The following is a 55,626-nucleotide window of genomic DNA, read 5'->3' on the forward strand; positions in this document are numbered from 1 at the left end:
CTGCAGGGGGGACCCTGTGGGAGAGTAGGACGCCGCCGAACGATTATTGTGGGAAAGCCCCGCACCTTATGGTGCGGGGCTTTTCTGCGTTCCGGGCACGTGTGCGGTCTCCTGTAGGGTCAGGGGGCAGCGTTCGACATTTCTACAGTCACAGTGGAGGCCCCCGGGTGGAGGTCCAGGAGACTCGGGTCCAGACTGACCGAATTTTCACTATTCCGAACATCCTGAGCATGGCGCGCCTCGCTGGCGTGCCCCTGTTCCTGTGGCTGATTCTGGAGAAGCACGACGGGTGGGCCCTGGCCGTCCTCATGCTCAGCGGGATCAGTGACTACCTCGACGGCAAGCTCGCGCGGCGCTGGAATCAGATCAGCAAGCTCGGCCGGCTGCTGGATCCGGCCGCGGACCGGCTGTACATCCTGTCGACGCTCTTCGGGCTCACCTATCGTGAGCTTCTGCCGCTGTGGCTCACCGGTGCCTTGCTGGCCCGTGAACTGATGCTGCTGGTCATGGTGTGGATCCTGCGCCGTCACGGCTATCCGCCGCCGCAGGTCAACTTCCTCGGCAAGGCCGCGACGTTCAACCTGATGTACGCGTTTCCGCTGCTCCTGCTCAGTGACGGCTCAGGCTGGTTGGCCTGGACGGGGTCTGTTTTCGGATGGGCGTTCGCAGGATGGGGTACAACCCTCTATTGGTGGGCAGGAGTGCTTTACGTGGTTCAAGTCCGTCGTCTTGTGAAGGCGGACACCACGGCCGATTGAGCTCGCCGGACGCCGGATGACGCGGAGGACTCGCGAAGTCACCGTCCGAGACGGGTGGGGTCGGCAAGACCGTCATCTCTCAAGGAGGACTCTTCCGACATGAAGGCCGTCGTGATGGCCGGTGGTGAAGGTACCCGCCTTCGCCCCATGACCTCGAGCATGCCCAAGCCGCTCCTGCCGGTGGCAAACCGGCCGATCATGGAGCATGTGCTCAGGCTGCTCAAGCGGCATGGGCTGAGCGAGACCGTGGTCACCGTGCAGTTCCTGGCGTCGCTCGTCAAGAACTACTTCGGTGATGGCGAGGAGCTCGGGATGGAGCTCACCTATGCCAACGAGGAGAAGCCACTCGGCACCGCCGGCAGCGTGAAGAATGCCGAGGAAGCCTTGAAGGATGACGCGTTCGTCGTTATTTCCGGCGATGCGCTCACCGACTTCGACCTCACCGATCTGATCCGCTTCCACAAGGAGAAGGGCGCACTGGTCACGGTGTGCCTCACGCGGGTGCCGAACCCCCTGGAATTCGGCATCACGATCGTGGACGAGGAAGGCAAGGTAGAGCGCTTCCTGGAGAAGCCGACCTGGGGCCAGGTGTTCTCGGACACCGTCAACACCGGCATCTACGTCATGGAGCCCGAGGTCTTCGACTACGTGGACCCGGATGTCTCGGTGGACTGGTCCGGTGACGTCTTCCCCCAGCTCATGAAGGAAGGCCGCCCGATCTACGGCTACGTGGCCGAGGGCTACTGGGAGGACGTCGGTACGCACGAGAGCTACGTCAAGGCGCAGGCAGACGTGCTCGAGGGCAAGGTCCAGGTCGAGATGGACGGCTTCGAGATCTCGCCCGGGGTGTGGATCGCCGAAGGGGCCGAGGTCAGTCCCGACGCGGTGCTGCGCGGGCCGCTGTACATCGGGGACTACGCCAAGGTCGAGGCCGGCGCCGAGATCCGTGAGCACACCGTCATCGGGTCGAACGTCGTCGTCAAGAGCGGGGCCTTCCTGCACAAGGCCGTCGTCCACGACAACGTGTACATCGGACCCCACAGCAATCTGCGCGGCTGCGTCATCGGCAGGAACACCGACATCATGCGGGCCGCGCGGATCGAGGACGGCGCCGTCATCGGTGACGAGTGCCTCGTCGGCGAGGAATCCATCGTTCAGGGGAATGTGCGGGTCTACCCCTTCAAGACGATCGAGGCCGGTGCCTTCGTCAATACCTCGGTGATCTGGGAGTCGCGCGGACAGGCACATCTGTTCGGCGCGCGCGGAGTCTCCGGAATCCTGAACGTCGAGATCACTCCCGAGCTGGTGGTGCGGCTCGCCGGTGCCTATGCGACGACCCTGAAGAAGGGCGCGACCGTCACCACCGCCCGTGACCACTCCCGGGGTGCGAGAGCGCTCAAGCGGGCCGTGATCTCGGCGTTGCAGGCCAGCGCCATCAACGTACGGGACCTGGAGAACGTGCCGCTGCCGGTGGCGCGGCAGCAGACCGCGCGGGGCAGTGCCGGCGGGATCATGCTGCGGACCTCGCCCGGAGTGCCGGATTCCGTCGACATCATGTTCCTGGACGAGCGCGGGGCGGACCTCTCGCAGGGGCAGCAGCGCAAGCTGGACCGGGTGTACGCGCGGCAGGAGTACCGGCGGGCGTTCCCCGGGGAGATCGGCGACCTGCAGTTCCCCTCGAGCGTCTTCGACTCGTACACCGGCTCGCTGCTGCGGCGGGTGGACATCACCGGAATCAGCGCGGCCGGTCTCAAGGTTGTCGTGGACGCCTCCAACGGCAGCGCCGGTCTCGTCCTGCCGAGTCTCCTGGGCCGGCTCGGCGTGGATGCCCTCACGATCAATCCCGGGCTCGACGAGACCAGACCGACGGAGACCGCCGAGTCGCGGCGAGCCGGGCTCGTGCGGCTCGGGGAGATCGTGGCCTCGGCGCGGGCGGCCTTCGGCGTGCGCTTCGACCCCGTCGGCGAGCGGATCTCCCTGGTGGACGAGCGCGGGCGGATCATCGAGGACGACCGGGCTCTGCTGGTGCTGCTCGACCTGGTGGCCGCGGAGAAGCGCAGTGGCAAGGTCGCGCTGCCGGTGACCACGACGCGTGTCGCCGAACAGGTGGCGGCCTACCACGGCACACAGGTGGAGTGGACGACGACCTCACCCGACGACCTGACCCGCGTGGGCCGGGCGGAGAACACGATCTTCGGTGGGGACGGCCGGGGCGGGTTCATCGTTCCGGAGTTCAGCAGTGTCTTCGACGGGTCGGCTGCCTTCGTGCAGCTGCTCGGACTGGTGGCGCGGACGCAGCTCACGCTGAGCCAGATCGACGCCCGGATCCCGCGGGCGCACGTACTGAAGCGGGACGTGCCGACGCCGTGGGCGGTGAAGGGGCTCGTCATGCGGCGGGTCGTGGAAGCGGCCGGCGACCGGCAGGTCGACACCACCGACGGGGTGCGCGTGGTCGAGGCCGACGGGCGCTGGGCGCTGGTCCTGCCCGACCCGGCGGAGGCGGTGACCCATCTGTGGGCCGAAGGCCCCGACGACACCTCCGCGCAGGCACTGCTCGACGAGTGGGCTGCCGTGGTGGACGGCGCCGGGCACTGACCGCCGGGGCCGGAACGAGGTAGGAACGTACGACCATGGTCCGGCGGGCCGGGTGCGGGAAGACCGTAGCCCGGCCCGCCGGACGGGCGCATTCGGTGTGTGCGGGGACGACATGCGACGATGTGCGGCATGTCGCAGCCGCCCCACAGCAGGAGTTCGGCGTCGCCCCCGGAGTCGGGCCCGTCCCGGACCGCGCGCCCGGACGCTTCCATGTCGCTGCTGACGCATGTGATGGACCACAGCCTCGACGAGGGCTATGCGGAGTCCACGGCGCGGCGCGAGGCGGAGGGGACGGCGGGGCTCCCGCGCACCCTCAAGGCCAAGCTGGCGCTGGCCGCCGGACTCGTGGTCGCGGCCATGATCGTCACCCTCGGTGCGGCCGAGACGCGGCTGGACGCGCCGGTGCTGGCCAAGGAGCGGCAGGAACTGATCGACCGCGTGCAGCGGGCCGACGAGCACGCCGACGGCGTGGAGCGGGACATCGAGCGGCTGCGGCAGAACGTCGCCGACCGCCAGCGCGCCGCGCTCAAGCAGCACGGAGGGGACCAGGGCCAGCTCGTGGCCCTGCTGTCCGGTGCCACCGAGGTCCGAGGGCCCGGTGTGAAGCTGGTGGTGGACGACGCGAAGGGTGCTTCGGCGGGTGGCGGTGACGGACCTCGTGAGAGTGCCGGGTTCGCGGACACCGGCCGGCTCCGCGACCGCGACATGCAGAAGATCGTCAACGGGCTCTGGCAGTCGGGAGCGGAGGCCGTCTCGATCAACGGACAGCGGCTGACGGCGCTGTCGGCGATCAGGGCCGCCGGTGACGCGATACTGGTCGACAACCGGCCGCTGGCGCCGCCGTACGAAGTGCTGGCAGTGGGGGACAAGAAGCGGCTCGGGACGGCTTTCCAGGACTCGGCGGACGGCCAGTACCTGCGCGTACTGCAGGAGAGCTACGGGATCCGCTACACCCTGTCCGCCGCGGACGAGGTGCGCCTGCCGGCCGCGTCCAGCCTGACCGTACGTACAGCCACAGCAGCAGAGCAGCAGAAGGGTGCATCGTGATCGCGGTACTGGGCCTCGTGGCCGGAGTGCTGGTCGGACTTCTGGTCCGGCCCGAAGTGCCGGCCGTGGTGGAGCCTTATCTGCCGATCGCCGTGGTGGCGGCGCTGGACGCGGTGTTCGGCGGTCTGCGCGCGATGCTCGACGGCATCTTCGTGGACAAGGTCTTCGTGGTGTCGTTCCTGTCGAACGTGGTGGTGGCCGCCCTGATCGTCTTCCTCGGCGACCAGCTGGGCGTCGGCTCGCAGCTGTCCACGGGCGTGGTCGTGGTCCTCGGCATCCGCATCTTCTCCAACGCCGCGGCCATCCGCCGGCACGTGTTCCGGGCGTGAGGCCGATGAGTACGAACGACACTCCGCCCGAGGAGCCGACGGCCTCGGAGCAGGCGGCGCGGCCCGAGCAGACCGGTCGGCAGCGGCTGGCGGCCGGGTTGTGGCCGCCGCGGGTGAGCCGCGCCCAACTGATCGTCGCGCTGCTGCTGTTCGTCCTCGGCCTGGGGCTGGCCATCCAGGTGCGGTCGAACAGCGACTCCGATGCGCTGCGGGGCGCCCGGCAGGAGGACCTCGTACGGATCCTCGACGAGCTCGACGGGCGGACCAAGCGCCTGGAGGACGAGAAGCAGCGGCTGGAGGATCAGCGCAGGGAGCTGGAGAGCAGCTCCAACCAGGCCGAGGAGGCCCGCAAGCAGACCGTGGAGAAGGAGCGCCAACTCGGCATCCTGGCCGGTACGGTGGCAGCGCAGGGACCGGGCATCACGCTGAAGATCACCGATCCGACGGGTCAGGTGCAGTCCGACCAGCTGCTGGACACGCTTCAGGAGCTGCGGGCGGCAGGGGCCGAGGCGATCCAGATCAACGGTGTGCGCGTCGTGGCGAGCTCCTACTTCTCGGACGAGAACGGCGGGGTCGGGATCGACGGTAAGAAGATCACACAGCCCTACGAGTTCAGGGTGATCGGCAAGGCCCAGGATCTGGAGCCGGCGCTCAACATCCCCGGCGGTGTCGTCCAGACGCTGGAGAAGGAACAGGCCACCGTTGCCGTCACGCGGTCGGCGAAGATCGTTGTGGACGCCTTGCGGGCTGCGAAGCAGCCTGACTACGCTCGGTCGTCATCGTCGTGACGCGGGGCGCGGAGTGGACCGGCTCACGCGGGCGGATGCCTGCGGGGGGTCGGCGCACCGAAGTCGCGGTGCGTGGTGGAAACTGTCTGGTGGTTACGGACGTTGTGAGGATGTCCGGGTCGGCAGGTGTGTGCATTCGGAGTTCGTCCTGCCCCACGGGCGGGTCTGTTTCGGTCAAGGGGAATCGCCCGTGAAGTTGTTTGAGAAGTTGTTCGGCAAGAAGAACCGCGAGGAAAGCGGCACCGCGCGGCACCGCGCGGGGCATGGGGACGTGGACGGGCAGGGCGGCGACCGGCCGCTCTTCCGGGACGAGGTCGCCGGCCAGGGTGACATTTCGGGCGCGCAAGGTGCGTCGGCTGTTGACCCTGCTGGTAGCGGACGCATAGGTTTCGGTGAACCATCAACCTCAAGTGCGGGTGGAGGGTTTACCTCCGACCCGTATGCCACCCATGCCTCCGCGGGGCAGCCGCGGCGCGAGGAGCCGTCCATGTCGGCCGAGCAGATTTGCAGCAGGTGCGGACACCGCAGCGATGCGGCCAGCCGATTCTGCTCCAACTGCGGCGCGCCGCTGCGGCCGGGCCTGACGCCTGAGCGCGCCTCGGAGACCACGTCCACCATCTCGATCTCGGGCCTCGAGGCCTACGAGGCCGAGGTGTCGGGACAGCACGTGTCGTCCTCGCTGTCCCCCGAGGCCCAGGCCGCGGTGGAAGCGCTGCCTCCCGGTTCCGCCCTGCTCATCGTGCGGCGCGGTCCCAACTCGGGCAGCCGCTTCCTGCTGGACGGCGAGCTGACCACCGCCGGCCGCCACCCGCAGAGCGACATCTTCCTGGACGACGTGACCGTCTCCCGACGGCACGTCGAATTCCGCAGGGGCCAGGAGGGCGGCTTCACCGTCGCCGACGTCGGCAGCCTCAACGGCACGTACGTGAACCGTGAACCGATCGACTCGGTGGCCCTGCACAACGGCGACGAGGTGCAGATCGGCAAGTACCGGCTGGTCTTCTACGCGAGCCTGCGGGGCGTCTGACCCTCCCCCAGGCTCCGTCCGGGGGGACCCCGAGAGGGAAGGTCTCATGCTGCGCACCCCGACAGGCGGTGCCGGAAACGGCACCGCCGCCTCGGCCGGGCGGCTGGTGAGCATCGGCACGGTGCTGACCATGCTGCGTGACGAGTTCCCCGAAGTCACGATCTCGAAGATCCGTTTCCTGGAGGCGGAGGGCCTCGTCGAGCCCCGGCGCACACCTTCCGGATATCGCAAGTTCAGCGCCGGCGACGTCGAGCGGCTGGCCCACATCCTGCGTCTGCAGCGCGACCACTACTTGCCGCTGAAAGTCATCCGCGAGCACCTCGACGCGCTCGCCCGCGGCGAACAGATCCGCATCCCGGCGCCCGCGGCGCACGGGGACGCCGTCGACCCCGCCGGCCCGGCGGCCGTATACGGCGAGGTGGGCCGTGAGCGGCCCACCGTGGCCCGCGTGGGCCGGGCCGAGCTGATCGCCGCCGCCGACGTCGACGAGGCCCAGTTGGCCGAGTGGGAGTCGTACGGGCTGCTCGCCGAGGCGCCCGGCGGCGGATTCGACGCCGAGGCCGTCACGGTGGCCCGGCTGGTGGCGGACCTGGGGCGATTCGGGCTGGAGCCGCGGCACCTCCGGGCGATGAAAGCCGCCGCCGACCGGGAGGCCGGTCTGGTGGAGCAGGTCGTGGCACCGCTGCGGCGGCACCGCAACCCGCAGACCAGGGCCCATGCGGAGGCCACCATGAAGGAGCTCGCGGGGCTCTCCGTACGGCTGCACGAGGCCCTCGTACAGACCGCTCTCGGGGTGCGACTGCACTGACCGCACTGGCCGGGGAGGAGCCCCGACTACCCAAACCGGTCGGGCAGGTCCTAGGGTTGCTGTGTGAACGAGCTCGACGTTGTGGGTGTCCGGGTGGAAATGCCCTCCAACCAACCGATCGTGCTCCTGCGTGAAGTGGGAGGCGACCGGTACCTCCCCATCTGGATCGGTCCGGGGGAGGCGACCGCCATTGCCTTCGCACAGCAGGGCATGGCTCCGGCCCGACCGCTGACGCACGACCTGTTCAAGGACGTGCTGGAGGCGATCGGCGAGGAGCTCACCGAGGTGCGGATCACGGATCTGCGGGAGGGCGTCTTCTATGCGGAGCTTGTCTTCGCCAGTGGGGTCGAGGTGAGCGCGCGGCCTTCCGACGCCATAGCGCTGGCCCTGCGGACGGGGACGCCGATCTACGGCAGTGACGGCGTGCTGAACGACGCCGGAATCGCGATTCCGGACGAGCAGGAGGACGAGGTGGAGAAGTTCCGCGAGTTCCTCGACCAGATCTCGCCCGAGGACTTCGGCACCGGCCCGCAGTGAGGCGCCGAGCGCGTCGTCCACACGGAACAACCGGCCCATTCGAGTAGCCTTTCCCCGCAGAGGGGAACGGGAAACCACTCTCAGGGTGATTATCACTCGGCGTGCCGAGTGTGGCGATCGTTGACGCACCCCTGGTGACTGCCTACCTTCAAGGTGGCAGGTCAAGGACGGAGGGTCGGCGTGAGGATCACGGGCGACGGTACGACCGGGGGCACCCCCCCACGGAGTGACGGTGGACCGTACCCGCTGCACGGCGGTGCCGCGGGCTCCGCGCGCCGTCAGCCGGAGTCGACGCCGGTCGGACCGGTGGGCGCGGACCCGGCGCCCGAACAGGTCGGCTACCGCGGGCCGACGGCGTGCGCCGCGGCCGGCATCACGTACCGGCAGCTCGACTACTGGGCGCGGACCGGGCTGGTGGAGCCGAGCGTGCGCCCCGCGTACGGTTCGGGCACGCAGCGGCTGTACAGCTTCCGGGACGTCGTCGTCCTCAAGATCGTCAAGCGCTTCCTGGACACCGGGGTGGCGCTGCAGAACATCCGCACCGCCGTGCAGCACCTGCGTGAGCGCGGATTCTCGGACCTCGAGCGCATGACGCTGATGAGCGACGGCGCCACCGTGTACGAGTGCACCTCGCCGGACCAGGTGGTGAGCCTGCTCCAGGGCGGGCAGGGGGTCTTCGGCATCGCCGTGGGCGTGGTCTGGCGCGACGTCGAGAGCGCGCTGTCGCAGCTCCACGGGGAGCGCGTGGACACCGGCGAGACCCTGGTGGGGCACAATCCGGCGGACGAACTCGCGGCCCGCCGCAACCGCGCTGTCTGATCTCCGGTTCGGTTCCCCGGCCTGCGGCCGGGGGCCCGCCGGCGCGTCCTGCCGGCTCGCGCCGCCTCCGTACCCTTCGCCCCGGCAGAGGCGCGGGCGTCGCCCGGGCCTCTGCCGGGCGCCATTGTCAGAGGCATAGGGCAGCATCGGGGCTGTGAGAGCCGCGCCGACGATCCTGCACCTGGACATGGACGCCTTCTACGCCTCCGTGGAGCAGGCGTCGAAGCCGAGCCTGCGCGGCAAGGCCGTCATCGTCGGCGGGCTCGGGCCGCGCGGGGTCGTCGCGACCGCCTCGTACGAGGCCAGGCGGTTCGGCGTCCATTCGGCGATGCCGACGGCCCAGGCCAGGCGGCTCTGCCCGAACGGCGCGTATCTCTTTCCGCGCTTCAGTCTCTACCGGCAGGTCAGCGACGTGGTCATGGCCCTCCTGCGGGAGCTGTCGCCGCTGGTGGAGCCGCTCAGCCTGGACGAGGCCTTCGTGGACCTGGAGGCGGGCGGCACGGCCTTCGACGCGCAGACGGCCCGGGCGGCGGGTGAGCGGCTGCGGGCGGACATCCGGGCGGTCACGGGGCTCAGCGGGTCCGTGGGGCTGGCCGGGTCGAAGATGCTGGCCAAGGTGGCCTCCGAGGAGGCCAAGCCGGACGGGCTGCTGCTGATCGAGCCGGGGACCGAGCGGGAACTGCTCGCGCCGATGTCCGTGCGGACGCTGCCCGGGGTGGGGCCGGCCACCGGGGAGCACCTGCGGCGGGCCGGAATCACCACGGTGGGGGAGCTGGCCGAGGCCGGTGAGGACGAGCTGGTCCGGATGGTCGGGCGCGCGCACGGCGTCGGGCTGTACCGGATGGCGCTGGGGCTGGACGACCGGCCGGTCGTCGCGGAGCGGGACGCGAAGTCCGTGTCGGTCGAGGACACCTTCGACGTCGACCTGCACGACCGGGTGCGGATCCGCAACGAGGTGCAGCGGCTCGCCGACCGGTGCGTGCAGCGGCTGCGGGGATCGGGGCACTCGGGTCGCACGATCGTGCTGAAGGTGCGGCGGTACGACTTCTCGACGCTCACGCGGTCCGAGACGCTGCGGGGCCCGACGGATGACCCGGGCGTCGTGCGCGAGGCCGCGGCGCGGCTCCTGGAGGGGGTCGACACCACGGGCGGCGTGCGGCTGCTGGGGGTGGGCGTGACCGGGCTGGCCGATTACACCCAGGAGGACCTGTTCGCCCAAGCCTCCGCGCTGGCCGCCGGTACGCCGGCCGCTGAAGCGCAGGGGGAGGGTGTGCCCCGCGGGACCGATGCCGCGGAGGCGGCCGGTGAGATCCCGGCGGACGGTGCGGCCGCCGGGGTGAGGGGGACCGCGGGAGTCCCTGGGGCGAGCGGGGGCGGGGGAGTGCCGGTGGGCGAGCCGGTGTCCCGCGAGCCGCAGCCGGGGCCGCGGACGCCCGCCGGGGAGCCCGCTGGGGAGCTGGCCGCGGAGCCCGCCGGGGAGCTGGCCGCGGAGCCGGAACCCGCCGCCGAGCGGCGCTGGCCGGCCGGGATCGACGTACAGCATGCCGTGTACGGGCCCGGGTGGGTGCAGGGCAGCGGGGTGGGGCGGGTGACCGTACGGTTCGAGCAGCCCGGATCGCTGCCCGGCCGGGTGCGCACCTTCCGGGTGGACGACCCGGAGCTGGAGCCGGCCGATCCGCTGCCGCTGGTGGGGGAGGGCGGGGCCGGCACCGCCGGCGACGCCGGAGCTTAGACCTGGACGACCCTAGGCCGTCTCTTTCGGATCTTGCCGGGCCCGCGCTGCCCGGCACCGCACCTCGCTGTACTGCGTTCGCTGCGCTCACTGCGTCTCGGCTCCTCTTCGAGGATCTTGGAGGCCGAGCTGTCGGAAGCGCCCCAGTACGTCCAGTACAAGGACGCTCCTCCGCCTTGCGATGCACGGCACCGGTCAACGCGGGCTCGGCCGACAAGATCCGAAAGAGACGGCCTAGCCCTCGTCGCCTGCCAGGCGGCCGAAGTCGCGGTCGCCCTCATGGACGGGAGGGTGCTGGAACTCGCTCGGGAGGGTCACGTCCAGGCCGTAGTGGTGGTAGAGCTGCAGCTCCTGTTCGGGGGAGAGGTGGCGGCCGACGCCGAAGTCGGGGGCGTCCTTGATCAGGGAGCGTTCGAAGGGCACCCGCAGGGTGTCTCCGACCAGCTCGCTCGGCTCCAGCGGGACGAAGGCGTCCCGGCTGAACAGGCCTGTCCGGACGGCGGCCCACTCCGGGACACCCGTGGCATCGTCGAGGTAGACCTCGTCAATAGTGCCGATCTTGGTGCCGTTGCGGTCGAACGCCTTGCGGCCGATCAGGCTGCGCGGATCGATGTCGGTCTGCACGGTCCCTCCACGTGGTCGCAACTCCTCCGTAATGACTACAGAAGGGCATATTCGGACAGGAGGCCACTCGGGGAGGGGCCGGATCCTCGCTGGTAGGCTGGGTAACGGCTGTCGACCCTGTGCGGGAGAGTCCTCCGAGTGAACGAGACGGAGGCGCCGAAGGAGCAAATCCTCCCCGGAATCTCTCAGGCATACGTACCGCACGGACGAGGCCACTCTGGAAAGCAGGGGCGGGTACCGGGCGCAGTGCCGGTTCCTCTCCTCACCGACGGTGAAAGCCGGATCTCGCGGGCTGTGCCCGCGGCTCCGGTGAAGCTCTCAGGTTGAGATGACAGAGGGGGAGGCCGTCCGGGTGCCCGCGCCGTGGTGCCCCTCGCAGGTCATACGACCAGGAGGCCTCCGTACATGACCGCCAACCGCATTCCGCTCTCCCAGCTGGAGCGAGGCATCCCCTTCGAGCAGCGCCACATCGGCCCGGATGCCGAGGCGCAGGCGAAGATGCTCGCCCAGGTGGGCTACGGCTCCCTGGACGAACTGACCGCAGCCGCGGTGCCCGATGTGATCAAGACCGCCGGCGCGCTGAACCTGCCCGAGGCGCGCACCGAGGCCGAGGTGCTGGCCGAGCTGCGCTCGCTCGCCGACCGCAACCAGGTCCTCTCCTCGATGATCGGTCTCGGCTACTACGGGACCTTCACCCCGCCGGTGATCCTGCGCAACGTCATGGAGAACCCGGCCTGGTACACGGCGTACACGCCGTACCAGCCCGAGATCTCGCAGGGCCGGCTGGAGGCGCTCCTCAACTTCCAGACGGTCGTCGCCGAGCTGACTGGGCTGCCGACCTCGGGCGCTTCCCTGCTCGACGAGGGCACCGCGGCGGCCGAGGCCATGTCGCTGGCCCGTCGTGTGGGCAAGGTCAAGAACGGCGTCTTCCTCATCGACGCCGACGCGCTGCCCCAGACCATCGCCGTGATCCAGACCCGCGCCGAGCCCACGGGCGTGGAGGTCGTCGTCGCCGATCTCTCGGACGGCATCCCGGCCGAGATCGCCGAGCGCGGTGTCTTCGGCGTCCTGCTCCAGTACCCGGGCGCCTCCGGTGCCGTGCGGGACCTGAAGCCGGTCATCGAGCAGGCGCACGGGCTCGGCGCCATCGTCACCGTCTGCGCCGACCTGCTCGCGCTGACCCTGCTGACCTCGCCGGGTGCCCTGGGCGCGGACATCGCCGTCGGTACCACGCAGCGGTTCGGCGTCCCGATGGGCTTCGGCGGCCCGCACGCCGGCTACATGGCCGTCCAGGACAAGCACGCCCGCTCGCTGCCCGGCCGCCTCGTCGGCGTCTCCGTGGACGCGGACGGCAACAAGGCCTACCGCCTGGCGCTGCAGACCCGTGAGCAGCACATCCGCCGCGAGAAGGCCACGAGCAACATCTGCACCGCCCAGGTGCTGCTGGCCGTCATGGCGGGCATGTACGCCGTCTACCACGGCCCGGACGGCCTGCGCACGATCGCTCGCCGCACCCACCGCTACGCCGCCCTGCTCGCCGCCGGTCTGACCGCCGGCGGGGTCGAGGTCGTGCACGGCGCGTACTTCGACACGGTCACCGCCCGCGTTCCGGGCCGTGCGGCCGAGGTCGTCGGGGCCGCACGCGAGGGTGGGGTCAACCTGTTCCAGGTCGACGCCGACCTGGTCTCCGTCGCGTGTGACGAGACCACCCTGCGCGCCGACATCGAGGCCGTCTGGGCCGCCTTCGGCGTCAGCGGCGACGCCGCGGACATCGAGGCGCTCGACGCGACCGCGGCCGACGCGCTGCCGGAGGGGCTGCTGCGCTCGGACGCGTACCTGACCCACCCGGTCTTCCACCAGCACCGTTCCGAGACCGCGATGCTGCGGTACCTGCGCAAGCTCGCGGACAAGGACTACGCGCTGGACCGCGGCATGATCCCGCTGGGCTCCTGCACCATGAAGCTCAACGCGACCACCGAGATGGAGCCGGTCACCTGGCCCGAGTTCGGCCAGCTGCACCCCTTCGCTCCGGTCGAGCAGGCGGAGGGGTACCTCACGCTGATCACCGAGCTGGAGGAACGTCTCTGCGAGGTCACCGGCTACGACAAGGTCTCCATTCAGCCCAACGCCGGGTCCCAGGGTGAGCTCGCCGGCCTGCTGGCCGTGCGCGCCTACCACCGCGCCAACGGCGACGAGCAGCGCACCGTCTGCCTCATCCCGTCCTCCGCGCACGGCACCAACGCCGCCAGCGCCGTGATGGCCGGCATGAAGGTCGTCGTGGTCAAGACCGCCGACGACGGCGAGGTGGACGCGGACGACCTGCGCGCCAAGATCGAGCAGTACCGCGACGAGCTCGCCGTGCTGATGATCACCTACCCCTCGACGCACGGTGTGTTCGAGGAGCACGTCGCGGACATCTGTGCCCAGGTGCACGAGGCCGGCGGCCAGGTCTACGTGGACGGCGCCAACCTCAACGCCCTGGTGGGCCTGGCCAAGCCGGGTCACTTCGGCGGCGACGTCTCGCACCTGAACCTGCACAAGACCTTCTGCATCCCGCACGGCGGCGGCGGTCCGGGCGTCGGTCCGGTCGGTGTCCGGGCGCACCTGGCCCCGTACCTGCCCAACCACCCGCTCCAGCCCAGCGCCGGTCCGAAGACGGGTGTCGGCCCGATCTCGGCCGCTCCGTGGGGCTCGGCGGGGATCCTGCCGATCTCCTGGTCCTACGTACGCCTCATGGGCGGTGAGGGACTCAAGCGCGCCACCCAGGTCGCGGTGCTCGGCGCCAACTACATCGCCAAGCGCCTGGAGCCGCACTACCCGGTGCTCTACACCGGCCCGGGCAACCTGGTCGCCCACGAGTGCATCATCGACCTGCGCCCGGTGTCGAAGGCGACGGGCGTGAGCGTGGACGACATCGCCAAGCGTCTGATCGACTACGGCTTCCACGCGCCGACCATGTCGTTCCCGGTCGCCGGCACGCTCATGATCGAGCCGACGGAGTCCGAGGACCTCGGCGAGATCGACCGGTTCTGCGACGCGATGATCGCCATCCGCGGCGAGATCGAGCGGGTCGCCGCCGGCGAGTGGCCGGTGGGCGACAACCCGCTGGCCAACTCCCCGCACACCGCGGCGGCGCTGGGCGGCGAGTGGAACCACCCCTACACCCGTGACGAGGCCGTCTTCCCGGGCGGGGTCACGGCCGCCGAGAAGTACTGGCCGCCGGTGCGCCGGATCGACGGCGCGTTCGGTGACCGGAACCTGGTCTGTTCCTGCCCGCCGCTGGACGAGTACGACAACTGAACCGCATGACCGTCGTATGAGGGGCGTATGACGTGAGCAAGGGGCCGGCCCGGGAGAGTCTCCCGGACCGGCCCCTTCGTCGTCACTCCCGTGGGCTAGGCCGCCGACGCCGCGAGCGGGCGGTGTGGGGCGATGATCTGGCCGTCCGGCAGCAGCTCACCGGTGTCCTCGAAGAGGAGGACGCCGTTGCACAGCAGGCTCCAGCCCTGTTCCGGGTGGTTGGCCACAGGCTGCGCGGCCTCCCGGTCGGCGGAGTCGGCTGACGGGCAGGCAGGCTGGTGCTGGCACATGGATGCGTTCTTTCGCTGCGGTGTGGTCTGTGTGCTACGGCTCGATGCGTGATTCATGGCCGTCCCCCTGTGTCATCCCCGCGCCCGCGGGGCATGTTCTCAGTCTTCCCCCATGACAGCTGCTTCGCAGGCATTTCCCGGCAGCCGCCCTCATAGAGAGAGGACGCATCACTCGTGCGGGCGGTTCAGGTCAACTCCCCTGTCATTTCGGGTGGTTCCTCAGTGGTCCGAGCGGGCTAGGCCGAATGGGTCAATCAGGTCAGGCCGCGGGCGCGGCCAGCGAGGGAGGCGCCGGCGGCGCCGCGGGCGTCAGCCGGTGGGTCATCACGGGCAGCAGCTCGGACACGGCGTGCGGCCGGTACGCGGTGATGCCGGGAGGGGCCGGTGCCAGCGGTACCAGCAGGTCCTCGCCGGCCGGCAGGCCGGCGGAGGCGTCGGCGCCCACCGCCCCGTGGAGCCAGAGGGTCAGCATGTACAGCTCCGGTACGGACAGCAGTCTCGGCTGGTAGCTCTTGCTCAGCGATTCCGCCTGGCGCAGGGCGCGTTCGGTGGCGGCGACGTAGGGGCCCTCGAAGAAGTGCGAGAAGGACCAGCCGTCCGGCGTCAGCCGGGTGTCGGCCGCGGCGACGTGGCGGTCGCCGCTGCGGATCAGGAACCGCCACCCTGTGAGCCGCGTACGGGGCGGCCTGCCGCCTGCCGCCAGATGGGACGTGTTCAGCCGGTCGAGGACGTGGACCGGAAGCGGGAGTTCGGCGGTCATGGGCCCTTGGAGCGCGCGCATGGCCGGAGTGTGCGTCTCATGGACGGCGGTGGGGGTTCCGAGTGCCGCGAGGACGCTGCGCAGGGCGGATGCGGGAGCCGGAGGGACGTGCAGCGGCATGATGGGTCGCCTCTCACTAGGGAGACCGGTGGTACGGGGGCAGGTGCGGACGGGCGCTGTCGCATTCTGGGGCCAGAGGGGGGCTGAGGGGCAATGGCCGCGCGCCAACTCTCTGCCTCGTGTGCGGAGTTTATACGACACGTGTTCACGCAGTGTTTCGGCTAGCTGTCCCGTCCATTGTCGACAAGACGCTTACCGGACCCGCTGTCATGGCATTCATGCCGTCTGCGCGCGAACATATCGCGCTGACCTCGGAGGCTACCGGACGGGGGCTCGGCTGGAAAGCTCCGGTTATCCGGAACCGGCAAAGTCGATGCGGAGTTTGCGTGAAGTGACTTGCCAGGTGAATGTGCCGAAGCGCCCTTCGGCCAAACCGGCGCGCGCTCCTCGCCACTCACGCCCCCTTCGGCGTTATGGATCAGTCTGCCGGGGCATCATCGACCGTAACGCGCGCCTGGGTGTCCCGTGCCAGGCCCACTGGAGGAGGGACGCTTCGATGGGGGAGAAGATCGTGGCAGGAGGATTCGACCTGTCCGATCGGCAGCGGTATCGAAGGAAGCTTCACGAGTGCCTGGAGGGGCTGGAGCGGCTTCTGGCAGAGAAGAGGTTCGATCGCCCGAAGAACATGATGGGGCTGGAGATAGAACTGAATCTCGCGGGTGCCGACGGTTTGCCGAGAATGGTGAATGCCCAGGTGCTGGACCGGATTGCGAGTCCCGATTTCCAGACCGAACTCGGAATGTTCAATCTGGAGGTGAACGTCCTTCCGCACCGGCTCGGCGGCCGGGTATTCGACCAGCTCGCCGAGGAACTGAGCGCGGGTCTCGGCTATGCCCACCGGCAGGCCGCGGAGATCGACGCCGGTGTGGTGATGATCGGAATTCTGCCGACGATCTCCCGTGAGGACCTGGTCACCGCCAACCTCTCGGCGGTGGATCGCTACTCGCTGCTGAACGAGCAGATCCTGATGATGCGCGGCGAGGACTTCGCCCTCGACATCGACGGCGTCGAGCGGCTGACCTGGACGTCCGGGTCGATCGTGCCGGAGGCGGCGTGCACCTCCGTACAACTGCATCTGCAGGTGACCCCGGCCCGGTTCTCCGACGTGTGGAACGCGGCGCAGGCGGTGGCCGCCGTGCAGATAGCCGTCGGCGCCAACTCGCCCTTCCTCTTCGGGCGCGAGCTGTGGCGGGAGTCGCGGCCGCCGCTGTTCCAGCAGGCCACCGACACCCGTCCGCCCGAACTCCAGGCGCAGGGGGTGCGGCCGCGCACCTGGTTCGGTGAGCGCTGGGTGGACTCGGCGTACGAGCTCTTCGCGGAGAACGTGCGCTACTTCCCCGCCCTGCTGCCGATCTGCGACGAGGAGGAGCCGCTGCGGGTGCTCGCCGAGGGCGGTGTGCCGAGCCTGCAGGAGCTGGTGCTGCACAACGGCACCGTCTACCGGTGGAACCGGCCCGTGTACGGGGTCGCCGACGGGGTGCCGCACCTGAGGGTGGAGAACCGGGTGCTGCCGGCCGGGCCCACGGTCGCCGATGTCGTCGCCAACGCCGCCTTCTACTACGGGCTCGTCCGCACCCTCGCCGACGAGCCGCGGCCGGTGTGGACCCGGCTGCCGTTCGCCGAGGCGGAGGCCAACTTCGACGCCGCCTGCCGGTACGGGATCGACGCGCGGCTGCGCTGGCCGCGCCGGGGCCGGGCCGGGGGGCTGACCGGAGTGTCCGCCGTACAGCTCGTCCTGGACGAGCTGCTGCCCATGGCGGCGGCCGGACTGGACGCCTGGGGCATCGAGCCCGCCGACCGGGACCACTACCTCGGCATCATCGAGGAGCGCTGCCGACGGCGGGTCAACGGGGCGACCTGGCAGGTGGACACCTATCACGGGGCGGTCGCGGCCGGGCTGGAGCGCGACGCGGCGCTGGCCGCGACCACCCGGCGCTACAGCGAGCTGATGCACAAGGGCGAGCCCGTACACACCTGGCCCGTGGGGCTCGCGGAGGAGGAGGTGAGCGCCTCGGTACCGGCCGCGCTCTGAGCCCCACCCGGCCGGCCCGGCCCGTTCGCGCTGTCCTCCCGCCCGATGCCCGATGCCGCTCACCGTCAGCTGCGCTAGGTCGTCTCTTTCGGATCTTGTCGGCCGAGCCCGCGTTGACCGGTGCCGTGCATCGCAAGGCGGAGGAGCGTCCTTGTACTGGACGTACTGGGGCGCTTCCGACAACACAGCGAGGTGCGGTGCCGGGCAACGCGGGCCCGGCAAGATCCGTAAGAGACGGCCTAGTCCCCTCCCCGGCCCGCCGAGGAGGCAGTATGGGGTGGTCGGAGCGGGACGGCGGGACGGAGCGGGGCGTGCGGGTGGAGCCGGAGCCGGTGGCGGGGGAGTTGCGGAAGGACGGGCGGCGGGGTGTGCTGCGCACCGAGACCCTGCTCGTACTGGCGCTGTCGCTGGGCGCGAGCGGGGTCTCGGCGCTGATCAGCTTCATCGGTTCGCTCACCAAGCCGGGCGGCCTCAAGGACCAGGCCGCCACGCTCAACGGCTCGTACGCCCCGGGCCGGCCCTGGCTGGACCTGGCCTGGCAGCTGTTCGGCATCGCCACCGCGCTGGTTCCCGTCCTGCTCGTCGCGCACCTGCTGACCCGCGAGGGTGCGCCGGGCCTGCGGGTGCTGGGCTTCGACCGCACCCGGCCCGGCTGGGACCTGGGCCGGGGGGCGCTGGTCGCGGCCGGGATCGGGAGCGCGGGGCTGGCGTTCTACCTGGGGGCGCGGGCCGCCGGATTCAACCTCACGGTGGTGCCGGAGGCGCTGCCCGACGTGTGGTGGAAGTTCCCCGTACTGATCCTCTCCGCGCTGCAGAACTCCATCGTGGAGGAGGTCATCGTGCTGGCCTACCTGCTGCGCAGGCTGGACCAGCTGGGCTGGTCGCCGATGGCCGCGCTGCTGGCCAGCTCGGTGCTGCGCGGGTCCTACCACCTCTACCAGGGCATCGGCGGCTTCATCGGCAATGTGGTGATGGGCGTCGTCTTCGTGCTGGCCTACCGCCGGTGGGGCCGGGTGGGACCGCTCGTCGTCGCGCACGCGCTGCTCGACATCGTGGCCTTCGGCGGGTACGCGCTGCTCGCGGGCAAGGTGGGCTGGCTCCCGACGCCGTGACGGACCGGAGCTCCCTCCGTGGCGCCGCCCGCCCGGGGATCAGGGGGCGGTGAGCAGCTCGCCGTCGAGGACGGTGACCGCGTGTCCGCTCAGCAGCGTCCGGTCGCCCGCCAGGGTGACCCGTACCAGCCCCTGACGGGCTCCGCCCTGGAGTCCGGTCAGCTCGGTGCGGCCCAGGCGCTCGGCCCAGAACGGGGCGAGCGCGGTGTGGGCGCTGCCGGTGACCGGGTCCTCGTCGATTCCGAAGACCGGGAAGAAGCCGCGGGAGACGAAGTCGTATCCGCGGGAGGGGTCCTCGGCGGCCGCCGTGACGATGACCCCGCGCCGGGCGAAGGCGCGCAGGGCGGCGAGATCCGGGTTCAGTTCACGGACGGTCCGCTCGTCGGCGAGCTCGATCACGAGATCGCCGATGTGCGCGGAGGTGTCGTGTGCGGAGAGGACGGGGACGCCGCCGAGGGCGTGTTCCACCGCGGCCGGCGTGTCGACGGGGGTCAGCGAGGACGTCGGGAAGTCCATCGTGATCGTGCCGTCCTCGGCGGTCTCGGCCTTGAGGACGCCGCAGCGCGCGGTGAAGCGGATCGGCCCCGGGGCGAGGCCGCTGGTCGCCAGGACGTGGGCGGTGGCGAGCGTGGCGTGGCCGCACATGTCGACCTCGGCGGCCGGGGTGAACCAGCGCAGCGCCCAGTCGGCGTCCCCGCCGGGCGGCAGGGGGTGGGCGAAGGCGGTTTCGGACAGATTGACCTCGGCCGCGACCTGCTGGAGCCAGGCGTCCGGGGGGAATCCGCCGTCGAGGAGCAGGACTCCCGCGGGGTTCCCCTGGAACGGGCGGTCGGTGAAGGCGTCGACGATTCGGATGCGCATGGCCCGACCGTAGGGCGGTTCTTGATCACGGACAAAGGCCAATCCGGGGTATCTGGCCTGGCCGCTTTCGGCCCGCCCCTTCGGCGGGCACGGCGGCCGTGGCGGACCGAGCGGTATGGACGGGTCCGGCGAGGTCAGGCGAGGTCAGGCGAGGTCAGACGAGGTCAGACGAGGTCAGGCGACCAGGCCGGCCAGCTTGCGGAGTGATTCGTTCAGTGCGGCCGTGGCCGAGTCCTTGAGCTTGCCCGCCATCAGGGAGACGGCTGCTCCCGTGAACTCGCCGTCGATGCGGACCGTGGTGGCCTCGCCGTCCGGGACCAGCGTGTACCGGGTGAGGACGGCCACGCCCATCGGACCCTTGCCGGTGACGGCGAAGAGGTGTTCGTCCTCCAATTCCGAGACGGTCCAGACGACCTCGGCCGGGAAGCCCATCATCTTCATGTTCTCGGCGAAGGTGGATCCGACCGCGAGGGTCTCGGGGCCGCCCTGGGGGAAGCTGGTGTGGGTCGTGCTCCACTGGCCGTACGCGTCCCAGTCGGTCAGCTGGGACCAGAGCTTCGCGGCGGACGCCTCGATGCGTGATTCCGCGGTGACTTCGGCCATGCGACCACCCCTTCTCGTCGGGTACGTGCGGCGGAAGGTAGCCCCCGGCGTCGGAACATTCAAGACTGACGACCTATCAGATATCGAGTGGCCGACGCGGCCGCGCACCCGTCACGCACCCTCGTGCGCCCGTCGCGCACGGGAAGCGCGCGGGTCGCATATCAGCTCTGTCTCAACAGGTGTCACGCTTGCGACGGTGCTGACCGGCCCTGCCATGATGGCCCGATGCAAGCGTCAGGGAGACATGCCGGACTGGGCCTCGCCCTCGTCTCGGCGTTCGCGTTCGGTGGTTCCGGAGTGGCGGCCAAGCCGCTGATCGAGGCGGGTCTGGACCCCCTCCACATGGTCTGGCTCAGGGTGGCCGGGGCAGCGCTCGTGCTGTCCCCGCTGGCCTGGCGCCACCGCGACCTCGTACGCCGCAAGCCCGCGCTGCTCGCCGGCTTCGGACTGGTCGCCGTCGCGGGCGTGCAGGCCTTCTACTTCGCCTCCCTGTCCCGGATCCCGGTCGGGGTGGCCCTGCTGCTGGAGTATCTGGGGCCGGCGCTGCTGCTCGGCTGGATCCGCTTCGTCCAGCGCAAGCCGGTGACGCGGGCGGCCGCGGCCGGTGCGGCGGTGGCCGTCGTCGGCCTGGCCTGCGTGGTCCAGATCTGGGCCGGGCTGAGCCTGGATCCGCTCGGGGTGCTCCTCGGGCTCGCCGCGGCCTGCTGTCAGGCCTTCTACTTCGTCTTCGCCGACCAGGGCGCCGACGGCGAGGACGTACCCGATCCGCTCGGGGTGATCGCGTACGGCATGCTCGTCGGCACTCTGGTGATGACGGTGATCGCCCGGCCGTGGGAGATGGACTGGCAGGTGCTCGGCGGGCAGGCAGCGGTGGGCGACACGATGGTGCCGGCCCTGGCGCTGCTCGGCTGGGTGGTGCTCGTCGCGACCGTCTTCGCCTACCTGACCGGTGTGGTCTCGGTGCGCAGGCTCTCGCCGCAGGTCGCGGGCGTGGTGGCCTGTCTGGAGGCGGTCGTCGCGACCGTGCTGGCCTGGGTGCTGCTCGGCGAGCACCTGTCGACCTGGCAGATCGTGGGCGGAGCGCTGGTCCTGGGCGGCGCCTTCATCGCGCAGTCGTCCCGGCCCGGCAAGCAGGCTCCGGCGGATCCGGCCGCGCTGGACCGCGAGACGACGGGCGCCTAAGCTACGGCTCATGCCTTCGACCGTGCTTCCGCCTCCCGCCGCCTGAGCGCGGGCGGCAAATCCACGAACGTGATCCCGGCCCGGGAGTTCCCGGGCGGGTCCGCGCTGCCCGCGAAGCGATGACCTGCTTCTCTCATCCTTCACGCATGCGCGGAGACCTCTCGTGTCGAACCATTCGCCCGCTGCCGGGCGCAGTTTGCTGTACCTCATCGTCGCCGGAGTTGCCTGGGGCACCGCCGGAGCGGCCGCCTCACTCCTCTTCCTGGCCAGTGACCTCGGCCCCCTCGCCCTGTCGTTCTGGCGGTGCGCGGGCGGGCTCGCGGTGCTGTTGGGGGTGCTCGCCGTCCGCCGGCCCGGCCACCGCGCCCCGCGGCGGACGCGGCCGTCGACGGGCTCCCTGATCGGAACGGGGCTGTTGTTCACCCTTTTCCAGGCGGCGTACTTCGCCGCCGTGCGCGAGACCGGCCTCGCGGTCGGCACCGTGGTCACCCTCGGAGCCGGGCCCGTGCTGATCGCGCTCGGAGCCCGGTACTGGATGGGCGAGCGGCTCGGCCGGGGTGGGGTCGCCGCCGTCGTCGGAGCCCTCGCGGGGCTGGCCGTACTGGTCCTGGGCAGCGGAGGCGGCGAGGTGCGGCCGCTCGGCGTCGGCTGGGCGCTGCTGTCGGCCCTCGGGTACGCGGCGATGACCCTGCGGGCCCGGTGGCTCGGCCGGCGCGGAGCGGGTGGGGATCCGCTGGTCACCACGGCCTGGTCGGTCGGGGTGGGCACGGTGTGCCTGCTGCCGCTCGCCGCCGTGGAGGGGCTGCTGCCGCACACCGCCGAGCTGGCGCGGGTGCTGTGGCTGCTGGTGTACATCGCCACCGTGCCGACGGCCCTGGCGTACGCGCTCTACTTCACCGGGGCCGCCGCCGTGCGGGCCGCGACCGTGTCCGTGGTCATGCTCATCGAACCGGTGAGCGCCGCGGCGATCGCCGTCCTGGTGCTGGGTGAGCGGCTGACCGGCGCCGTGGTGGTGGGTACCGTACTGCTGCTGACGGCGGTGGGCGCCCTGATCGCGGCGGAGTCCCGCCGGCCGGCGGGCGGGCCGGTGGTCCGGCCCGCCCGCGCGCGTGAGGCGCTGACTCAGAGCGCCGCGAGGTAATCCGGGGTGGCGATGCCGGGGGCCAGGTCCGCGGCGGGCACGGGAGTCCCGTACGTCGGCGCGACCGGGACCACGCCCGACCAGTAGGGCAGGTCCAGGTCCTCGGCATCGTCGTTCGGTCCTCCGGTACGGAGCTTCGCGGACACCTCGGTCAGGTCCAGGCGGATCACCGCCGTGGCGGCGAGTTCCTTGGCGCTGGGGGGCCGGGAGTCGGCGGAGCGGCCCGGGACGACCTGGTCGACCAGCGCGTCCAGTGCGAGGCGGCGCTCGGCCTCGTCGGTGACCTGGTAGGCCGTGCCGTGGACGACGACCGACCGGTAGTTGAGCGAGTGGTGGAAGGCCGAGCGGGCCAGCACCAGGCCGTCGACATGGGTCACGGTCACGCAGACGGGGAGGCCCGGGTCGGCCTTGCCGGCGGCGAGCAGCGGGCGGGAGCCCGTGGAACCGTGGAGGTAGAGGGCCTCGCCGACCCGGCCGAACAGGGTGGGCAGGACCACCGGCGCGCCGTCGCGGATGAAGCCGAGGTGGCAGACGTAGGCCTGGTCGAGTATCGAGTGGACCGTCTCGCGGTCGTAGCGCGCCCGGTCCCGGGAGCGGCTGGGGACCGTGCGGGCGGTGGGCTCGTAGGCGCTGGTCGTCTCCGTGGTCGGCACGGCGGGCGAGGTGGTCATGGTGCGGTCTCCATTGCACTAGTGCATACTTGGCTTTGTGCTAGGAGACTATCGAATCACAGGGCGGCGCGCATCGGATATCGCGGCCAGCGTCGAGGCCGGCGTCGGAACGGGCGCGCTGGCGCCCGGAGCGCTGTTGCCTCCGATGCGGGAGCTGGCCGGCGCGCTGGGGGTGAACCCCAACACCGTGGCCGCCGCCTACCGGACGCTGCGGGAGCGGGGGGTCATCGAGACCGACGGGCGGCGCGGCAGCCGGGTGCGGGCCCGCCCGTCGAGCGCGCCGCGCGACGCCCAGCGGATGGCGGTGCCGTCCGGCGTACGGGACCTCGCGGCGGGCAATCCGGATGTGTCACTGCTCCCCGCGCTGGACGGGGCGCTGGCCGCGGCCGCCCGGCGGTACGCGCAGGCGCCGACGCTCTACGGGGAGGACCCCGTGGCGCCGGAGCTGGCCCGCCTCGCCCGGGCCGACCTGGAGGCGGACGGGGTGCCGGCCGGGCCGGTGGCGGTGACTTCGGGAGCGCTGGACGGCATCGAGCGGGTGCTGTCCGCGCATCTGCGGCCGGGCGACGCGGTGGCGGTCGAGGATCCGGGCTGGGGCAGTGTGCTGGACCTGATCCCGGCGCTGGGGCTGCGCGTGCTGCCGGTGGCGGTGGACGACGACGGGCCGGAACCCGAAGCGGTGGCGCGGGCCCTGGAGGCGGGGGCGCGGGCGCTGGTGGTGACCGCGCGGGCGCAGAACCCGACCGGGGCGGCCGTCAGTGCGGCTCGGGCGGGGGAGTTGCGGTCACTGCTGGCCCGGTACCCCGAGGTGCTCGTGATCGACGACGACCACGGTCACGGCATCGTGGATCTTCCGTTGCAGCCGCTGGGCGGTGTGACCCGGCACTGGGCGCTGGTCCGCTCCACGGCGAAGGCGTACGGGCCGGACCTGCGGCTGGCGGTGCTCACGGGCGACGCGGTGACGCTGGACCGGGTGCGGGGGCGGCAGCGGCTGGGGCCGGGGTGGGTGAGCCGGCTGCTCCAGTACGCGGTGGTGGAGCTGTGGACCTCCGACGCGGTGGACCAGACGGCGGTGGCCGGCTCGTACGGGGCCCGGCGGGACGGGCTGGTCGCGGCCTTGCGGGAGCGGGGGGTGCGGGCGCACGGCCGGAGCGGGATGAACGTGTGGGTGCCGGTCGCCGATGAGACGGCGGTGGTGACGAGGCTGCTGGCCGCGGGGTGGGCGGTGGCGGGCGGGGCCCGGTTTCGGGTGGAGTCCCCGCCGGGCGTGCGGTTGACGGTGTCGCAGGTGGCGGTTGCCGAGGTGGCGGGGCTGGCGGACGCGGTGGCGGCGGCGGTGCGGCCGGGCGTGCCGGGGGTGCGCTACGACTGACGGCGGGCCCCGCTCCGTGGTGCCGGGGACACCGCCATCGGACCTCGCGCCTCAATCGCCTGCGGGGCTGGACGATCGGAGCGCCGTCCGGAGCCGGGCCACACACGTCGGCGGGGCTGTGCCGGGGGGCTCCGGCGTGGTCAGGCGGGCTCGCGGGGCCCGGGGCGGGTCTGGGTGAGCGCCGCTCCCGCCAGGACGATCGCCGCGCCCACCGGGGTGTTCCAGTGCAGCTGCTCGCCCAGGACCAGGACGCCCGCCGTGGTGGCGATGACCGGGATGAAGTAGGTGACCATCTGGGCGGTGGTGGGGCCGACTTCCGTCACCAGGCCGTACTGCATCTGCAGGGCCATGCCCGTGCCCAGGGCGCCGAGGGCGATCACCGACAGGGTGGGCCAGAGGGGGATGGACGTGGGCGCCGAGGTGAACAGGGCGCTGAACACGGTCAGCTGGAGGGTGGAGATCAGGAGCTGCGCCCCGGTCAGGGCCACTGGAGAGCCGGGGGTGGCGGCCAGCGTGCGCCGGACGTAGATCCAGCCGACGGGGTAGCAGAGCGAGGCCAGCAGGGCGAGCGCGGTGCCCTTGCCGTCGACGCCGGAGAAGCCCTGCCAGGCGCCGAGGACGGTGAGGACCCCGAGGAAGCCCAGGCCCAGGCCGGCGACACGGCGGCGCGTGGGGCGGTCCTCCGACAGCGCGACCATCGACAGCGCCATGCCCCACAGCGGTGAGGTGGCGTTGCAGATCCCGGCCAGGCTGGACGGGATGGTCAGCTCCGCGTACGCGAACAGGGAGAACGGGGCGGTGTTGAGCAGGAGCGCCGCCACCGAGAGGTGACCCCAGGTCCGCAGCCCGCGGGGGAGCGGCTCGCGGCGGACCAGCAGCACGGCCAGCAGGGCGAGCGCACCGAACAGGACCCGGCCGAGCGCCACTTGGAAGGGCGCGTAGGCCTCCGTGCCCACCTTGATCAGCAGGAAGCTGAAGCCCCAGACCACCGACAGGATCGCGAAGCGGATGCGCCAGTCCAGGCGGCCGCCCCGGCGGGCCGGCGGACGGGAGGCCGTGGCCGGGGAGGTGGCCGTGGCGGAGGGGGTGGCGGAGGCGGCGGAAGGGGCGGAAGGGGTGGAAAGGGTCGGCCGGGGGGCAGTTGGTGCGCTCATGGGCTCACTGTGCTCGTATCAACTTCGTAGGACAAGCGAGATCTTCTGGGGGAGAAGACGTAGCATCACTTACATGTTGAACCTGGACCGCCTGCGCACCCTCGACGCCCTCGCCCGACACGGCTCGGTCGGCGGCGCGGCCGACGGGCTCCACGTCACCACCTCCGCCGTCTCCCAGCAGTTGGCCAAGCTGGAGCGCGAGGTCGGCCAGCCGCTGCTGGCCAAGAACGGGCGCGGCGTCCGGCTCACGGACGCCGGGCGGCTGCTCGCCGACCACGCGGCGCGGATCATCTCCCAGGTGGAGCTGGCCCAGGCCGATGTCGAGGCTCAGCGGGGATGCGCCGTCGGCGAGTTGCGGATCGGCGCCTTCCCGACCGCCATGCGCGGACTGCTGCCGCGGGCCGTGGCAGCGCTGCGGGCGGACCACCCCGAGCTGCGGGCCACGGTGTGCGAGAAGGAACCGGCGGAGAGCATGGCCGCGGTCGTGCGCGGCGATCTCGACCTGGCTCTGGCCATCGACTGGCACAACAAGCGGATGCCGGTTCCCGCCGAACTCACCCGCACGCACCTGCTGGACGACTCCGTCGACATCGCGGTGCCGGCCGGCCACCCGCTGGCCGACCGCCGCGGCCCGATCTCGCTCTCCGAATTCGCGGACGACGAGTGGATCTCCTGGAGCGAGGGCCAGTTCTGCCACGAGTGGCTGGTCTTCACCCTGCGCGGCACCGGAATCGAGCCGCGCATCGCCCACGTCGCCGAGGAGCACCACACCCAGCTGGCGTTCGTGGAGGCCGGGCTCGGGGTGTGCGTGGCGCCGAGGCTGGGCCGCGGGCCCGTGCCGGCGGGGGTCCGGCTGCTGCCGGTCTGCGACACCGTACGCCGCCACGTGTACGCCGTCTGGCGCGCGGACGCCGACCGCCGCCCCTCGATCCGGGCCGCCGTCCAGGCGCTGCGCCAGGCGGCCTCCGTACAGGCCTAGGCGGGTCGCTTTCCGAGCGGGTATCCAGGAGTGGGCGTCTAGAGCTTGCGGAAGTCCCATGAGACGACCGACTCCGGGGTGAGCCGGATCCACGCGTGCCGTCCGTCGTGCGGCATCTCCTCGATGCCGAAGTTCTTGACCGGGAAGATCCGCTCCGCCTCCGCCAGTTCCGGGCACGGCTCGCCCGTGCGCGGTGCCTCGCCGACGAAGACGGCGCTGCCGGACAGTTCCACGCCGCGCAGTTCGTCGTACGACTCGCCCGCGTCCACGACCACCGAGATCCGCGGGTCCTCGCGCAGGTCGGACCAGCGCCGGCTGCGTGTGATCGAGTACAGCCACAGCGAGCCGCCGTCCCAGGCGAACCACAGGGCGCCCACATGCGGCCGCCCGTCCGGGGAGACCGTCGCGACCCGGCAGGTCCGCTGCTCGCGCAGGAAGGCGTCCACTTCCGCGTCGGTCATCATGATGCGGCGGCCCCGCCGCTGAGTCTGCTCCATGTGTCCCGCACCCCTTCACATCTGACTATGTGTCAGGAATCATGAGCGCTCTTCCGCCGCCACGCCAGGGGGAGCCATGCCGGAATTCGATCCCGCCACCACGGCGCTGCTCACCGTCGAGTGCCAAAACGGCGTCGTCGGCGTGGAGAGCGCGCTTCCGGAACTCGCGAAGGAGGCCCGGGACTCCGGGATGCTGGACCGCGTCGCGGCACTGGTCGACGCCGCGCGCGGAGCCGGCGTACAGGTGCTCCACGCGGTCGCCGAACGGCGACCGGACGGGCTCGGGGCCAACACCAACGCGCGCCTGTTCCGGGCCGCCGGGAAGCTGCCCGTGCGGCAGCTGTCCGGGAGCAGTGCGGTGGAGGTCGCGGCCCCGATCGTCGTGGCCGAACAGGACCTGGTGGTGCGCCGGCTGCACGGGCTCTCCCCGATGGCCGGCACCGATCTGGACGCCCTGCTGCGCAACCTCGGCATCCGCACCCTCGTCGTCACCGGCGTCTCCTCCAACATCGCGATCCCCAACACCGTCTTCGACGCCGTGAACCTCGGCTACCAGGTCGTCGTCCCCGCGGACGCCATCGCCGGGGTGCCCGCCTCCTGCACCGCCGAGGTGATCCGCAACTGCCTCGCGCTGGTCGCGGCCATCACCACGGCCGAAGCTCTGCTCGTGCGGTGGGCTCCCGCGCACTGACCCCCGTAACCTGGGCGGATGCTGTCCGAAGTGATCGCGACCCGCTACGTCACGCCCTTGCGTGAGGGCGGCTCGCTCCCGGGAATCGTCGAGGCCGACGACCTCGGGACCTACGTCATGAAATTCACCGGAGCCGGCCAGGGACGCAAGACCCTGGTCGCCGAGGTCATCTGCGGGCGCCTGGCCCAGCGGCTGGGCCTGCGGGTCCCGCGGCTGGTGCAGATGCAGCTCGACCCCGTCATCGGGCTCGGCGAGCCCGACCAGGAGGTGCAGGAGCTGCTCAAGGCCAGCGGCGGCCTGAACCTGGGCATGGACTACCTGCCCGGCTCGATCGGCTTCGACCCGCTCGCGTACCGGGTGGATCCGGTCGAGGCGGGGCGCGTGGTGTGGTTCGACGCCCTGATCAACAACGTCGACCGGTCCTGGCGCAACCCGAACATGCTGGTCTGGCACGGTGACGTGTGGCTCATTGACCACGGCGCCACCATGATCTGGCACCACAACTGGCCCACGGCCCGGGCCGCGGCCGCCAAGCCGTACAACGCCTCGGACCACGTACTGGCCCCCGTGGGCCCGGACATCGCGGCCGCCGCCGCCGAGCTCGCGCCCCGCGTCACCGAGGAGCTGCTCACCGAGGTCGCCGCCGATGTCCCGGACGAGTGGCTGGTCGACGAGCCCGGATTCGACTCCACCGACGCCCTGCGCCGCGCGTACGTGGAGGCGCTGCTGCCACGGGCGGCCACGATCCACGAGCGGATCTCGTTGGAGGCGGAGGTGAAGGCCCCGGCGGGTCCGCCCGGCTGGCTCACCGACCACCTGACCGAATGGCCCCACAAGACGCACAAGACCCACCAGAAGAAGAGCGACGGCGAGTGACCAAGCGGGACGTGTTCGAGTACGCGCTGGTGCGCGTGGTGCCGCGGATGGAACGCGGCGAGTGTTTCAACGCCGGCGTGATCGTCTACTGCCGGGGGCGTTCCTACGTCGCCGCGCGCACCCACCTCGACGAGGCCAAACTCCTCGCCCTGGACCCCGAGGCCGACGTGGCCGGGGTACGGGCCGCCCTGCGCGGGGTCGAGGGCGTGTGCCGCGGCGGGGAGCGGGCGGGCCAGGCGGCGGGAGACGACGCGGGCCGCCGGTTCCGCTGGCTGATCGCCCCGCGCAGCACGGTCGTCCAGCCCGGGCCGGTACACACCGGCCTGACGGCCGACCCGGAGGCCGAACTGGAACGGCTGCTGGACCTGCTGGTCCGCTAGGCCACGGCCGAGCCCCGCGCGCCACGGCCTGGCCCCTGCGCGGGCCCGGCCCTGCCCGGAGCCTCCGGTGGGTCCCGTGACGGGAGAGCTCGGCCATCGGCCGCGCGCCTCAACTCCGGCGGGGCGGGGCATGCCTGCCGTTGACACCGGGTGCCAGGGCTCCTAGCGTCTCCTCAGCTGAAGCTACTAAGCGGTTGCTCATCTCTGGGCGGCCGCCTCTCAAGGGCGAGGAGATCCAGCATGTCCACCACCGAGCAGCGCGTCGCGATCGTGACCGGGGCGGCCCGGGGCATCGGCGCGGCCACCGCCGTACGCCTGGCCGCCGAGGGACGGGCGGTCGCCGTACTCGACCTCGACGAGGCGGCCTGCAAGGACACCGTGGAGGCGATCACGGCGGCCGGTGGCAAGGCCCTGGCGGTCGGCTGCGACGTCTCCGACGGCGCGCAGGTGGAGGCGGCCGTCGAGCGCGTCCTGAGCACGCTCGGCGCTCCGACCATCCTGGTCAACAACGCGGGCGTGCTGCGCGACAACCTGCTGTTCAAGATGAGCGAAACCGACTGGGACACGGTCATGAACGTGCACCTGCGCGGTGCCTTCCTGATGGCGAAGGCCTGCCAGAAGTACATGGTCGAGGCCAAGTTCGGCCGCATCGTGAACCTCTCCAGCAGCTCGGCCCTCGGCAACCGGGGTCAGGCCAACTACTCCGCCGCCAAGGCCGGCCTGCAGGGCTTCACGAAGACCCTGGCCATCGAGCTCGGCAAGTTCGGCGTCACCGCGAACGCCGTCGCCCCCGGCTTCATCGTCACCGAGATGACGGCCCAGACGGCCGCCCGTGTCGGTATGGGCTTCGAGGAGTTCCAGGCGGCCGCGGCCACGCAGATCCCGGTCCAGCGCGTCGGCCGCCCGGACGACATCGCCAACGCCATCGCCTTCTTCACGGGCGAGGCCGCCGGCTTCGTCTCCGGCCAGGTCATGTACGTGGCCGGCGGCCCGCTCAACTGACGAGAGGCAGGGCGTACGTCATGACGTACAGCAGCAGTGAGAACGGCCGCGCCGACAGCGGCAAGGTCGCGCTGATCACCGGGGCGAGCCGGGGCATCGGCTACGGCATCGCCGAGGCGCTGGTCGCCCGGGGCGACCGGCTCTGCATCACCGGCCGCAGCGAGGACGCCCTCAAGGAGGCCGTCGAGCGGCTCGGCGCCGACCGGGTGATCGGTGTCGCCGGCAAGGCGCACGACGAGGCCCACCAGGCCGTCGCGGTCGAGCGCACGATGGAGGCCTTCGGGCGCGTCGACTTCCTGGTGAACAACGCGGGCACCAACCCGGTCTTCGGCCCGATCGCCGACCTGGACCTCGGCGTCGCGCGGAAGGTCTTCGAGACCAATGTGATCTCGGCGCTCGGTTTCGCCCAGCGGACCTGGCACGCCTGGCAGAAGGACAACGGCGGCGCGATCGTGAACATCGCCTCCATCGCCGGCATCTCCGCCTCGCCGTTCATCGGCGCCTACGGTATGAGCAAGGCCGCCATGGTCAACCTCACCCTCCAGCTCGCCCACGAGATGGCACCGGGGGTCAGGGTCAACGCGATCGCCCCCGCGGTGGTCAAGACCAAATTCGCGCAGGCGCTCTACGAGGGCCGGGAGCAGGAGGCCGCGGCGGCCTATCCGCTCGGTCGGCTCGGGGTTCCGCGGGACATCGGAGGGGCTGCGGCCTTCCTGACTTCTCCACAAGCGGAATGGATCACGGGGCAGACTCTGGTCATCGACGGAGGAATGTTCCTCAATGCCGGAGTGCATTGACCGATAATCGGACACATTTGCCTCCCAAAGGGAGGTAAATGCATACCGAATATGCACGGAACCGGTCAAGTGCCCCACGAAACCTGGTCATTGGATTCGTGGGGCACTGCGGTAGGGTCTGCCGCACCCCTGGCTGAACGAGGAGCGTGCACGTGTTCAACCGGACCAGATGCCTGCAGATCACTGCGGCCCTTGCGTCCATATCCCTGCTCGCCGGATGCGGCATGCTTTCGGACGACAGCGGCGACGACGCGAAGAGGATCGTCGTCGGCACGACGAGCGCGCCGAGCACCCTCGATCCCGCGGCGGCCTGGGACGGCTCCTGGGAGCTCTACCGGAACGTCTACCAGACTCTGCTGGCCTTCCCCACGGGCGCCACCAAGCCCCAGCCGGACGCCGCCCAGAGCTGCGAGTTCACGGACTCCGCGAACGAGTCGTACCGGTGCACCCTGCGCAAGGGCCTGAAATTCTCCAACGGCGAGCCGCTCGACTCCAAGGCCGTCAAGCACTCCCTGGACCGGATCCGAACCATCGGCGACAAGCTCGGACCCAAGGACCTCTTCGGCACCCTCGAGAAGATCGAGGCCCCGGACCCGCTGACGGTCGTCTTCCACCTGAAGACCCCCGACGCCACCTTCCCGTACGTCCTCGGCTCGCCCGCCGCCTCGCTGGTCGCGCCCAAGGACTACCCGGCCGACAAGGTGCGCGCGGACGCCAAGGTCACCGGCTCCGGCCCGTACGTCCTCGAGTCGTACGAGGAGGGCGGCGAGGCGGTCCTCGGCAGCAATCCGAGCTACGCCGGCTTCGCCAACCGCCGTAACAGCGGAGTGACCATCCGTTACTACAAGGAATCGACCAAGATGGTCGCGGCCCTGAAGGCCAAGGAGATCGACGCCACCTACCGAGGCCTGTCCGCCCCGGAGATCAAGGACCTCCAGACCCCCGCCTCCCACGACCAGGGCGTCCAGGTCGTCGAGAACGTCGGCGCGGAGATCCGCTACCTGGTCTTCAACCCCAAGGACCCGCAGGTCAACAAGCTTCCGGTGCGCCAGGCCATCGCACAGGTCATCGACCGCGGCGCGCTCGTGTCCAAGGTCTACCAGGGCACCGCCGAGCCCCTCTTCTCGATGGTTCCCAAGGGCGTCGTCGGCCACAAGACGCCGTTCTACGACAAGTACGGCAACCCGGACCTCGGCAAGGCCAAGAAGATCCTCAAGGACGCCGGGATCAACCAGCCCGTGGAGCTGACGTTCTGGTACACCACCGACCGGTACGGCGCCTCCACGGCCGACGAGTTCACCGAGCTCAAGCGCCAGCTGGACGAGAGCGGGCTCTTCAAGATCACCCTGCGCGGCCAGCCCTGGAAGGTCTTCCAGGAGGGCTACAAGAACGGCGAGTACCCGGTCTTCGGCCGTGGCTGGTTCCCCGACTTCCCGGACCCGGACAACTTCATCGCGCCGTTCGTCGGCAAGGAGAACGCGGTCGGTACCCCGTACGAGCCCGCCGAGGTCCTGACCGACCTGCTGCCCAAGTCACGCCGCGAGGGCGACCGCTCGGCCGGCATCCAGCAGTTCGAGCGGGCCCAGCAGATCTTCGCCGAGGACGTCCGGCTCCTGCCGCTGTGGCAGGGCAAGCTGTACGTCGCCGCGCGTGAGGACATCGCCGGCACCGAGCGGGCGCTGGACCCGCAGACCGCCATGCAGATGTGGGAGCTGTTCCGCAAGCCCAGCTGGTAACCGCAGCTCGGAGGCGGGCGGCCGGAGCGTTGTCAGTGGCCCCGGGTAGGTTCTGGAGCAGTCGCAACGAACTTGTACCGGAGGTTGTCGCCGTGACCCAGATGCTGCCCGAGTCCTGGCTCCCCGTCCTCGGCGGGGAGCTGGACCAGCCCTACTTCAGAGAACTCACCGAGTTCGTCGAGAAGGAACGGGCGAACGGGCCGGTCTACCCGCCCCGCGAGCAGGTATTCGCCGCGCTGGAGGCCACCCCCTTCGAGCGGGTGAAGGTCCTGGTCCTCGGCCAGGACCCCTACCACGGCGCCGGCCAGGGGCACGGCCTGTGCTTCTCCGTGCGACCCGGGATCAAGGTCCCGCCCTCCCTGCGCAACATCTACAAGGAGATGAAGGAAGAGCTCGGCCTCCCGGTCCCGGACAACGGATACCTGATGCCGTGGGCCCGGCAGGGCGTCCTGCTGCTCAACGCGGTGCTCACCGTCCGCGAGGCGGAACCCAACTCGCACAAGGGCAAGGGCTGGGAGAGGTTCACCGACGCGGTGATCCGCGCGGTGTCCGATCGCCCCGACCCGGCCGTCTTCGTGCTGTGGGGCGCCTACGCGCAGAAGAAGATCCCGCTGATCGACGAGGAGCGGCACGTGGTCGTCAAGGGCGCTCACCCCTCCCCGCTGTCGGCCAAGAAGTTCTTCGGCTCCCGGCCCTTCACACAGATCAACGAGGCCGTCGCCGCGCAGGGCCATGAGCCGATCGACTGGCGGATCCCGGACCTCGGCTGACGCCCCACCGCGCCTCGGCGCCATTGCCGGTGCCTCCGGCTAGCTTTTTGATGATCAGACCGGAGCAGGTCTGGCTGAGCCAGTCGGAGGCCGCGTTGACGGAGCAGCAGGAGGCGTCGGAGGACGCGGTCATGACCAGGATCGGCCAGGCGGTCATCCTGCTGCACGCCGGGGACCGCGAGGAGGCCCGCAACCGGCTCGGTGAGATCTGGTCCGAGATCGGCGAGGAGGGTGATTCCCTCCACCGCTGCACGCTCGCGCACTACATGGCCGACGCCCAGGACGATCCCGCCGACGAACTGACCTGGGACCTGCGGGCCCTGCGCGCCGCCGACGGGCTGGGGGAGGACCCCCGACCGCGGGAAGGGCGCACGGGACGGCACGAGCCGCACCTCGCGATGCGGGTGTTCTACCCGTCCCTGCACCTCAGCCTGGCCGCGGACTACGTGAAACTGCGGCGGCCCGAGGCGGCCCGGGTCCACCTGGCGCGGGCCCGGGCGGCCACCGGAGCACTGTCCGACGACGGATACGGGAACGGCGTACGGGCCGCCATCGCCCGGCTGGAGCGGCGGCTGGCCGCGGAACCGGACGGGGGTCCCCGCCCGTTCCCGGAACAGTCGCCCTAGGGCCGTCCAGGGGCTTCGGCCGGGTGCCCCGGGCTCCGCGCACTCCCCGCGGGATCCGGTGGTGCGAGAGCCGTACGGTCGCCCGGCAGGCCGGTCACCCGTCGCGCAGGCCGGTCACCCGTCCCGCACGCCCGCGCAGATCCGGGCCTCCGGACTGTCCGGGTGCCAGTGACCGTGCCGGCGGCCCAGCGCGCACACGTCGGCCGGCCGCACCGGGAGCTCCCGCATCAGCTCGCGCGGCACCTCCACGTCCGCCCGCGGATGGTGCGGGCGGCCCTCCGGGCGCCCTGGGCCGCGTGGGGCGGACTTCGGCGGCTCCGGGATGTCCTGGACCGGCGGCGCGGCCTCATCGGGCCCGCCCGCGGAGCCCTGCGGGGTGCGCGGAGCGGACCTGCGGGCGGTCGCGGAGGCCGTCGGGCCGTCGGGCCGCTCCGGCGCCGCCCGCAGCGCCTCCAGGGCGGGCGCCTGGACGACCACCAGACCGGCCCCCGGTCCGCCACGCGGCTCGTGCCGCGGCGGCACCCCCGAGGAGGGGGCGGCCGCGGGCTGCGCGGGGACGGGTCTCACATTCACACAGCCGGAGACAGCCGAGACGGCACAGGCGACTGAGAGCAGCAGCGTTGTCGTGGTTCGGGTTGGATGCACTCGCGCAACTCTGCTGTGCGAGGACCCCGTTGCGAAAACCCGGAGCCGATATTGACCCCGCACGGGTGACGGGAGCGGGGTGTCCGGCGGACACCCCGCCTACTCGCCGGTGGCTCCGTCGATGTGCTCGCGCAGCAGGTCGGCATGGCCGTTGTGGCGCGCGTACTCCTCGATCATGTGGGTGTACACCCAGCGCAGGCTGAAGGCCTCGCCGCGGTGGTGACTGGCGGCGTCCGACACCAGGTCGAGGGAACGGCCCGACGCGGCCTGCCGTGCCAGCTCGACCTCGGTCTGCCACACCTTCTCGGCCGCGGCCCAGGTATCCCCGTCGGTGAAGTGGAAGTCGCCGTCCACATCCTCCCGGGTGCTGTACAGCTCCGGCAGCTCCTCGCCCAGCATGATCTCCCGGAACCAATAGCGTTCCACCTCCGCCATGTGCCGTACGAGACCCATCAGGCTCAGCTCGGAAGGCTTGAGCGGGGTGAGGCGCAGCTGCCCGTCGGTGAGGCCGGCGCATTTCCAGGCGAGGGTGGAGCGGTGGTAGTCGAGCCAGCCGTCGAGCATGTCACGTTCGTTGGCGGTGGTGGACGGCTCGACGCGGTGGGATCCATGGGAAGTCATGGTCCACATCCTCGGCGAACGAGTCCCCCGCCACCAGGGATTAAGCTGCGGGCGTCCCCAACGAACCAACCTGGAGGCTCCCGGTGAAGGTCGGCTGCATCGGACTCGGCGACATCGCGCAGAAGGCGTACCTGCCCGTCCTCACCAACCGTCCGGGAGTCGAGCTGCACCTGCAGACCCGGACCCCCGCCACGCTGGAGCGGGTCGGCGCCTACCACCACATCCCGGCGGAGCGCCGGCACACGGATCTGGACTCGCTGCTCGCCGAGGGGCTCGACGCGGCCTTCGTGCACGCTCCGACCCCGGTCCACCCCGAGATCGTCGAGCGGCTGCTGGAGGCCGGCGTGCCGACCTACGTGGACAAGCCGCTCGCCTACGAGCTCGCGGACTCGGCGCGGCTGGTGGAGCTGGCCGAGGAGCGCGGGGTCTCGCTCGCCGTGGGCTTCAACCGCCGTCACGCGCCCGGCTACGCGCAGTGCGCCGACCACCCGCGCGACCTGATCCTCATGCAGAAGAACCGGGTCGGGCTGCCGGAGGACCCGCGCACCTTCGTGCTGGACGACTTCATCCACGTCGTCGACACGCTGCGCTTCCTGCTGCCCGGAGAAGCCGACCACATCGACGTCCGCGCCGTGGTCCGCGCGGGGCTGATGCACCAGGTGGTGCTCCAGATGTCCGGCGCCGGTTTCACGGCGCTCGGCATCATGAACCGGCTGTCCGGTTCCACCGAGGAGATCCTGGAGGTCTCCGGGCAGGACACCAAACGGCAGGTGGTCAACCTCGCCGAGATCATCGACCACAGGGGCCAGCCGACCGTGCGGCGCCGCGGGGACTGGGTACCCGTCGCCCGCCAGCGCGGCATCGAGCAGGCCGTGGACACCTTCCTGGAGTCCGTCGCGGCGGGCAGGACCGTCAGCGCCCGGGACGCGCTCCTCACCCACGAGCTGTGCGAGCGGGTGGTGCGCTCGGCTCTGGAGCAGGCCTCCTGAGCGAACGGGTGCCCTGGACGGCGCAGTACACCGCGAGGACGGTGAGGGACGCGGCCACGGCCCAGTCCCCGGAACGGACATAGAGGGTCGCGCCCCCGGCGAGCGGCACTTCGTACACCGCCGCCGTGCTCGCGGAGGTGGGCAGGGGGCGGCCGATCCGCTCGCCGGACGGGCCGTACACCTCACTGATGCCGGTGAGAGTGGCGTGCACCATGGGGCGGCCGCTCTCGGCGGCCCGGAGCGAGGCCAGGGAGGCGTGCTGCGCAGGTGCCCAGCTGTCCTGGAAGGTGGAGGTCGCCGACTGGGCGACGAGCAGGGCGGCCCCGTCGCGAGTGAGGCGCCGGGTCATGTCGGGGAAGGCCGACTCGAAGCAGACCAGCGGGCCTATGCGCAGTCCGCTCCCGGGCAGGTCCATGACCACCGGCGCCGCGCCGCGCATGCGGTCCTCGCCGGCCGCCTTGCCGACCGAGGTGGCCCAGCCGAGCAGTGAGCGGGCGGGGACGTACTCGCCGAAGGGCACGAGCCGCATCTTGTCGTACCGGTCGCCTGTCGGGCCCTCGGGGCCGATGAGCACCGAGCTCTTGTAGATCCCGGCCCGGTCCGACCGCCGCGCGTCCACATTCACCAGCAGCGGAGCCCCGACCTCGGCGGACAGCGAAGCCAGCCGGCGGGTCAGGTCCGGGCGCGCCACCAGGTCCGCGCCGACGCTGCTCTCGCCCCACACCACCAGGTCCAGCGGCCGGCCCGCCAGCTCCCTGGTCAGGCGTTCCCCGGCGGCGAACCGCCGCTCGGGACCCTCCGCGCCCGCCACCGGGCCCGGTTGTACGACGGCCACGCGCAGCCCACCCGACACCTCGGGCCGTGGCGCCCACAGCCACACCGCCCCCGTCAGCACCGCACAGACCGCCACGCCCCCCACCGCCGGTACCCGCACCGTCGGCACCGCGATCAGCAGGACCAGCGCGCAGTTCACCGCCACCACCAGCAGGCTCACCAGCCACACCCCGCCCACCGAAGCCAGCCGCAGCGCGGGCGCGACCTCCCACTGGCTCGCCCCCAGCAGCGCCCACGGCCCGCCCAGTCCCTGCCAGGACCGGGCCAGCTCCGACAGCAGCCACCCCGCCGGTACGAGGACCAGCGCGGCCCCCGCCCGGCCGGCCGCCGGGACCCCGCCCAGCAGCCCCCGCACCAGCAGGGCCCAGGGGATCCAGAGCAGGGCCAGCAGCGCGGCCACCGGCAGCAGGAACACGTGCAGGCTCGGCAGCAGCCAGTGGTGGACGGCCACGATGAACCCGGCTCCGCCGAGCCAGCCCTCGAAGGCCGCCCGCCGCCCGGTGGGGGCCGACCTCAGCAGCAGCATCCAGGGCACGAGGGCCGCGTAGGCGAACCACCAGAGGGCGGGGGCGGGGAAGGCGAGGGCGGGCAGCGCCCCGGCGCCGACCGCGGCCGCCGCACGCCACCGCAGGAACAACCCCTTCCGCCTCGCGACCATGGCCCGCCTCCGTTTCCAGTGTGGAGCAGGTGGAGCAGGTGGAACAGGTGGAACAGCCTGGACAGGTCAGCCGGAGGTGCGCCGCCACTTCTCGTGGACGGTGACGCGGGTGAGCCGCCAGCCGTCGCGGGTGCGGGCGAGCGTGAAGGCGTAGCGCCCGGCGGTGACGAGGTCGGGGGCCGTGGGAGTCACGTCGCGACCGTCCCTCGCCGGCCGCATCGGATTGAGGAAGTCCGCCTGCACCTCGGCACGGTCGCCGGGCGAACCGTCCAGGTCTTCCAACCGGATCAGCCGGTTGACGACGAGGTGCTGGCGTACGGGGAAGAGCTTCATGGTCTCCTCCAGCCAGCCCGCGACCTCCCCGACCGGCCCCTCGATCCCGCCCGACGAGCTGTAGTCGGCCCGCCCGTCGGCAGTGAAGAGGGCGCGGTACGCCGCCCAGTCGCCGTCGTCGACGGCCACCGCGTACCCCGTGACCACCTCGTCGATGGCCAGCCGGTCCATTACCGTCGCGAGGTCCACACGCTGCGTCATCGGGTCAGTGTGGGGCTGCCGGGGCGGAAGGCCAAGGGGTGGTGCGGGCCGGAACCGCCGAAAAGCGCCGTCCGGGCGGTCGGCGATCGAGCCTCAGCGACCGGAATGCGCCTCCCGCTGCCGTACCACGACGAGGAACGCGTCACTGTCCAGGTCCATTACCACCTCGGCGGGCACGCCCTCGCGCATCCGCTGCGCGGCGTACTCCTCGGCCGGCCAGCTTCCCCTCGGACTTCCGGCCGGAAAACGCTCCAACACCACGCGAACCATGGGACACCCCCTGGTGCTTGCCTTCAACTCTCTCCAGGGACAACGACGAGGAGGCTGTTCGGGAACGTTCCCGAACAGCCTCCCCTTCACACGAAGTGGTGAGCGGCCGTGCGCCTACAAGCTCGACTCGCCGGCGTGCGGGCTCAGCACACCCAAGCCGATCAGGATGAACAGGGCGATGCCCAGCAGGATCCGGTAGATCACGAAGGGCATGAAGCTCTTGGTGGAGATGAACTTCATGAACCACGCGATGACGACGTACCCGACCACGAAGGCGATGACCGTCGCGAAGATCGTCGGACCCCAGGAGACGTGGCCGGGATCCTCGACCACGTCCTTGATCTCGAACGCGCCCGAGGCCAGGACGGCCGGGATGGCGAGGAGGAAGGAGTAGCGGGCCGCCGCCTCGCGCGTGAAGCCCAGCAGCAGACCGCCGGAGATCGTCGCGCCGGAGCGGGAGACGCCCGGGACCAGGGCCATGGCCTGGCAGAGACCGAAGATCAGACCGTCCTTGACGCCCAGCTCCGCCAGCGTCTTGCGCTCGCGGATCGCACGGTGCCGGCCGCCGACCTCGTCACGGGCGGCCAGTCGGTCCGCGATGCCGAGCACGACGCCCATCACGATGAGGGTGGTGGCGATCAGCCGCAGATCGCGGAAGGGGCCCTTGATCTCGTCCGTGAAGGCGAGACCGAGGACGCCGATCGGGATCGAGCCGACGATCACCAGCCAGCCCATCTTGGCGTCCTGCTCGGAGCGCAGCGCCTTGGTGTACAGCGAGCGGAACCAGGTGGACACGATCCGCGCGATGTCCTTGCGGAAGTAGATCAGCACGGCAGCCTCGGTGCCGATCTGGGTGATGGCGGTGAAGGCCGCTCCCGGGTCCTGCCAGCCGGCGAACGCCGCGGTCAGCCGCAGGTGCGCGCTGGAGGAGATCGGGAGGAACTCCGTAAGCCCCTGGACGAGACCGAGGATTAGGGATTCGAACCAGCTCATGTCGGGGTGCGCTCGTCCTTGTGATCGTCGGGCAGTTCGCGTCCGATGCTAGGGCCCGCGCGAGGCGCCGCTGACCACAGGGGGGTGTTGGGGCGTCAGCTCGTACGGGACTTCGCGTGTTCGAGGCGGTGCCAGGCGGTGCCGCTTGCGCCAGGCCACCGCTCCGGCGGCCACGACGGAGACCACGATGAAACCGAACGAGACGAGGAAGGCGGGGGAACCGGGGGAGGAGGCGCTGGCTCCCGCGATCACGTAGGCCGCGGTGTTCGGGACGACGCCGATCGCCGTGGCGAAGAGGAAGGGGAACCAGCCGCAGCGGGAGACCGCCGCGCAGTAGTTGGCCACCACGAAGGGCACCCCGGGGAAGATCCGGACGGCGAGCATCGAGCGGAAGCCGTGCCGGCTGAGCTGGCCGTCGGCCGCCTGGAGCCAGCGGCCGCGCAGAAACGGTCGCAAAGCCTCCTGGCCCATGAGGCGGCCGAGCCCGAAGGCGATGGCGGCGCCCAGAACAGTGCCGCCGACGGCTGCGACGAGGCCGAACTGCGTGCCGAAGACGGCTCCCGCGGCCAGATTGAGCAGGGGGCGCGGCACGAAGGCCGCAGAGCACACCCCGTATGCGACGGCGAACATCAGCACCGCCGTACCCACCGGGAGCCCCGGGGGCCAGCCCTCCGAGAGGACGCGCTGGGGCTCGTACAGCAGCACGCACACGCCGGCCGCCACGAGCAGCACGACGAGGAGCGACAGCCGGGTCCACGGCGCGAGGAGGAGGGACATCCCGGGAGCGTAGCCGACGTGTGCGGCGCCGCGCCGTAATCCGGGCCTCATGCCGTCGAACGACCGGCGACCCCCGGGAGCCGGTCCCAGCGCGCCGGCGGACACCCTCCTGGAGCGGTTGACGCAGGCGTACGGAGCGGCCGGCGCCCCCTGCGGGCCCGGGCCATGGCCGCGTACACGAAGGACGTCGCGCCTTTCCGCGGCATCCCCGCCCCGCGGCGGCGGGAACGGTCGAAGGCAGTGACGAAAGACACTCCCCGGCCGACGGAGGCGGACTGAGCGGCGCTCGCGCCGCGCCCCGCTCTCGGGGCGAAGCGCTCAAGGACCTCTCAGCGCGCGGAGATCCGGGCGAGGGCCCGGGGGCGGGCCGGCCGCATCGGATCCCCGCTGATCCCGGCCGTTCCCGGCCGTTCCCGGCCGTTCCGTCCGGGTCCGGGGCGGGCGAGGCCCCTCTGTGGTGACGGCGGGCCCGCTGCGTCAGACTGCCGTCACCACAGGCGTACGAAGAGGGGCGGGCGGATGGCCGGCGACACGGCACTGGTACTCGGCGGCGGGGGACTGACCGGCGTCGGCTGGGAGTGCGGGATCCTTTACGGCCTCGCCCGCGCCGGCGTGGACCTCACCACCGCCGACCTCGTCGTCGGCACCTCGGCGGGTTCCGTGGTCGGCGCCCAGCTCACCTCCGGACTGCTCACTCCGCAGCAGCTGTACGAGCGCCAGCTCGGCGACCCGGCCGGGGAGAGCGCGGCGAAGTTGGGCGCGGGGCTGGTCGCGCGGTACGCCGTGGCGATGGTGCGCTCGCGGGACGCCATGGCCTACCGGCGGCGGGTCGGCGCCATGGCGCTGGCCGCCGACACGGGTCCGGAGGCGGAACGGCGCAAGGTCCTGGCGGCCCGGCTGGTCTCGCACGAGTGGCCCGAGCGACGGCTCCTGGTCACCGCGGTGGACGCGCTCAGCGGTGAACCGGCCGCCTTCGACCGGCAGAGCGGGGCCGGACTGGTCGACGCCGTCTCGGCGAGCTGCGCGGTGCCGGGGGTATGGCCGCCGGTGACCGTCGGGGAGCGGCGGTTCATCGACGGCGGCATCCGCTCCGCCACCAACGCGGATCTGGCCGAGGGCTACGCCCGCGTGGTGATCATCGCCCCCATCACGCTGGGCTCCGGGCTTGTCCCCTCGCCGTCCGCGCAGGCCGCCACGCTGCGGAAGGCGGGGGCGCGGGTGCTGCTGATCAGCCCGTCGGCCGTGGCCCGCAGGGCCTTCGGACGCAATGTCCTCGACCCCGCCCGGCGCGGCCCGGCGGCGCGGGCGGGTCTGGCGCAGGCCGCGGAGCACGCGGCCGAGGCGGCTGTGCTCTGGTCGGGCCGGTAGGGCGGTCGGCCGGCAGGACCGATAGGGCTGGTCGGGCCGGTCGGGCTGGGAGACGGCCCGACAATGGTGGGGTGAGCGACGAACAGATCCCGGTGATCCGGGAAGTGGGCCAGGGCACCGCCAAGCTGATGCCGGATGTGGACCGGGAGCGGGCCTGGCTGCTGACCGTCGACGGGGCGCCGCAGTCGTACGTGGACCTGGACGAGCCGGAGCACCTGGAGTTCGAGTACGCGCAACGGCTCGCGCACGTCCTGGACTGCGCGGCGGAGCCGGGGCGCGCGCTGGACCTGCTGCACCTGGGCGGCGGCGCGCTCACGCTGCCGCGGTATGCGGCGGCGACGCGGGCCGGCTCACGGCAGGCGGTCGTCGAGTTCGACGCGGGCCTGGTGGAGCTGGTCGCGGAGCACCTCCCGCTGCCGGAGGGATCGGGAATCACCGTGCACACCGCTGACGCCCGGGCCTGGCTGGAGGCGGCGCCGGCGGACAGCGCGGACGTGGTGGTGGCCGACGTGTTCGGGGGCTCGCGGGTGCCGGCGCAGCTGACGTCGGTGGAGTACGCGCGGGCGGCGGCTCGGGTGGTGCGGCCGGGCGGGCTGTACGCGGCGAACCTGGCCGACGGGGCGCCGTTCGACTTCCTGCGGGCACAGCTGGCCAATTTCGGGGCGGTGTTCGGGGAGCTCGCGCTGATCGCGGAGCCGGCGGTGCGCCGGGGGCGGCGGTTCGGGAACGTCCTGCTGCTGGCGTCGGACGAGGAGTTGCCGGTCGCGGCGCTGGCTCGGCGGTGCGCGTCCGATGCGTTTCCCGCCCGGGTGGAGTTCGGGGAGGGGCTGGCGCGGTTGATGCGGGGGGCGGTGCCGGTGGCCGACGCCGCGGCCGGTCCTTCTCCGGCTCCGCCGGAGGGGGCGTTCAGCCTGAGCTGAGGTGTCGGCCGCCGCGCCGTCTCCCGGGGCTCCGCCCCAGACCCCGCGCCTCAAACGCCGGCGGGGCTGGGCGTGCGCGCCTCAAACGCCGGCGGGGCTCGATGGGCCGGTGGAGGTGGGGTCCGAGGACTTGGTCAGGGTGGGGACCTTGGGGGACGTGGGGGGCGGTGCTTTGCGGGTGAGGTGGCGGACGTCCGGGACCGTGAGGACCAGGGCGGTGACCAGGACGACCAGGGCCGCGCAGCCCCACAGGGCCGGGGTGCGGCCGAAGGCGGACTCGGCCGGGCCGGCCAGGGCCGTGGCCAGCGGGAGCATCGAGACCGAGCCGAACCAGTCGTAGGCGGAGACCCGGGAGAACTTCTCCTCCGGGATCTCCTGGTGCATCGCGGTCATCCAGTTCACGCCGAACACCTCGATGGCGGCTCCGCTGACGAGCATCACCGCGCACAGCCCCCATACGGGCAGCGGCACCGCCAGTCCCGCCGACGGCAGCGCCAGCGGGAACACGCACAGGGTGCCGACCAGGAGCAGCCGGCGCGGCTTCCACGCCATCATCAGCACGGCTCCGGCGATGGTGCCGAGGCCGAAGCAGGCCAGCGCCAGGCCCCAGGGCGCGGGCCCGCCGAGTTGGTCCCGGGCGACCAAGGGACCGTAGACCGCCTCCGCGGCGCCGACGACGGCGACGACGACGGAGAACTGGAGAACGATGCTCCACAGCCAGGGGCGGGTCCGGACCTCCACCCAGCCCTCGCGCAGGTCGGCCAGCAGGCCGCCGCCCGGCGCCCGGTCGGGGACGTGGCTGACATCGAGGAAGGCCCGTAGCGCGCCCGCGATCGCGAAGGCCGCCGCGTCCACGGCCAGGACCCAGCCGGGGCCGATCGCGGCGATCATCGCTCCGCCGAGGGCCGCGCCGCCGATGCCGGCGCCGTTCATGGCCATGCGGAAGAGCGCGAAGGCCCGGTTGGCGTGTTCGCCGGAGACGGTGGACAGCAGCATGCCCTCGGCCGCCGGATTGAAGAAGGCCGTGCCGGTGCCGCACAGCGCGGTCAGCAGCATCATCTGCCACAGCTGGGGCTCCCCGGCGAGGACGAGCACGGCGAACGCGGCCTGCGAGAGGCAGTTGAGGGCGTTGGCCGCCACCATCACCCGGTGGCGCGGCAGCCGGTCGGCGAGGGCGCCGCCGATCAGCAGGAAGAGGACGAGGGGCAGCGTACGGGCGGCGGCGACCAGGCCGACGTCCCCGCCGGAACCGCCGGCCTCCAGTACGGCGAAGGCGGCCGCGATGAGCGCTCCGTGGCTGCCGAGGTTCGTCACGACCGCGGCGCCCGTCAACAGGGTGTAGTTGCGCCCGGCCCAGGCGGGCCGACGGCGAGGTGCGGGCGTGCGGGGGGAGGCGGCGGGGCGAGAAATCACCCCCGGACTATCGCCGCCCCGGGCCGAGAATCCAAACGGATTGTCGGCCCGGGGCGGGAGGGCGAAGGCCGGTGAAGGCCGGCGCGGCGAAGTCGGCGCGGAGCCCGCGCGAAGTCGGGGCGGAGTCGGCGTGGAGGTCAGCCGTCGCTGAGGCGGACGGAGCTGAGGATCTTCTCGTAGGTCTCCTGCTTGACCTCACCTTCGACGCCCGCGGCGCCGTAGAGGACCCAGCTGGAGAAGTCACCCTTGGCGTTCTTGAAGCTGAAGGCGATGGACTTGCCGTCGGAGGAGCACTTGTTCTCCTTCGGCAGGCCGGGCGCCGTAGCGGTCGCCATGTGGCCCTTCAGACCGGAGGACGTGGTGTACTCCTTCGCCTCGGAGACCTTGACCGTGCCCTTGGGCGCCTTCTGCGCGTACGCGGCGAACACCCAGTTGCCGGCCTCGTTGCGCACGGCTTCGGCGGTGTCCTTGGCGCCCTGGCCGCCCTTGGTGCCGGTGCCGGCCAGCGAGTACGTCTCCTCGCTGCCGTTCTTGTCCGCGTCGACCTTGCACCAGTCCTCCTTGAGGAAGGCGGGGGCCGACATCATCACGATCGGGGAGCCGTCGTTCTTGGCGTCGTCCTCGAACCCGCTGGACATGCCGGAGCTCGCGACGTTCCACTCCGGCGGGACGTCGAAGGCGGTGCCGTACTTCGGGTTGAGGACGACCTTCCAGCCGGGGATCACCGGCTTCACGTCGCCGCCGGCGCGCGGGTTCGCGCTGCTGCCGGCCGGGGCGGGCGAGCTGGCGGGCGCGGCGGAGGAGGTCGTGGGCTTGTCGTCGGCCACGACGGTCTTCTCGTCGTCCCGGGTCAGGACGAAGCCGCCGGTCGCGGCGGCCACCACGACCACGGCCGCGGCCGCGACGATCGCCACGGTCTTGGTCGAGTAGGGGCTCCCGCCGCCGCCCGGCGACGGTGAGGCCTGCTGGGGCGGGCCCCACGACGGGACGGGAACGGTCGGGGGCTGCTGGTATCCCGGCTGCTGCGGGTACCCGTAACCGGGCTGCTGCTCGCCGTACCCAGGCTGCTGCTGGTACGGGCTCGGCTGCCCGGGCTGTCCCGGCTGCTGCTGGTACGGGTTCTTTTGCGCGTCCTGGGGGTTGTGCTCGCCCCCGGGCGGCTGCTGCTGTCCTGGCCACATGGCCGGTAACGATAGTGGGAGTGGGCTCCGGCAGCCACGGCCGCCCCCGTGCCGGCTCTGGCCAAGAACGTCTACCCGTGGGTAACATCGCGCCCCATGAGCGCAGAACAGATGAACGTGGGCGAACTGCTCGCCGCTACCGTGCCGATGGCCCGGACCCTGAACCTCCAGTTCCTGGAGACCACTCCCGAGCGTGCCGTCGTCCGGCTGCCGGACCAGCCCGACTTCCACAACCACGTCGGCGGCCCGCACGCCGGAGCCATGTTCACCCTCGCCGAGTCGGCGAGCGGCGCGATCGTCCTGGCCGCCTTCGGCGACCAGCTCTCGCGCGCCGTACCGCTCGCCGTCAGGGCCGAGATCGGCTACAAGAAGCTCGCCAAGGGCGTCGTGACCGCGACCGCCACGCTCGGCCGCCCGGCCGCGGACGTCGTCGCCGCACTCGACGCGGGTGGTCGCCCCGAGTTCCCGGTCACCATCGCCATCCAGCGCGAGGACGAGGCGGTGACGGGCGAAATGACCGTCGTCTGGACGCTCCGCCCCAACGCGTAACCCTTCTTCCCACCCAACTCGCCGGGCAGGGCCTAGAGTCCCTCCGACGACGATGGAGGGGGTACCCGTGGCCAAGGTCAGCATCAGCCTCAATGCCGAGCTCGTGGTGGAGGTGATGGTCCTCGCGGGTGTCGGCTCTCCCCAGGACGCGGTGGAGGCCGTCGTACGGGACTACATCGCGCGCGGGCACCGCACCGAGGCCGTGGTCCAGCTCCAGGACGAGCCCCGGAGGGACGCCGAGAGCACGCCCCAGCCGCCGCAGGGCTGAACCTGGGCGCCGCGATGGCGCGTCTGAGCGGGCCCCGCGGACGCGCGGCGCACAGTGGGCGGGGGAGCGGTCCGGCGCGGGCCGCTCCCCCGCCCGACGCCGCAGGGAGCGCCCATGAGCGAGTCCGTGTCCAGACGTTCGGTGATGCGGCTGTTCGGGGCGGTGGGCGCGGCGCTGGGGGCGGGCGGCTGCGTGGCCACCGTGCCGCCGGGCGCCGTGGTCCGCCGGGTCTCGCCCCCGCCGCCCGCGGCCGCCGCCGAGCCGGGGAGCTCCGCCCGGATCGACGCCCTGCTGGAGCGGCTCACCCTCGACGAGAAGACCGCCCTGCTCCACGGCGGCCGGGACCCGGCCTCCCTCGGCCAGGCCGGCTACGTGCCCGGTGTACCGCGCCTCGGCATCCCGGCGCTGCGGCTCGCCGACGGGTCCGCCGGGGTGCGGGTCGCCAAGCCCGCCACCGCACTGCCCGCGCCGGTCCTGCTGGCTTCGGCCTTCGATCCGGCGCTCGCCCGCGAGTACGGCCGGGTCATCGGCCGCGAAGGCCGCGCGCTGGGCCAGGACGTGGTGCTGGCGCCGATGGTGAACCTCATCCGCACCCCGTACGCCGGCCGGAACTTCGAGACCTACGCCGAGGACCCGCGCCTCACCGCCGACCTCGTCGCCGAAGTCGTCCGCGGCATCCAGGACGAGGGGCTCATCGCCACCGTCAAGCACTTCGCCCTCAACAACCAGGAGCACGGCCGCGACACCGTCGACGTGATCGCCGACGAGCAGACCCTGCACGAAACGGAACTACGGGGCTTCGAGGCCGCCGTGACCGCCGGCGTCGGGGCGGTGATGGGCGCGTACAACAAGGTCAACGGCGTCTACGCCTGCGAGAGCAGGCCGCTGCTCGACGAACTGCTGCGCGGCCAGTGGGGGTTCGAGGGCTGGGTGCTGTCCGACCGGGACGCCGTGCACGGCACGGTCGCCTCCATCAGCGCCGGCCTCGACATGGAGATGCCCGGCGGCATCCACTTCGGCGGCCCGCTGCGCCAGGCGGTGCGCGCCGGCACCGTACCCGAGAACAGCGTCGACCGCGCCGTACGCCGCATCCTGACCGCCATGGACCGGTTCGGCCTGCTGACCTCAGGCCCCGCGGCCCGGCCCGCGCGCGACGCCGCCGCCGGGGCGCGGGTCGCCCGCAAGGTGGCCGCCGCCGGGGCCGTGCTGCTGCGCAACGAGCGCGCCACCCTGCCGCTGACCGGCGTCGCCGCCCGCTCGATCGCGGTGATCGGGCCCACCGCCCAGGTGCCCTTCGTCAGCGGCGGCGGCAGCGCGCACGTGATCGCGGACCGGGCGGCCGCCCCGCTCACCGCCATCCGGCAGCGCGCCGGGACCGGCTCCACCGTGCGCTACGCCCTCGGTGAGGACCTGTACGGCAGGCCGCTCCCGCCGAGGCTGCTGGAACCCGCCGCCGACCTGGAGGACCGGAGCGTGGACGCCGGGCGCGACTGGAGCCACGAGGGGCGGTTCCGCCTCGCGGCGGACGACGAGTGGACGCTGCTCGTCCACTACACCGGGGAGCGGCCGAGCGTGCGCCTGGACGGTGAGGAGCTGTTCCCCGTCCGACAGGGCGTGGCCGAGCACTTCGTGGGCGGACTGCTCGGCTCCGCGCCCGACGGGATGACCGTCCGCCGCCGCACCCTCGCCCTCACGGCGGGCACCCACCGGCTCGCCGTGACCGCCCGCGGCGGTGCCAAGGGGCAGCGCTTCCGGCTGCGGCACACCACGAGGGCGAGCCGCGCCGCGGATCTCGCCGAGGCCGTGAAGACGGCCAGATCGGCCGGCAGCGTGGTGCTGTTCGCCTACGAGGACGCCACCGAGGGCCGCGACCGGACCTCGCTCGGGCTGCCGGGCGGGCAGGAGCGGCTGATCGAGGCGGTCGCCACCGCGAACCCCCGTACCACGGTGGTGCTCAACACCTCCTCCAGTACGACCATGCCGTGGCTCTCCCGTACCGGGGCGGTCTTGCAGATGTACTACCCGGGCCAGGAGGGCGCGGGCGCCACCGCCGACGTCCTCTTCGGTGACGTGGACCCGGGCGGCCGGCTCACCCAGACCTTCCCGGCCGCCGAACGGGCGAGCCCGGTCGGCGGGGACCCGCTGCGCTACCCGGGGGTGGGCGGCCGCCAGGAGTACACCGAGGGCGTCCACGTCGGCCACCGCTGGTACGACGCGCAGCGGGTCGCCCCGCTGTTCCCCTTCGGGCACGGGCTCTCGTACACGAGCTGGCAGTACGAGAAGCCGGCGGTGCGCCCCCGGCGCGACGGGCTGCGCGTTGAGTTCACCGTCCGCAACACCGGCCGCCGCAAGGGCACGGAGGTGGCCCAGGTGTACGTCGGCCCCTCCGCGGCGCTGAAACTGGACCAGCCGGTGCGCGCGCTGGCCGGCTACCGGCGGATCACCCTGGCTCCGGGCCAGGCACGGCGGATCACCCTGGACCTCGACGCCCGGGCGCTGTCGTCCTGGGACCCCGAGCGGCATGCCTGGGTCCTGGGGTCCGGCCGCCGGGAAGTGTTCGTCGGACGTTCCTCGCGCGACCTGCCGCTGAGGGTCAAGGCCGTGGTGGGGAGCCGATAGGCTGCCCGTTCGGCGGGCCACAGGGGGCACGCCGGCGACGACTCGGGAGGACGTACCGGTGCACATCCAGGAATGGCTGGAGACGATTCCGGCGGTCGCCGTCTATCTCCTGGTGGGACTGGTGATCGGGCTGGAGAGCCTGGGCATCCCGCTGCCGGGGGAGATCGTCCTGATCAGTTCCGCGCTGCTGGCCTCGCAGCACGGGGACATCGACCCCGTGGTGCTGGGAGTCTGCGCGACCGTCGGGGCGATCGTGGGCGACTCGATCGGCTACGCGATCGGACGCAGGGGCGGCAAGCCGCTGCTGGAACGGCTCGGGAGGCGGTTCCCCAAGCACTTCGGGCCGGATCAGGTGGCCATGGCCGAACGGTCCTTCGAGAAGTGGGGCATGTGGGCCGTCTTCTTCGGACGGTTCGTGGCGCTGCTGCGGATCTTCGCCGGGCCGCTGGCGGGCGTGCTGCACATGCCGTACTGGAAGTTCCTCATCGCGAACGTCTTCGGCGGAATCCTGTGGGCGGGCGGCACCACGGCCGTCATCTACTCGGTCGGGATCGTCGCTGAGCCGTGGCTGAAGCGGTTCTCCTGGCTGGCGCTCACCTTGGCCGTGCTGTTCGCGATCACGGTGACGGTGGTGCTGCGCATGCGCATGAAGAAGGCGGTCGCGGCGGCGGGCACGGCGGAGCCGGCCCAGCCGGCGGAGACGGTGACCGCGCAGCCCGTCGCCGAAAGGGTCTAGACCCGACCCGACCCGACCCGACCCGACCCGACCTGCCCTGACCCGACCTGCCCTGACCCGACCGGCCCGGCTTTGTGGCGCCGGGCCGGGGCCGGACAGGGCAGAGCAGGGCAGGGCACGGTGAGGAGCGGCAGGGCTAGCCGGCCGGGGCCACCGAGGCGCGGTGCTGCCCGGCCAGCTCCAGGTACATCGCGGCGTTGAGCCTGATCCCCTCGCGCTCCTCCGCGGTCAGCTCGCGGCGGACCTTGGCGGGGACTCCCGCGACCAGCGAACCGGGCGGGACCACCATTCCCTGCGGGACCAGCGCCTGCGCGGCCACCAGGGAACCGGCCCCGATCACCGCGCCGTTCAGGACGGTCGCTCCCATGCCGATCAGGCAGTCGTCCTCGACCGTGCAGCCGTGCACGACGGCGTTGTGACCGATGGAGACGCGCTCGCCGATGGAGACGGGGAAGCCGGGGTCCACGTGCACCGTGCAGTTGTCCTGCACATTACTGTCGGCGCCCAGCGTGATCGGTCCGCAGTCGGCGCGCAGTACCGCCGAATACCAGATGCTCGCGCCGGCGGCCAGGGTGACGTCGCCGAGCACGACGGAGGTGGGTGCCGTGAAGGCCGTGGGGTTGATGGCCGGGTTCTTCCCGCCCACGCCTGCCACGAGGGCCCGGGCCGCCTGATGCGTCATGTTCTGTTTCCTCTGTCCTTCGTCGTGCGGGTGCCGCGCTACCGGCACCGTAGGACACGCGCCCGCTCCTCCCGCGATGGGGTGCAGATCACAGGATCGCCGTCCGGACGTCCGGCACCCGGCGCACTACCGTGGCCGGGTGCCGAAGAACCAGAACACGTTCTCATCCCTGACGGCCCTGCGCCGCCGGTTCACGAGCCGCGCGGTGCACGCCGGCTGGCGCTGGATGCAGCAGGCCGGCGCGGTCACCGCCCAGACCCCGGGCCGGCTCCGCTTCGGCGCGATCGGGCACGGCACCCGGCTCGCCTTCCCGCAGGGCACGGTCTTCGGCGAGCGGTGGATCCGGCTCGGCGACCACTGCATCATCGGCGAGCAGGTCACCCTCACCGCGGGGATGATGCCGGACCTCGATCTCGGTACGGAGCCGATGCTGGTGCTCGGCAACGGGGTGGTGATCGGCCGGGACAGCCACGTCATCGCCGACACGCGGATCACCATCGGGGACGACACCTTCTGCGGCCCCGGGGTGTACATCACCTCCACCAACCACAGCTACGACGACCCGCACCAGCCGGTCGGCAGGCAGTGGCCGCGCAGCGCGCCGGTCGAGATCGGCCCGGGGTGCTGGCTGGGCACGGGAGCGGTGATCCTGCCGGGAGCGCGGCTGGGCCGCAACGTCGTCGTGGCCGCGGGGGCCGTCGTACGGGGGGAGGTGCCGGACCACGCCGTGGTGGCGGGCGCCCCGGCGCGCATCGTGCGGCGCTGGGAACCGGACACGGGCTGGCAGCCACCGCTGCGGACTCCGGCGCCGGTGCCGATACCCGACGGGGTGACGCCGGAGCAGCTGCGGGCGCTGGCGGAACTGGCCGAACTGACGGAGCCCGCGCAGACGGCCCCGGCGGCGGAGCAGCACTCGGCGCAACCGCCCGCCGACGCCGGTAGCGGCGCGCAGGCCACCGCTACCGGAGTACGGGGATCTCGATCGCCGGGCACCGGTCCATGACCATGTCCAGGCCGGCCGCGCGGGTCCGCGCGTAGGCGGCCTCGTCGATCACACCGAGCTGGAACCAGACGCCCTTCGCACCGATGGCCACCGCCTGGTCGGCGATCGGGCCGGCCAGGCGGCTGTTCACGAAGACGTCCACCACGTCCACCGGGAACGGAATCGCCTCCAGCGAGGGGTAGCCGGCCTCGCCGTGCACCTTCTCGGCCTTCGGGTGTACGGGGATCACGCGCTTGCCGAACCGCTGGAGCACGCGGGCCACGCCGTAGGCCGCCCGCTCCTGGTTGTGCGAGAGGCCCACCACGGCCCAGGTGTCGCCGAGTTCGGTGAGGATCTTGCGGATGGTTGCCGGATCGCCGTACACGTGTGCCGCCTCCTGCTGCTCTGCTGTTCCCGCCGGCCCGGCCGGGTGCCGTACCGCATTCCCGATCAACAGAAAGGACGCATGTCCGATTCCCCGCGGTCACCTCAGGGCCCTGAGGTCGGTCGTGGTGGGGACGGTCAACCGGTGGCCGCACGGGCCGATGACAGGAGATGATCCACAATCTACGGGACCGGCACTCCCGTTCGGAGGAAGTGCAGACCCAATATTCGTCCGTCTTCATTGAAGGTGACGCGGAACTCTCCGGGCTGCTTCGCCATACGCAGCGGAACATTGACCACGATCCCACTGCTGGATACAACCTGCTGGGGATCCCCGTGTGACTGGTAGCGCCCGAACGTCTCTTGGTAGTCCTTCCAGGACTTCGCGAGAAACTCTGGAGACGCTTGTTGTCGGATCGCCTCATCGAAGCGGGCTGAGACAGCGGTGAAGTCGCCTTGTACCACCTCGTTGAGAGTATCGAGAGCGAGCTGATCGTAATTGGGCTGTGCCGGAACCGTCATCACAGCTGGGGCCGCGACCTCCGCGGCGGCGTGGGCCTGCGTCACACCCAGTACGGAACCGTTGGCCGGAAACAACGCATGGGAAGCCAGCATGGCCGCGGGCACGACCAGGACGAGTCGCCGCCACTTTCCGCCACACGTGGTGTCCTTGCCAGTCATCGAGACCATGGAATTCTCCTTCTCCGTTGGAGAGGCCGGACGCGTTCACTTGCCCTACTGGCCCCCATGCCGGGGGAGTGCGAGCTGCCCCCTGGCCATCCGCTTGGCTACGGATCCATGAAGAAGGAAAGGATTCCGGGAGTTTGCTGCTGCTTCCGGAGGCGGACCGGTAGGCAGTGACGAGGATTCGCCGGTTATTGTCAACCGACCAGATCGAAATCCGGCCGAAGGGGCAACGCCCCACGATCTGCGGCATTCTCGCAAGCTCGGCCTGGAAACTTCGCCGCGTCTGCCTGGCATACCTCGAATCGCGCGGATCAGGTACTCCTGGACGTCACCCTTCATGCTAGGTCGCCCGAATTGCGGTCGCATTTCGTCTCCCGGTGGCTGCCCCCGAGCACCCGGGTGATAGCCCACGCCTTGCGGTCGTCCGGCCCGTCCTCAACCACGGATTAGGGTGGAGCGGTGAAGGCAGACCAGTACGTGACGGTGGCCCGCGAGGGCGCGCACGAGTCCGAGATCAACCGCTCGCGCTTCCTGTGCTCGCTCGCGCCCGCCGCGACCGAGCGGGAGGCGCAGGACTTCGTCGCGCGCATCCGCAAGGAGCACCCCACCGCCACGCACAACTGCTTCGCCTACGTCGTCGGCGCCGACGCGTCCGTCCAGAAGGCCAGCGACGACGGCGAACCCGGCGGCACCGCCGGAGTCCCCATGCTGCAGATGCTCATGCGCCGCGACATCCGCTACGCGGTCGCGGTGGTCACCCGCTACTACGGCGGCGTGAAGCTCGGCGCCGGCGGGCTGATCCGGGCCTACGGCGGAGTCGTCGGCGAAGCCCTCGACGCACTCGGCACCGTCACCCGGCGCCGCTACCGGCTCGCCACCGTCACCGTCGACCACCAGCGGGCGGGCAAGACGCAGAACGATCTGCGCTCCACCGGCCGGACCGTCCTCGACCTGCGCTACGGCACCGCGGTGGAGATCGACATCGCCCTCCCGGAGGCGGAGCTGTCCGACTTCGAGGCCTGGCTCGCCGACAGTACGGCGGGCAGTGCCACCCTCACCCTCGGCGGAGAGACCTACGCGCCCTGAGGGAGGGGTTAGCTTAGAGGGGTTCATCGAGCGGGAGACGACCAGGGGGAGACGGTATGTGCGGCGGGACCGGCGAGTGAAGTTCCTGCACACCTCCGACTGGCACCTCGGCCGGTCCTTCCACCGCGTGAACCTGCTCGGTGCCCAGGCGGCCTTCATCGACCACCTGATCGCGGCCGTCCGCGAACACGAGGTCGACGCCGTCCTCGTCGCCGGTGACGTATTCGACCGCGCCGTGCCGCCGCTGCCCGCCGTCGAGCTGTACGACCGGGCCCTGCACCGGCTCGCCGACCTCGGGGTGCCGACCGTCATGATCTCCGGCAACCACGACTCCGCCCGCCGGCTCGGGGTCGGGGCCGGGCTGATCGACCGGGCCGGGATCCACCTCAGGACCGACCCGGCCGGCTGCGCGGACCCCGTGGTGCTGGCCGACGTACACGGCGAGGTGGCGCTGTACGGGCTGCCGTACCTGGAACCGGCTCTGGTCAAGGACGAGTTCCATACGCGGAAGGTGAGCCACGAGGCGGTGCTGGGCGCGGCCATGGACCGGATCCGGGCCGACCTGGCCGGCCGCGCCCCCGGCACCCGCTCCGTCGTCCTGGCGCACGCCTTCATCACCGGCGGGCAGGCCAGCGACAGCGAGCGCGACATCACCGTCGGCGGGGTCGAGGCCGTGCCCGCCTCCGTCTTCGACGGGGTGGACTACGCCGCCCTCGGCCACCTCCACGGCTGCCAGACGATCAACGAACGGGTCCGCTACTCCGGTTCCCCGCTGGCCTATTCCTTCTCCGAGGCCGACCACCGCAAGACCATGTGGCTGGTCGACCTGGGCGCGGAAGGGGAGATCGTGAGCGCCGAGCGGATCGACACCCCCGTCCCGCGGGCACTCGGGCGGCTGCGCGGCAGGCTGGACGACCTGCTGGAGGACCCGGCGTACGCCGCGTACGAGGACTCCTGGGTGGAGGCCACCCTCACCGACCCGGTCCGGCCCGAAGACCCCATGGCCCGGCTCGCCGCGCGCTTCCCGCACACCCTCAGCCTCGCCTTCGACCCCGAGGGCCGGGCGGAGCAGTCCGGCGCCTCCTACGCCCAGCGGCTCAAGGGCCGCAGCGACCAGGAGATCGCCGAGGACTTCGTCGCCCACGTGCGCGGCGGCGGCCCCGCCGACGAGGCCGAACGGACCGTGCTGCGGGGCGCCTTCGACGACGTACGCGCACAGGACGCCCGCCAGGAGACCCACCGATGAGGCTGCACCGGCTCAAGGTCACCGCCTTCGGGCCGTTCGCCGAGCCCCAGGAGATCGACTTCGACGCGCTGTCCGGCGCGGGGATCTTCCTGCTGCACGGGCCCACCGGCGCCGGGAAGACCTCCGTCCTCGACGCCGTCTGCTACGCGCTCTACGGATCCGTGCCAGGCCCCCGCCAGGCCCCCGGCACCAGCCTGCGCAGCGACCATGCCTCCGCCGACACCCCGACCGAGGTCACCCTGGAACTGACCGCGGGCGGACGCCGGCTGGAGATCACCCGGCGCCCCGAACAGGACCGGCCCAAGAAGCGCGGCACCGGCACCACCAAGGACAAGGCCCAGAGCCGGCTGCGCGAGCACACCGGCGAGGCGTGGACTGCCCTCAGCAAATCGCACCAGGAGATCGGCGAGGAGATCGAGCAGCTGCTCGGCATGAGCCGCGAGCAGTTCTGCCAGGTCGTGCTGTTGCCGCAGGGGGAGTTCGCGAAGTTCCTGCGCGCCGACGAGGCCGCCCGCGGCCGGCTGCTGGGCCGGCTCTTCGACACCCGCCGCTTCGCCGCGGTCGAAGCCCTGCTCGGCGAGCGCCGCCGGGCCGCCGAGGCCAAGGTGCGCGCCGGCGACGAGAGAGTGCTCGGCACCGCCCAGCGGCTCGCCCAGGCCGCCGGGGACAGCGCCGACCTGCGGGCCTGGCCGATGCCCGGCCACCAGCCGGGCGATCCAGGGCTCGCCGAGGCCGTCCGGGCCTGGGCGGCCGTCGCGCGGTGCGCCGCCCGGGAGCAGCTGACGGTCGCCGAGTACGCGCTGGCCGCCGTCGAGGGACGCCATGCCGCCGCCCGGCGGGCCGCCGAAGACGCGCGGGAGCTCGACCGGTTGCAGCGCCGGCACGCGGAGACCGCCCGCCGGGCCGCCGCGCTCGCCGAGGCGGAGCCCGAGCGGCAGCGGGTGCGCGCCCTGCTGGACCGGGCCCGGCGGGGCGCCCTGGTGGCCCCCGCGCTGGAATTGCGCGGCGCGGCCTCCGCCGCCCACCTGGCCGCCGCGCACGCGGAGACGGCCGCCCGAGCCGAACTCCCGCCGCCCCTGGCAGAGGCCGGCATCGAGCAGCTGGCCGCCGTCGAACAGCGGCTGCGCGAGGACCTGGGGGCGGTGGGCGCCGCCCACCGCGCCGAGCA

Annotated in this window: 57 protein-coding genes and 1 riboswitch (1 of these 58 only partly in view); of the genes, 37 read left to right on the top strand and 20 right to left on the bottom strand. The window is 71.8% G+C overall.

Annotated elements, in window-relative coordinates:
- Positions 1 to 167 precede the first annotated feature (167 nt).
- The 10 genes from ABZX75_RS21285 (at position 168) to ABZX75_RS21330 (ending at position 10,440) form a co-directional block, all read left to right on the top strand.
- On the top strand, positions 168 to 758 hold the full coding sequence (locus tag ABZX75_RS21285; RefSeq protein ID WP_355412747.1) for a CDP-alcohol phosphatidyltransferase family protein: 591 nt from the start codon (positions 168 to 170) through the stop codon (positions 756 to 758).
- A 99-nt stretch (positions 759 to 857) separates the two neighbouring features.
- Positions 858 to 3,353: a mannose-1-phosphate guanyltransferase gene (locus tag ABZX75_RS21290; protein WP_355412749.1), complete on the top strand. Its 2,496-nt coding sequence runs from the start codon at positions 858 to 860 to the stop codon at positions 3,351 to 3,353.
- 120 nt (positions 3,354 to 3,473) lie between these two features.
- Positions 3,474 to 4,400, top strand: a complete 927-nt coding sequence (locus tag ABZX75_RS21295; RefSeq protein ID WP_355413013.1) for a DUF881 domain-containing protein — start codon at positions 3,474 to 3,476, stop codon at positions 4,398 to 4,400.
- Positions 4,397 to 4,729: a small basic family protein gene (locus tag ABZX75_RS21300; protein ID WP_355412751.1), complete on the top strand. Its 333-nt coding sequence runs from the start codon at positions 4,397 to 4,399 to the stop codon at positions 4,727 to 4,729. Before ABZX75_RS21295 ends, ABZX75_RS21300 begins: the two co-directional genes overlap by 4 nt.
- Before the next feature lie 5 nt (positions 4,730 to 4,734).
- Entirely contained in the window at positions 4,735 to 5,517 is a 783-nt protein-coding gene (locus tag ABZX75_RS21305; protein ID WP_355412753.1) for a DUF881 domain-containing protein, read from the top strand.
- Between the two features lie 82 nt (positions 5,518 to 5,599).
- On the top strand, positions 5,600 to 6,544 hold the full coding sequence (locus ABZX75_RS21310) for an FHA domain-containing protein (protein ID WP_355413015.1): 945 nt from the start codon (positions 5,600 to 5,602) through the stop codon (positions 6,542 to 6,544).
- Between the two features lie 46 nt (positions 6,545 to 6,590).
- Positions 6,591 to 7,352 (top strand): MerR family transcriptional regulator, encoded by a 762-nt coding sequence (locus ABZX75_RS21315; RefSeq protein ID WP_355412755.1) that lies wholly within the window; start codon positions 6,591 to 6,593, stop codon positions 7,350 to 7,352.
- Between the two features lie 63 nt (positions 7,353 to 7,415).
- The gene (locus ABZX75_RS21320) at positions 7,416 to 7,889 is read left to right on the top strand and encodes a bifunctional nuclease family protein (RefSeq protein ID WP_355412757.1); all 474 of its coding nucleotides are present in this window, start codon (positions 7,416 to 7,418) and stop codon (positions 7,887 to 7,889) included.
- A gap of 180 nt (positions 7,890 to 8,069) precedes the next feature.
- Positions 8,070 to 8,708, top strand: coding sequence for a MerR family transcriptional regulator (locus tag ABZX75_RS21325; RefSeq protein ID WP_355412759.1), 639 nt, complete (start codon positions 8,070 to 8,072; stop codon positions 8,706 to 8,708).
- A gap of 154 nt (positions 8,709 to 8,862) precedes the next feature.
- Positions 8,863 to 10,440 carry a DNA polymerase IV gene (locus ABZX75_RS21330; RefSeq protein WP_355412761.1) on the top strand — a complete coding sequence of 526 codons (1,578 nt, stop codon included), beginning with the start codon at positions 8,863 to 8,865 and terminating at the stop codon, positions 10,438 to 10,440.
- Positions 10,441 to 10,674: 234 nt separating this feature from the next.
- Here ABZX75_RS21330 and ABZX75_RS21335 read toward each other — a convergent pair whose 3' ends face one another.
- Positions 10,675 to 11,064 (bottom strand): PRC-barrel domain-containing protein, encoded by a 390-nt coding sequence (locus ABZX75_RS21335; protein ID WP_355412763.1) that lies wholly within the window; start codon positions 11,062 to 11,064, stop codon positions 10,675 to 10,677.
- A 112-nt stretch (positions 11,065 to 11,176) separates the two neighbouring features.
- Positions 11,177 to 11,275, top strand: a riboswitch (glycine riboswitch).
- Between the two features lie 194 nt (positions 11,276 to 11,469).
- Here ABZX75_RS21335 and gcvP point away from each other — a divergent pair.
- Positions 11,470 to 14,364 (top strand): aminomethyl-transferring glycine dehydrogenase, encoded by a 2,895-nt coding sequence (gcvP, locus tag ABZX75_RS21340; RefSeq protein WP_355412765.1) that lies wholly within the window; start codon positions 11,470 to 11,472, stop codon positions 14,362 to 14,364.
- A 95-nt stretch (positions 14,365 to 14,459) separates the two neighbouring features.
- Here the strand turns inward: gcvP and ABZX75_RS21345 are convergent, their stop codons facing one another.
- Positions 14,460 to 14,654 carry a DUF5999 family protein gene (locus tag ABZX75_RS21345; protein WP_355412767.1) on the bottom strand — a complete coding sequence of 65 codons (195 nt, stop codon included), beginning with the start codon at positions 14,652 to 14,654 and terminating at the stop codon, positions 14,460 to 14,462.
- A gap of 259 nt (positions 14,655 to 14,913) precedes the next feature.
- A complete protein-coding gene (locus tag ABZX75_RS21350) occupies positions 14,914 to 15,534 on the bottom strand; it encodes a hypothetical protein (protein ID WP_355412770.1) in 621 nt (206 codons plus the stop codon).
- A gap of 496 nt (positions 15,535 to 16,030) precedes the next feature.
- Between ABZX75_RS21350 and ABZX75_RS21355 the strand changes: the two genes are divergently transcribed.
- Positions 16,031 to 17,566, top strand: a complete 1,536-nt coding sequence (locus ABZX75_RS21355) for a glutamate-cysteine ligase family protein (RefSeq protein WP_355412771.1) — start codon at positions 16,031 to 16,033, stop codon at positions 17,564 to 17,566.
- Positions 17,567 to 17,838: 272 nt separating this feature from the next.
- On the top strand, positions 17,839 to 18,678 hold the full coding sequence (locus ABZX75_RS21360; RefSeq protein ID WP_355412773.1) for a CPBP family intramembrane glutamic endopeptidase: 840 nt from the start codon (positions 17,839 to 17,841) through the stop codon (positions 18,676 to 18,678).
- Between the two features lie 39 nt (positions 18,679 to 18,717).
- Here the strand turns inward: ABZX75_RS21360 and ABZX75_RS21365 are convergent, their stop codons facing one another.
- A complete protein-coding gene (locus ABZX75_RS21365; RefSeq protein WP_355412775.1) occupies positions 18,718 to 19,539 on the bottom strand; it encodes a PhzF family phenazine biosynthesis protein in 822 nt (273 codons plus the stop codon).
- A gap of 174 nt (positions 19,540 to 19,713) precedes the next feature.
- Complete coding sequence (locus ABZX75_RS21370) at positions 19,714 to 20,142, bottom strand: SRPBCC family protein (protein ID WP_355412777.1); 429 nt, start codon at positions 20,140 to 20,142, stop codon at positions 19,714 to 19,716.
- 225 nt (positions 20,143 to 20,367) lie between these two features.
- Here ABZX75_RS21370 and ABZX75_RS21375 point away from each other — a divergent pair, with 225 nt between their 5' ends.
- Positions 20,368 to 21,324 carry an EamA family transporter gene (locus ABZX75_RS21375; RefSeq protein ID WP_355412779.1) on the top strand — a complete coding sequence of 319 codons (957 nt, stop codon included), beginning with the start codon at positions 20,368 to 20,370 and terminating at the stop codon, positions 21,322 to 21,324.
- Between the two features lie 163 nt (positions 21,325 to 21,487).
- Positions 21,488 to 22,465, top strand: a complete 978-nt coding sequence (locus tag ABZX75_RS21380; RefSeq protein WP_355412781.1) for an EamA family transporter — start codon at positions 21,488 to 21,490, stop codon at positions 22,463 to 22,465.
- On the opposite strand, the gene ABZX75_RS21385 is transcribed toward ABZX75_RS21380, so the two are convergent.
- Positions 22,447 to 23,136 (bottom strand): pyridoxamine 5'-phosphate oxidase family protein, encoded by a 690-nt coding sequence (locus ABZX75_RS21385; RefSeq protein ID WP_355412783.1) that lies wholly within the window; start codon positions 23,134 to 23,136, stop codon positions 22,447 to 22,449. The genes ABZX75_RS21380 and ABZX75_RS21385 overlap by 19 nt on opposite strands.
- A 37-nt stretch (positions 23,137 to 23,173) precedes the next feature.
- Here ABZX75_RS21385 and ABZX75_RS21390 point away from each other — a divergent pair, with 37 nt between their 5' ends.
- The gene (locus ABZX75_RS21390) at positions 23,174 to 24,508 is read left to right on the top strand and encodes an aminotransferase class I/II-fold pyridoxal phosphate-dependent enzyme (RefSeq protein ID WP_355412785.1); all 1,335 of its coding nucleotides are present in this window, start codon (positions 23,174 to 23,176) and stop codon (positions 24,506 to 24,508) included.
- 140 nt (positions 24,509 to 24,648) lie between these two features.
- On the opposite strand, the gene ABZX75_RS21395 is transcribed toward ABZX75_RS21390, so the two are convergent.
- The gene (locus ABZX75_RS21395) at positions 24,649 to 25,662 is read right to left on the bottom strand and encodes a DMT family transporter (protein WP_355412787.1); all 1,014 of its coding nucleotides are present in this window, start codon (positions 25,660 to 25,662) and stop codon (positions 24,649 to 24,651) included.
- Positions 25,663 to 25,735: 73 nt separating this feature from the next.
- Here ABZX75_RS21395 and ABZX75_RS21400 point away from each other — a divergent pair, with 73 nt between their 5' ends.
- Positions 25,736 to 26,641, top strand: coding sequence for a LysR family transcriptional regulator (locus ABZX75_RS21400; RefSeq protein WP_355412789.1), 906 nt, complete (start codon positions 25,736 to 25,738; stop codon positions 26,639 to 26,641).
- 38 nt (positions 26,642 to 26,679) lie between these two features.
- On the opposite strand, the gene ABZX75_RS21405 is transcribed toward ABZX75_RS21400, so the two are convergent.
- Positions 26,680 to 27,138, bottom strand: coding sequence for a pyridoxamine 5'-phosphate oxidase family protein (locus ABZX75_RS21405; protein WP_355412791.1), 459 nt, complete (start codon positions 27,136 to 27,138; stop codon positions 26,680 to 26,682).
- 76 nt (positions 27,139 to 27,214) lie between these two features.
- Between ABZX75_RS21405 and ABZX75_RS21410 the strand changes: the two genes are divergently transcribed.
- From ABZX75_RS21410 to ABZX75_RS21445, 8 genes are all read left to right on the top strand, one after another.
- Positions 27,215 to 27,829: a cysteine hydrolase gene (locus tag ABZX75_RS21410; RefSeq protein WP_355412793.1), complete on the top strand. Its 615-nt coding sequence runs from the start codon at positions 27,215 to 27,217 to the stop codon at positions 27,827 to 27,829.
- A gap of 18 nt (positions 27,830 to 27,847) precedes the next feature.
- Positions 27,848 to 28,705 carry a HipA family kinase gene (locus tag ABZX75_RS21415; protein WP_355412795.1) on the top strand — a complete coding sequence of 286 codons (858 nt, stop codon included), beginning with the start codon at positions 27,848 to 27,850 and terminating at the stop codon, positions 28,703 to 28,705.
- Complete coding sequence (locus ABZX75_RS21420; RefSeq protein ID WP_355412797.1) at positions 28,702 to 29,085, top strand: DUF3037 domain-containing protein; 384 nt, start codon at positions 28,702 to 28,704, stop codon at positions 29,083 to 29,085. The genes ABZX75_RS21415 and ABZX75_RS21420 overlap by 4 nt, the downstream gene beginning before the upstream one ends.
- 240 nt (positions 29,086 to 29,325) lie before the next feature.
- Positions 29,326 to 30,087, top strand: a complete 762-nt coding sequence (fabG, locus tag ABZX75_RS21425) for a 3-oxoacyl-ACP reductase FabG (RefSeq protein WP_355412799.1) — start codon at positions 29,326 to 29,328, stop codon at positions 30,085 to 30,087.
- Positions 30,088 to 30,107: 20 nt separating this feature from the next.
- Positions 30,108 to 30,884: an SDR family oxidoreductase gene (locus tag ABZX75_RS21430; protein WP_355412801.1), complete on the top strand. Its 777-nt coding sequence runs from the start codon at positions 30,108 to 30,110 to the stop codon at positions 30,882 to 30,884.
- A gap of 152 nt (positions 30,885 to 31,036) precedes the next feature.
- Positions 31,037 to 32,620 (top strand): ABC transporter substrate-binding protein, encoded by a 1,584-nt coding sequence (locus tag ABZX75_RS21435; RefSeq protein WP_355412803.1) that lies wholly within the window; start codon positions 31,037 to 31,039, stop codon positions 32,618 to 32,620.
- A 101-nt stretch (positions 32,621 to 32,721) separates the two neighbouring features.
- A complete protein-coding gene (locus tag ABZX75_RS21440) occupies positions 32,722 to 33,390 on the top strand; it encodes a uracil-DNA glycosylase (RefSeq protein WP_355413017.1) in 669 nt (222 codons plus the stop codon).
- A gap of 50 nt (positions 33,391 to 33,440) precedes the next feature.
- Positions 33,441 to 34,016, top strand: a complete 576-nt coding sequence (locus tag ABZX75_RS21445; RefSeq protein WP_355412805.1) for a hypothetical protein — start codon at positions 33,441 to 33,443, stop codon at positions 34,014 to 34,016.
- Between the two features lie 114 nt (positions 34,017 to 34,130).
- Here the strand turns inward: ABZX75_RS21445 and ABZX75_RS21450 are convergent, their stop codons facing one another.
- Positions 34,131 to 34,583, bottom strand: a complete 453-nt coding sequence (locus ABZX75_RS21450; protein ID WP_355412807.1) for a hypothetical protein — start codon at positions 34,581 to 34,583, stop codon at positions 34,131 to 34,133.
- A 177-nt stretch (positions 34,584 to 34,760) separates the two neighbouring features.
- Positions 34,761 to 35,282 (bottom strand): DinB family protein, encoded by a 522-nt coding sequence (locus ABZX75_RS21455; RefSeq protein WP_355412809.1) that lies wholly within the window; start codon positions 35,280 to 35,282, stop codon positions 34,761 to 34,763.
- 83 nt (positions 35,283 to 35,365) lie between these two features.
- Here ABZX75_RS21455 and ABZX75_RS21460 point away from each other — a divergent pair, with 83 nt between their 5' ends.
- Positions 35,366 to 36,271: a Gfo/Idh/MocA family oxidoreductase gene (locus ABZX75_RS21460; RefSeq protein WP_355412811.1), complete on the top strand. Its 906-nt coding sequence runs from the start codon at positions 35,366 to 35,368 to the stop codon at positions 36,269 to 36,271.
- On the opposite strand, the gene lnt is transcribed toward ABZX75_RS21460, so the two are convergent.
- From lnt to ABZX75_RS21485, 5 genes are all read right to left on the bottom strand, one after another.
- Positions 36,216 to 37,763, bottom strand: coding sequence for an apolipoprotein N-acyltransferase (lnt, locus tag ABZX75_RS21465; protein ID WP_355412813.1), 1,548 nt, complete (start codon positions 37,761 to 37,763; stop codon positions 36,216 to 36,218). The genes ABZX75_RS21460 and lnt overlap by 56 nt on opposite strands.
- Positions 37,764 to 37,829: 66 nt before the next feature.
- The gene (locus tag ABZX75_RS21470; RefSeq protein WP_355412815.1) at positions 37,830 to 38,297 is read right to left on the bottom strand and encodes a nuclear transport factor 2 family protein; all 468 of its coding nucleotides are present in this window, start codon (positions 38,295 to 38,297) and stop codon (positions 37,830 to 37,832) included.
- 93 nt (positions 38,298 to 38,390) lie between these two features.
- Complete coding sequence (locus ABZX75_RS21475; protein ID WP_355413039.1) at positions 38,391 to 38,555, bottom strand: hypothetical protein; 165 nt, start codon at positions 38,553 to 38,555, stop codon at positions 38,391 to 38,393.
- Between the two features lie 126 nt (positions 38,556 to 38,681).
- Positions 38,682 to 39,560: an undecaprenyl-diphosphate phosphatase gene (locus tag ABZX75_RS21480; RefSeq protein ID WP_355412817.1), complete on the bottom strand. Its 879-nt coding sequence runs from the start codon at positions 39,558 to 39,560 to the stop codon at positions 38,682 to 38,684.
- 48 nt (positions 39,561 to 39,608) lie between these two features.
- A complete protein-coding gene (locus ABZX75_RS21485; protein ID WP_355412819.1) occupies positions 39,609 to 40,337 on the bottom strand; it encodes a TVP38/TMEM64 family protein in 729 nt (242 codons plus the stop codon).
- 165 nt (positions 40,338 to 40,502) lie between these two features.
- Here ABZX75_RS21485 and ABZX75_RS21490 point away from each other — a divergent pair, with 165 nt between their 5' ends.
- The 3 genes from ABZX75_RS21490 (at position 40,503) to ABZX75_RS21500 (ending at position 42,625) form a co-directional block, all read left to right on the top strand.
- Positions 40,503 to 40,616, top strand: a complete 114-nt coding sequence (locus tag ABZX75_RS21490; RefSeq protein ID WP_355412821.1) for a hypothetical protein — start codon at positions 40,503 to 40,505, stop codon at positions 40,614 to 40,616.
- Between the two features lie 240 nt (positions 40,617 to 40,856).
- Entirely contained in the window at positions 40,857 to 41,705 is an 849-nt protein-coding gene (locus tag ABZX75_RS21495; RefSeq protein WP_355412823.1) for a patatin-like phospholipase family protein, read from the top strand.
- A 128-nt stretch (positions 41,706 to 41,833) separates the two neighbouring features.
- Entirely contained in the window at positions 41,834 to 42,625 is a 792-nt protein-coding gene (locus tag ABZX75_RS21500; RefSeq protein WP_355413019.1) for a fused MFS/spermidine synthase, read from the top strand.
- A gap of 81 nt (positions 42,626 to 42,706) precedes the next feature.
- Here the strand turns inward: ABZX75_RS21500 and ABZX75_RS21505 are convergent, their stop codons facing one another.
- A complete protein-coding gene (locus ABZX75_RS21505) occupies positions 42,707 to 44,035 on the bottom strand; it encodes an MFS transporter (protein WP_355413021.1) in 1,329 nt (442 codons plus the stop codon).
- A gap of 140 nt (positions 44,036 to 44,175) precedes the next feature.
- Positions 44,176 to 45,219 carry a hypothetical protein gene (locus tag ABZX75_RS21510; protein WP_355412825.1) on the bottom strand — a complete coding sequence of 348 codons (1,044 nt, stop codon included), beginning with the start codon at positions 45,217 to 45,219 and terminating at the stop codon, positions 44,176 to 44,178.
- 96 nt (positions 45,220 to 45,315) lie between these two features.
- Here ABZX75_RS21510 and ABZX75_RS21515 point away from each other — a divergent pair, with 96 nt between their 5' ends.
- From ABZX75_RS21515 to ABZX75_RS21530, 4 genes are all read left to right on the top strand, one after another.
- On the top strand, positions 45,316 to 45,768 hold the full coding sequence (locus tag ABZX75_RS21515) for a DUF4442 domain-containing protein (protein ID WP_355412827.1): 453 nt from the start codon (positions 45,316 to 45,318) through the stop codon (positions 45,766 to 45,768).
- A gap of 67 nt (positions 45,769 to 45,835) precedes the next feature.
- On the top strand, positions 45,836 to 46,036 hold the full coding sequence (locus tag ABZX75_RS21520; protein ID WP_355413023.1) for a DUF2191 domain-containing protein: 201 nt from the start codon (positions 45,836 to 45,838) through the stop codon (positions 46,034 to 46,036).
- Between the two features lie 114 nt (positions 46,037 to 46,150).
- Positions 46,151 to 48,655 (top strand): glycoside hydrolase family 3 C-terminal domain-containing protein, encoded by a 2,505-nt coding sequence (locus ABZX75_RS21525; RefSeq protein WP_355412829.1) that lies wholly within the window; start codon positions 46,151 to 46,153, stop codon positions 48,653 to 48,655.
- Positions 48,656 to 48,713: 58 nt separating this feature from the next.
- Entirely contained in the window at positions 48,714 to 49,391 is a 678-nt protein-coding gene (locus ABZX75_RS21530; RefSeq protein WP_355412831.1) for a DedA family protein, read from the top strand.
- Between the two features lie 136 nt (positions 49,392 to 49,527).
- Here ABZX75_RS21530 and ABZX75_RS21535 read toward each other — a convergent pair whose 3' ends face one another.
- On the bottom strand, positions 49,528 to 50,073 hold the full coding sequence (locus ABZX75_RS21535) for a gamma carbonic anhydrase family protein (RefSeq protein ID WP_355412833.1): 546 nt from the start codon (positions 50,071 to 50,073) through the stop codon (positions 49,528 to 49,530).
- Positions 50,074 to 50,212: 139 nt separating this feature from the next.
- On the opposite strand from ABZX75_RS21535, the gene ABZX75_RS21540 reads away from it, so the two are divergent.
- A complete protein-coding gene (locus ABZX75_RS21540) occupies positions 50,213 to 51,076 on the top strand; it encodes a DapH/DapD/GlmU-related protein (RefSeq protein WP_355412835.1) in 864 nt (287 codons plus the stop codon).
- Here the strand turns inward: ABZX75_RS21540 and ABZX75_RS21545 are convergent.
- Both ABZX75_RS21545 and ABZX75_RS21550 read right to left on the bottom strand, forming a co-directional pair.
- Positions 51,033 to 51,440: a CoA-binding protein gene (locus tag ABZX75_RS21545; protein WP_355412837.1), complete on the bottom strand. Its 408-nt coding sequence runs from the start codon at positions 51,438 to 51,440 to the stop codon at positions 51,033 to 51,035. The two genes, ABZX75_RS21540 and ABZX75_RS21545, sit on opposite strands and share 44 nt — an antisense overlap.
- A 182-nt stretch (positions 51,441 to 51,622) precedes the next feature.
- Positions 51,623 to 52,129: a DUF3887 domain-containing protein gene (locus tag ABZX75_RS21550; protein ID WP_355412839.1), complete on the bottom strand. Its 507-nt coding sequence runs from the start codon at positions 52,127 to 52,129 to the stop codon at positions 51,623 to 51,625.
- A 456-nt stretch (positions 52,130 to 52,585) separates the two neighbouring features.
- On the opposite strand from ABZX75_RS21550, the gene ABZX75_RS21555 reads away from it, so the two are divergent.
- From ABZX75_RS21555 to ABZX75_RS21565, 3 genes are all read left to right on the top strand, one after another.
- On the top strand, positions 52,586 to 53,212 hold the full coding sequence (locus ABZX75_RS21555) for a YigZ family protein (protein ID WP_355412841.1): 627 nt from the start codon (positions 52,586 to 52,588) through the stop codon (positions 53,210 to 53,212).
- A gap of 76 nt (positions 53,213 to 53,288) precedes the next feature.
- On the top strand, positions 53,289 to 54,458 hold the full coding sequence (locus ABZX75_RS21560) for an exonuclease SbcCD subunit D (RefSeq protein ID WP_355412843.1): 1,170 nt from the start codon (positions 53,289 to 53,291) through the stop codon (positions 54,456 to 54,458).
- A protein-coding gene (locus ABZX75_RS21565) for an SMC family ATPase (protein ID WP_355412845.1) crosses the window boundary here: on the top strand, positions 54,455 to 55,626 show its 5' end (the start). It continues 1,840 nt past the right edge of the window; 1,172 of the gene's 3,012 nt are visible here — the first part of the coding sequence; its start codon is at positions 54,455 to 54,457; the stop codon falls past the right edge of the window. The genes ABZX75_RS21560 and ABZX75_RS21565 overlap by 4 nt, the downstream gene beginning before the upstream one ends.

Origin of the sequence: Streptomyces sp. NPDC003038, assembly GCF_040611115.1 — a bacterium.
In the GTDB taxonomy this organism is placed as follows: Bacteria; Actinomycetota; Actinomycetes; order Streptomycetales; family Streptomycetaceae; genus Streptomyces.

Coding starts and splice junctions, on each gene's coding strand:
- ABZX75_RS21290 (WP_355412749.1), top strand. CDS start 858: ATGAAGGCCGTCGTGATGGCCGGTGGTGAAGGTACCCGCCTTCGCCCC.
- ABZX75_RS21295 (WP_355413013.1), top strand. CDS start 3,474: ATGTGCGGCATGTCGCAGCCGCCCCACAGCAGGAGTTCGGCGTCGCCC.
- ABZX75_RS21305 (WP_355412753.1), top strand. CDS start 4,735: ATGAGTACGAACGACACTCCGCCCGAGGAGCCGACGGCCTCGGAGCAG.
- ABZX75_RS21315 (WP_355412755.1), top strand. CDS start 6,591: ATGCTGCGCACCCCGACAGGCGGTGCCGGAAACGGCACCGCCGCCTCG.
- gcvP (WP_355412765.1), top strand. CDS start 11,470: ATGACCGCCAACCGCATTCCGCTCTCCCAGCTGGAGCGAGGCATCCCC.
- ABZX75_RS21345 (WP_355412767.1), bottom strand. CDS start 14,654: ATGTGCCAGCACCAGCCTGCCTGCCCGTCAGCCGACTCCGCCGACCGG.
- ABZX75_RS21350 (WP_355412770.1), bottom strand. CDS start 15,534: ATGCCGCTGCACGTCCCTCCGGCTCCCGCATCCGCCCTGCGCAGCGTC.
- ABZX75_RS21355 (WP_355412771.1), top strand. CDS start 16,031: ATGGGGGAGAAGATCGTGGCAGGAGGATTCGACCTGTCCGATCGGCAG.
- ABZX75_RS21360 (WP_355412773.1), top strand. CDS start 17,839: ATGGGGTGGTCGGAGCGGGACGGCGGGACGGAGCGGGGCGTGCGGGTG.
- ABZX75_RS21365 (WP_355412775.1), bottom strand. CDS start 19,539: ATGCGCATCCGAATCGTCGACGCCTTCACCGACCGCCCGTTCCAGGGG.
- ABZX75_RS21370 (WP_355412777.1), bottom strand. CDS start 20,142: ATGGCCGAAGTCACCGCGGAATCACGCATCGAGGCGTCCGCCGCGAAG.
- ABZX75_RS21375 (WP_355412779.1), top strand. CDS start 20,368: ATGCAAGCGTCAGGGAGACATGCCGGACTGGGCCTCGCCCTCGTCTCG.
- ABZX75_RS21385 (WP_355412783.1), bottom strand. CDS start 23,136: ATGACCACCTCGCCCGCCGTGCCGACCACGGAGACGACCAGCGCCTAC.
- ABZX75_RS21395 (WP_355412787.1), bottom strand. CDS start 25,662: ATGAGCGCACCAACTGCCCCCCGGCCGACCCTTTCCACCCCTTCCGCC.
- ABZX75_RS21400 (WP_355412789.1), top strand. CDS start 25,736: ATGTTGAACCTGGACCGCCTGCGCACCCTCGACGCCCTCGCCCGACAC.
- ABZX75_RS21405 (WP_355412791.1), bottom strand. CDS start 27,138: ATGGAGCAGACTCAGCGGCGGGGCCGCCGCATCATGATGACCGACGCG.
- ABZX75_RS21410 (WP_355412793.1), top strand. CDS start 27,215: ATGCCGGAATTCGATCCCGCCACCACGGCGCTGCTCACCGTCGAGTGC.
- ABZX75_RS21415 (WP_355412795.1), top strand. CDS start 27,848: ATGCTGTCCGAAGTGATCGCGACCCGCTACGTCACGCCCTTGCGTGAG.
- fabG (WP_355412799.1), top strand. CDS start 29,326: ATGTCCACCACCGAGCAGCGCGTCGCGATCGTGACCGGGGCGGCCCGG.
- ABZX75_RS21430 (WP_355412801.1), top strand. CDS start 30,108: ATGACGTACAGCAGCAGTGAGAACGGCCGCGCCGACAGCGGCAAGGTC.
- ABZX75_RS21440 (WP_355413017.1), top strand. CDS start 32,722: ATGCTGCCCGAGTCCTGGCTCCCCGTCCTCGGCGGGGAGCTGGACCAG.
- ABZX75_RS21445 (WP_355412805.1), top strand. CDS start 33,441: ATGATCAGACCGGAGCAGGTCTGGCTGAGCCAGTCGGAGGCCGCGTTG.
- ABZX75_RS21455 (WP_355412809.1), bottom strand. CDS start 35,282: ATGACTTCCCATGGATCCCACCGCGTCGAGCCGTCCACCACCGCCAAC.
- lnt (WP_355412813.1), bottom strand. CDS start 37,763: ATGGTCGCGAGGCGGAAGGGGTTGTTCCTGCGGTGGCGTGCGGCGGCC.
- ABZX75_RS21470 (WP_355412815.1), bottom strand. CDS start 38,297: ATGACGCAGCGTGTGGACCTCGCGACGGTAATGGACCGGCTGGCCATC.
- ABZX75_RS21480 (WP_355412817.1), bottom strand. CDS start 39,560: ATGAGCTGGTTCGAATCCCTAATCCTCGGTCTCGTCCAGGGGCTTACG.
- ABZX75_RS21485 (WP_355412819.1), bottom strand. CDS start 40,337: ATGTCCCTCCTCCTCGCGCCGTGGACCCGGCTGTCGCTCCTCGTCGTG.
- ABZX75_RS21490 (WP_355412821.1), top strand. CDS start 40,503: ATGGCCGCGTACACGAAGGACGTCGCGCCTTTCCGCGGCATCCCCGCC.
- ABZX75_RS21495 (WP_355412823.1), top strand. CDS start 40,857: ATGGCCGGCGACACGGCACTGGTACTCGGCGGCGGGGGACTGACCGGC.
- ABZX75_RS21500 (WP_355413019.1), top strand. CDS start 41,834: ATGCCGGATGTGGACCGGGAGCGGGCCTGGCTGCTGACCGTCGACGGG.
- ABZX75_RS21510 (WP_355412825.1), bottom strand. CDS start 45,219: ATGTGGCCAGGACAGCAGCAGCCGCCCGGGGGCGAGCACAACCCCCAG.
- ABZX75_RS21515 (WP_355412827.1), top strand. CDS start 45,316: ATGAGCGCAGAACAGATGAACGTGGGCGAACTGCTCGCCGCTACCGTG.
- ABZX75_RS21525 (WP_355412829.1), top strand. CDS start 46,151: ATGAGCGAGTCCGTGTCCAGACGTTCGGTGATGCGGCTGTTCGGGGCG.
- ABZX75_RS21535 (WP_355412833.1), bottom strand. CDS start 50,073: ATGACGCATCAGGCGGCCCGGGCCCTCGTGGCAGGCGTGGGCGGGAAG.
- ABZX75_RS21550 (WP_355412839.1), bottom strand. CDS start 52,129: ATGGTCTCGATGACTGGCAAGGACACCACGTGTGGCGGAAAGTGGCGG.